Annotated in this window: 58 protein-coding genes; 5 read left to right on the top strand and 53 right to left on the bottom strand. The window is 57.3% G+C overall.

Translation table 11 applies throughout. From position 1 onward, the window contains the following. Positions 1 to 188 (bottom strand): hypothetical protein (locus tag C0039_RS13140; RefSeq protein ID WP_243391613.1); only part of this gene is annotated, 188 nt, incomplete at its 3' end. Positions 189 to 372: 184 nt separating this feature from the next. On the opposite strand from C0039_RS13140, the gene C0039_RS13135 reads away from it, so the two are divergent. Further along, on the top strand, positions 373 to 1,884 hold the full coding sequence (locus C0039_RS13135) for an amidohydrolase family protein (RefSeq protein ID WP_165787129.1): 1,512 nt from the start codon (positions 373 to 375) through the stop codon (positions 1,882 to 1,884). A gap of 104 nt (positions 1,885 to 1,988) precedes the next feature. Here the strand turns inward: C0039_RS13135 and C0039_RS13130 are convergent, their stop codons facing one another. From C0039_RS13130 to fliK, 17 genes are all read right to left on the bottom strand, one after another. Further along, on the bottom strand, positions 1,989 to 3,053 hold the full coding sequence (locus tag C0039_RS13130) for a nucleotidyltransferase domain-containing protein (RefSeq protein ID WP_279304936.1): 1,065 nt from the start codon (positions 3,051 to 3,053) through the stop codon (positions 1,989 to 1,991). An 85-nt stretch (positions 3,054 to 3,138) separates the two neighbouring features. Beyond that, a complete protein-coding gene (locus C0039_RS13125) occupies positions 3,139 to 4,170 on the bottom strand; it encodes a hypothetical protein (protein ID WP_133125997.1) in 1,032 nt (343 codons plus the stop codon). A gap of 146 nt (positions 4,171 to 4,316) precedes the next feature. Further along, positions 4,317 to 5,474 (bottom strand): hypothetical protein, encoded by a 1,158-nt coding sequence (locus C0039_RS13120; protein ID WP_133125996.1) that lies wholly within the window; start codon positions 5,472 to 5,474, stop codon positions 4,317 to 4,319. Positions 5,475 to 5,597: 123 nt separating this feature from the next. Further along, positions 5,598 to 6,599 carry a glycosyltransferase family 4 protein gene (locus C0039_RS13115; RefSeq protein WP_101518299.1) on the bottom strand — a complete coding sequence of 334 codons (1,002 nt, stop codon included), beginning with the start codon at positions 6,597 to 6,599 and terminating at the stop codon, positions 5,598 to 5,600. Further along, positions 6,596 to 7,336, bottom strand: a complete 741-nt coding sequence (locus C0039_RS13110) for a glycosyltransferase family protein (protein ID WP_133125995.1) — start codon at positions 7,334 to 7,336, stop codon at positions 6,596 to 6,598. The genes C0039_RS13115 and C0039_RS13110 overlap by 4 nt, the downstream gene beginning before the upstream one ends. Positions 7,337 to 7,634: 298 nt before the next feature. Beyond that, the gene (locus C0039_RS13105; protein WP_101518297.1) at positions 7,635 to 8,780 is read right to left on the bottom strand and encodes a glycosyltransferase; all 1,146 of its coding nucleotides are present in this window, start codon (positions 8,778 to 8,780) and stop codon (positions 7,635 to 7,637) included. After that, positions 8,777 to 9,733: a glycosyltransferase gene (locus C0039_RS13100; protein ID WP_101518296.1), complete on the bottom strand. Its 957-nt coding sequence runs from the start codon at positions 9,731 to 9,733 to the stop codon at positions 8,777 to 8,779. Before C0039_RS13100 ends, C0039_RS13105 begins: the two co-directional genes overlap by 4 nt. Next, a complete protein-coding gene (locus C0039_RS13095; protein WP_101518295.1) occupies positions 9,703 to 10,434 on the bottom strand; it encodes a hypothetical protein in 732 nt (243 codons plus the stop codon). Before C0039_RS13095 ends, C0039_RS13100 begins: the two co-directional genes overlap by 31 nt. A gap of 396 nt (positions 10,435 to 10,830) precedes the next feature. Further along, on the bottom strand, positions 10,831 to 12,003 hold the full coding sequence (locus tag C0039_RS13090) for a nucleotide sugar dehydrogenase (RefSeq protein ID WP_101518294.1): 1,173 nt from the start codon (positions 12,001 to 12,003) through the stop codon (positions 10,831 to 10,833). Between the two features lie 3 nt (positions 12,004 to 12,006). Beyond that, positions 12,007 to 14,223, bottom strand: a complete 2,217-nt coding sequence (locus C0039_RS13085) for a GumC family protein (protein ID WP_101518293.1) — start codon at positions 14,221 to 14,223, stop codon at positions 12,007 to 12,009. After that, a complete protein-coding gene (locus C0039_RS13080; RefSeq protein ID WP_101518292.1) occupies positions 14,224 to 14,751 on the bottom strand; it encodes a polysaccharide biosynthesis/export family protein in 528 nt (175 codons plus the stop codon). Between the two features lie 3 nt (positions 14,752 to 14,754). Continuing rightward, positions 14,755 to 15,165 (bottom strand): hypothetical protein, encoded by a 411-nt coding sequence (locus tag C0039_RS13075; protein WP_101518291.1) that lies wholly within the window; start codon positions 15,163 to 15,165, stop codon positions 14,755 to 14,757. 23 nt (positions 15,166 to 15,188) lie between these two features. Then, positions 15,189 to 16,343, bottom strand: coding sequence for an outer membrane beta-barrel protein (locus C0039_RS13070; RefSeq protein ID WP_165787127.1), 1,155 nt, complete (start codon positions 16,341 to 16,343; stop codon positions 15,189 to 15,191). A gap of 235 nt (positions 16,344 to 16,578) precedes the next feature. Beyond that, positions 16,579 to 18,006 (bottom strand): O-antigen ligase family protein, encoded by a 1,428-nt coding sequence (locus C0039_RS13065; RefSeq protein ID WP_101518289.1) that lies wholly within the window; start codon positions 18,004 to 18,006, stop codon positions 16,579 to 16,581. Between the two features lie 77 nt (positions 18,007 to 18,083). After that, positions 18,084 to 18,542: a hypothetical protein gene (locus C0039_RS13060; protein ID WP_101518288.1), complete on the bottom strand. Its 459-nt coding sequence runs from the start codon at positions 18,540 to 18,542 to the stop codon at positions 18,084 to 18,086. A gap of 77 nt (positions 18,543 to 18,619) precedes the next feature. Continuing rightward, the gene (locus C0039_RS21090; RefSeq protein ID WP_165787126.1) at positions 18,620 to 18,781 is read right to left on the bottom strand and encodes a hypothetical protein; all 162 of its coding nucleotides are present in this window, start codon (positions 18,779 to 18,781) and stop codon (positions 18,620 to 18,622) included. A gap of 36 nt (positions 18,782 to 18,817) precedes the next feature. After that, positions 18,818 to 19,939 carry a flagellar hook-length control protein FliK gene (gene fliK / locus C0039_RS13055; RefSeq protein ID WP_165787125.1) on the bottom strand — a complete coding sequence of 374 codons (1,122 nt, stop codon included), beginning with the start codon at positions 19,937 to 19,939 and terminating at the stop codon, positions 18,818 to 18,820. 78 nt (positions 19,940 to 20,017) lie between these two features. Here fliK and C0039_RS13050 point away from each other — a divergent pair, with 78 nt between their 5' ends. The 4 genes from C0039_RS13050 to C0039_RS13035 all read left to right on the top strand — a co-directional run bounded on the left by C0039_RS13050 (position 20,018) and on the right by C0039_RS13035 (position 23,157). Further along, positions 20,018 to 20,725: an SPOR domain-containing protein gene (locus tag C0039_RS13050; RefSeq protein ID WP_101518286.1), complete on the top strand. Its 708-nt coding sequence runs from the start codon at positions 20,018 to 20,020 to the stop codon at positions 20,723 to 20,725. 104 nt (positions 20,726 to 20,829) lie between these two features. Further along, positions 20,830 to 21,615 (top strand): flagellar motor protein PomA, encoded by a 786-nt coding sequence (gene pomA / locus C0039_RS13045; RefSeq protein ID WP_075999229.1) that lies wholly within the window; start codon positions 20,830 to 20,832, stop codon positions 21,613 to 21,615. Continuing rightward, positions 21,615 to 22,559: a flagellar motor protein MotB gene (locus tag C0039_RS13040; protein WP_075999230.1), complete on the top strand. Its 945-nt coding sequence runs from the start codon at positions 21,615 to 21,617 to the stop codon at positions 22,557 to 22,559. Before pomA ends, C0039_RS13040 begins: the two co-directional genes overlap by 1 nt. A gap of 25 nt (positions 22,560 to 22,584) precedes the next feature. Continuing rightward, complete coding sequence (locus C0039_RS13035) at positions 22,585 to 23,157, top strand: PilZ domain-containing protein (protein ID WP_075999231.1); 573 nt, start codon at positions 22,585 to 22,587, stop codon at positions 23,155 to 23,157. Positions 23,158 to 23,182: 25 nt separating this feature from the next. On the opposite strand, the gene C0039_RS13030 is transcribed toward C0039_RS13035, so the two are convergent. From C0039_RS13030 to C0039_RS12860, 35 genes are all read right to left on the bottom strand, one after another. Continuing rightward, the gene (locus C0039_RS13030; RefSeq protein ID WP_075999232.1) at positions 23,183 to 23,368 is read right to left on the bottom strand and encodes a hypothetical protein; all 186 of its coding nucleotides are present in this window, start codon (positions 23,366 to 23,368) and stop codon (positions 23,183 to 23,185) included. Positions 23,369 to 23,516: 148 nt separating this feature from the next. After that, positions 23,517 to 24,431 carry a flagellar motor protein MotD gene (motD, locus tag C0039_RS13025; RefSeq protein ID WP_075999233.1) on the bottom strand — a complete coding sequence of 305 codons (915 nt, stop codon included), beginning with the start codon at positions 24,429 to 24,431 and terminating at the stop codon, positions 23,517 to 23,519. A gap of 15 nt (positions 24,432 to 24,446) precedes the next feature. Further along, positions 24,447 to 25,202, bottom strand: coding sequence for a flagellar motor protein (locus C0039_RS13020; protein ID WP_101518305.1), 756 nt, complete (start codon positions 25,200 to 25,202; stop codon positions 24,447 to 24,449). A 78-nt stretch (positions 25,203 to 25,280) separates the two neighbouring features. Then, positions 25,281 to 25,985, bottom strand: coding sequence for an RNA polymerase sigma factor FliA (locus C0039_RS13015; protein ID WP_084179290.1), 705 nt, complete (start codon positions 25,983 to 25,985; stop codon positions 25,281 to 25,283). Then, positions 25,982 to 26,848, bottom strand: coding sequence for a MinD/ParA family protein (locus C0039_RS13010; RefSeq protein ID WP_157516076.1), 867 nt, complete (start codon positions 26,846 to 26,848; stop codon positions 25,982 to 25,984). The genes C0039_RS13015 and C0039_RS13010 overlap by 4 nt, the downstream gene beginning before the upstream one ends. A 6-nt stretch (positions 26,849 to 26,854) precedes the next feature. After that, positions 26,855 to 28,057 carry a flagellar biosynthesis GTPase FlhF gene (gene flhF / locus C0039_RS13005; protein ID WP_101518285.1) on the bottom strand — a complete coding sequence of 401 codons (1,203 nt, stop codon included), beginning with the start codon at positions 28,055 to 28,057 and terminating at the stop codon, positions 26,855 to 26,857. Positions 28,058 to 28,089: 32 nt separating this feature from the next. Beyond that, positions 28,090 to 30,198, bottom strand: a complete 2,109-nt coding sequence (flhA, locus tag C0039_RS13000) for a flagellar biosynthesis protein FlhA (RefSeq protein ID WP_423810687.1) — start codon at positions 30,196 to 30,198, stop codon at positions 28,090 to 28,092. Next, complete coding sequence (gene flhB, locus C0039_RS12995) at positions 30,185 to 31,342, bottom strand: flagellar biosynthesis protein FlhB (protein ID WP_075999235.1); 1,158 nt, start codon at positions 31,340 to 31,342, stop codon at positions 30,185 to 30,187. Before flhB ends, flhA begins: the two co-directional genes overlap by 14 nt. Positions 31,343 to 31,350: 8 nt before the next feature. Next, positions 31,351 to 32,118 (bottom strand): flagellar biosynthetic protein FliR, encoded by a 768-nt coding sequence (gene fliR / locus C0039_RS12990; RefSeq protein ID WP_101518284.1) that lies wholly within the window; start codon positions 32,116 to 32,118, stop codon positions 31,351 to 31,353. Positions 32,119 to 32,125: 7 nt separating this feature from the next. Then, a complete protein-coding gene (gene fliQ, locus C0039_RS12985; RefSeq protein WP_075999237.1) occupies positions 32,126 to 32,395 on the bottom strand; it encodes a flagellar biosynthesis protein FliQ in 270 nt (89 codons plus the stop codon). Between the two features lie 10 nt (positions 32,396 to 32,405). Beyond that, entirely contained in the window at positions 32,406 to 33,098 is a 693-nt protein-coding gene (gene fliP, locus C0039_RS12980) for a flagellar type III secretion system pore protein FliP (protein WP_279304935.1), read from the bottom strand. Between the two features lie 47 nt (positions 33,099 to 33,145). Beyond that, positions 33,146 to 33,577 carry a flagellar biosynthetic protein FliO gene (gene fliO / locus C0039_RS12975; protein ID WP_207796443.1) on the bottom strand — a complete coding sequence of 144 codons (432 nt, stop codon included), beginning with the start codon at positions 33,575 to 33,577 and terminating at the stop codon, positions 33,146 to 33,148. A gap of 14 nt (positions 33,578 to 33,591) precedes the next feature. Beyond that, the gene (gene fliN, locus C0039_RS12970) at positions 33,592 to 34,023 is read right to left on the bottom strand and encodes a flagellar motor switch protein FliN (protein ID WP_101518281.1); all 432 of its coding nucleotides are present in this window, start codon (positions 34,021 to 34,023) and stop codon (positions 33,592 to 33,594) included. A 19-nt stretch (positions 34,024 to 34,042) separates the two neighbouring features. Next, positions 34,043 to 35,029 carry a flagellar motor switch protein FliM gene (locus tag C0039_RS12965; protein WP_075999241.1) on the bottom strand — a complete coding sequence of 329 codons (987 nt, stop codon included), beginning with the start codon at positions 35,027 to 35,029 and terminating at the stop codon, positions 34,043 to 34,045. A 6-nt stretch (positions 35,030 to 35,035) separates the two neighbouring features. After that, positions 35,036 to 35,497 (bottom strand): flagellar basal body-associated FliL family protein, encoded by a 462-nt coding sequence (locus tag C0039_RS12960; RefSeq protein WP_075999242.1) that lies wholly within the window; start codon positions 35,495 to 35,497, stop codon positions 35,036 to 35,038. A gap of 377 nt (positions 35,498 to 35,874) precedes the next feature. Beyond that, positions 35,875 to 37,260 (bottom strand): flagellar hook-length control protein FliK, encoded by a 1,386-nt coding sequence (locus tag C0039_RS12955; RefSeq protein WP_101518280.1) that lies wholly within the window; start codon positions 37,258 to 37,260, stop codon positions 35,875 to 35,877. A gap of 48 nt (positions 37,261 to 37,308) precedes the next feature. Continuing rightward, positions 37,309 to 37,764, bottom strand: coding sequence for a flagellar export protein FliJ (fliJ, locus tag C0039_RS12950; protein ID WP_101518279.1), 456 nt, complete (start codon positions 37,762 to 37,764; stop codon positions 37,309 to 37,311). After that, the gene (locus C0039_RS12945; protein WP_075999245.1) at positions 37,761 to 39,140 is read right to left on the bottom strand and encodes a FliI/YscN family ATPase; all 1,380 of its coding nucleotides are present in this window, start codon (positions 39,138 to 39,140) and stop codon (positions 37,761 to 37,763) included. Before C0039_RS12945 ends, fliJ begins: the two co-directional genes overlap by 4 nt. A 1-nt stretch (position 39,141) precedes the next feature. Further along, entirely contained in the window at positions 39,142 to 39,732 is a 591-nt protein-coding gene (locus tag C0039_RS12940; protein WP_165787124.1) for a FliH/SctL family protein, read from the bottom strand. After that, positions 39,725 to 40,738 carry a flagellar motor switch protein FliG gene (gene fliG / locus C0039_RS12935; RefSeq protein ID WP_075999247.1) on the bottom strand — a complete coding sequence of 338 codons (1,014 nt, stop codon included), beginning with the start codon at positions 40,736 to 40,738 and terminating at the stop codon, positions 39,725 to 39,727. Before fliG ends, C0039_RS12940 begins: the two co-directional genes overlap by 8 nt. Then, entirely contained in the window at positions 40,731 to 42,374 is a 1,644-nt protein-coding gene (gene fliF, locus C0039_RS12930) for a flagellar basal-body MS-ring/collar protein FliF (protein ID WP_101518278.1), read from the bottom strand. Before fliF ends, fliG begins: the two co-directional genes overlap by 8 nt. Before the next feature lie 41 nt (positions 42,375 to 42,415). Next, positions 42,416 to 42,736, bottom strand: coding sequence for a flagellar hook-basal body complex protein FliE (gene fliE, locus C0039_RS12925; RefSeq protein ID WP_075999249.1), 321 nt, complete (start codon positions 42,734 to 42,736; stop codon positions 42,416 to 42,418). 28 nt (positions 42,737 to 42,764) lie between these two features. Next, complete coding sequence (locus C0039_RS12920; RefSeq protein WP_075999250.1) at positions 42,765 to 44,126, bottom strand: sigma-54-dependent transcriptional regulator; 1,362 nt, start codon at positions 44,124 to 44,126, stop codon at positions 42,765 to 42,767. Continuing rightward, a complete protein-coding gene (locus C0039_RS12915; protein WP_075999251.1) occupies positions 44,123 to 45,322 on the bottom strand; it encodes a sensor histidine kinase in 1,200 nt (399 codons plus the stop codon). Before C0039_RS12915 ends, C0039_RS12920 begins: the two co-directional genes overlap by 4 nt. A gap of 119 nt (positions 45,323 to 45,441) precedes the next feature. Next, positions 45,442 to 46,878: a sigma-54 interaction domain-containing protein gene (locus C0039_RS12910; RefSeq protein WP_207796442.1), complete on the bottom strand. Its 1,437-nt coding sequence runs from the start codon at positions 46,876 to 46,878 to the stop codon at positions 45,442 to 45,444. A 407-nt stretch (positions 46,879 to 47,285) separates the two neighbouring features. After that, positions 47,286 to 47,894, bottom strand: coding sequence for a response regulator transcription factor (locus C0039_RS12905; protein ID WP_101518277.1), 609 nt, complete (start codon positions 47,892 to 47,894; stop codon positions 47,286 to 47,288). A gap of 235 nt (positions 47,895 to 48,129) precedes the next feature. Next, a complete protein-coding gene (locus C0039_RS12900) occupies positions 48,130 to 48,699 on the bottom strand; it encodes a PilZ domain-containing protein (protein WP_075999253.1) in 570 nt (189 codons plus the stop codon). Between the two features lie 149 nt (positions 48,700 to 48,848). Further along, the gene (gene fliT / locus C0039_RS12895) at positions 48,849 to 49,211 is read right to left on the bottom strand and encodes a flagellar protein FliT (RefSeq protein ID WP_075999254.1); all 363 of its coding nucleotides are present in this window, start codon (positions 49,209 to 49,211) and stop codon (positions 48,849 to 48,851) included. Continuing rightward, complete coding sequence (fliS, locus tag C0039_RS12890) at positions 49,208 to 49,606, bottom strand: flagellar export chaperone FliS (protein WP_075999255.1); 399 nt, start codon at positions 49,604 to 49,606, stop codon at positions 49,208 to 49,210. Before fliS ends, fliT begins: the two co-directional genes overlap by 4 nt. A 21-nt stretch (positions 49,607 to 49,627) precedes the next feature. Next, positions 49,628 to 51,664, bottom strand: a complete 2,037-nt coding sequence (gene fliD, locus C0039_RS12885) for a flagellar filament capping protein FliD (protein ID WP_075999256.1) — start codon at positions 51,662 to 51,664, stop codon at positions 49,628 to 49,630. 119 nt (positions 51,665 to 51,783) lie between these two features. Further along, positions 51,784 to 52,173, bottom strand: coding sequence for a flagellar protein FlaG (locus tag C0039_RS12880; protein ID WP_075999257.1), 390 nt, complete (start codon positions 52,171 to 52,173; stop codon positions 51,784 to 51,786). Positions 52,174 to 52,278: 105 nt separating this feature from the next. Then, the gene (locus tag C0039_RS12875; protein ID WP_075999258.1) at positions 52,279 to 53,424 is read right to left on the bottom strand and encodes a flagellin; all 1,146 of its coding nucleotides are present in this window, start codon (positions 53,422 to 53,424) and stop codon (positions 52,279 to 52,281) included. Positions 53,425 to 53,863: 439 nt separating this feature from the next. Continuing rightward, entirely contained in the window at positions 53,864 to 55,063 is a 1,200-nt protein-coding gene (gene flgL / locus C0039_RS12870) for a flagellar hook-associated protein FlgL (RefSeq protein ID WP_101518276.1), read from the bottom strand. A 9-nt stretch (positions 55,064 to 55,072) separates the two neighbouring features. Next, entirely contained in the window at positions 55,073 to 56,992 is a 1,920-nt protein-coding gene (gene flgK / locus C0039_RS12865) for a flagellar hook-associated protein FlgK (protein ID WP_075999260.1), read from the bottom strand. Positions 56,993 to 57,082: 90 nt separating this feature from the next. Then, a partial coding sequence (locus C0039_RS12860; RefSeq protein ID WP_207796441.1) for a glucosaminidase domain-containing protein occupies positions 57,083 to 57,306 on the bottom strand: 224 nt, incomplete at its 5' end.

The following is a 57,306-nucleotide window of genomic DNA, read 5'->3' as shown; positions in this document are numbered from 1 at the left end:
GGGTAAAACCACCGCGTTGCAAATTCCGAGAAGCGCGTGTCCAGGTAGTCCCTGGTGACCAGGGCATCCATATTGTGAACAAAAACTTGTGTCATGGCTTTGGCGTGTACCTCCGCCTGCTCACGTGGGACCCCTGAGGATTCCAACGCGCGGGCGTACTCCAGCGGATCGAATGCTATGGCTGCCATGCTACGCCCCTGATCACTTATTGACCAGCCTACACAACCAGCATCTCAGCTGGAACATCAAAATCCGCCAGGCCGCCGAACCCTGGCCGTCCCCAACACGCCCACGTCGTCGAACAAACATTTCGCTACCCACCTCGCAGACACAGCGCTATATACTGTAACGACTCCAACGCGAGAAATAGCGATGATGCGACAACTGACCCTGGCACTGCTGCTCTTATTCACCACCACAGCCCTGGCAACCCCCTACGACGTGGTGATTCTGAATGGCCGGGTGATGGACCCGGAAACCGGCCTGGACGACATACGCCATGTGGGCATTAACGGTAATACCATCGAGGCAGTCTCCGAGACACCGCTACATGGCACGCGCGAAATTGATGCCAGCGGCATGGTGGTTGCACCGGGCTTTATCGACCTGCACACGCACTCGCCCACGGAACTGGGCCAGTACTACCAGCTGTTTGACGGGGTGACCACGGCACTGGAACTTGAGGCGGGCGCCTACCCGGTAACAGACTACGCCGGGCAGATTAGCGACACCCCTCTGATCAACTTCGGCGCCTCGGTGGGCTACCTCAATATTCGCATGTCGCGCAAAAGCGGCATCTCGCTGGCAGACGCCACAGCAACCCCCTGGCCCTCCACCGCGCGGGGCTGGCTCAATGCGCTGCGCGTGCTGATCTACGGGCCCGAGGTGGCACTGGCAGACACCTTCAAGACAGCCGCCACAGAAGAAGACCTGGCCGCCATGCGGAGCATGCTCAACGCAGGAATTGACGCCGGCGCGCTGGGCATAGGCCTGCCACTAGACTACGCCAGTGAGGCCGTTGACACGCGCGAGTTGCGCGCCATTTTTGAGCTGGCGGCAATGCGGGAGGTGACGATATTTGTACACGTACGGCGCGGCATCAATGGCGACCCAGCCGGGCTGCGTGAAGCGTTGGCCCTTGCGGAAGACACCGGCGCCAGCGTGCACATTTGCCACATCAGCCATAATGCGATGCGTAACACAGCGCTGTTTCTGGACGAGATTCGCGCGGCCAGGCAAAGAGGCGTGGACGTGACCACAGAAGTGCTGCCCTACAACGCCGGCTCAGCGCCCATTTCCTCTGCGGTGTTCGGACGGGACTGGCAAACCGTGTTTGCGATCAGCTACGAAGACGTGGAGTGGGCTTCCACCGGCGAGCGCCTGACACGAGAAAGCTTCAACAACTATCGAGAAGAAAGCCCGCGAGGCGTTGTCATCCACCACTACCTGAAGGAAGAATGGACCCGCCGCGCTATAGAAGAGCCGGGTGTGGCCATCGTTAGTGACCTGGTCGCCATGCAGGATCGCGAAAAGAACGTGGCTCCCCACAATGGCGCCTTCACCCGCATTCTCGGGCGCTACGTGCGCGAGCAAGGCGTGATCGACCTGATGACCGCACTGGAAAAAATGACGCTACTGCCAGCGCGCCGGCTTGAAAACATGGCCCCCACCTTCAAGCGCAAGGGCCGCCTACAACCGGGCATGGATGCCGACATTACCGTGTTCGACCCCGATACCGTTATCGACCGCGCCACCTACAGAAACCCCTACCAGGAGGCAGCGGGACTGCACGCCGTGCTGGTGAACGGCACCCCGGTGATGCTGAACGGAACGCTGGTCCCCGACACCTGGCCGGGTAAGCGCTTGCTGACCACGGGTACCTGAGCGGTGTAGCGGCATTCGCCGCGGCACGGAATGATCATTAGCGGACTGCCGAAAAAGAGGGGAAAAAATCTCCGCGGAGATGTGAACGAAGTCAGCAAATGGACTCACGCCATGCAGAACATCAACCAAGCACACAGTCTCCGGCGAACTACTTCTGAAAAAAAACCCGGTACCACAGCAAACATATCTAAGAAATTATTAGACATAATCATTGAATCTCTAAGCATCTTCAAATGACTGTACTCTCTTGGTTTAAGACTATCCGAACATTCTGAAGATCGTTTTGATTCAAATGCCCAAGCATGTATCGAAGGCGGTAAAGACTCAAAATCTTTTCGAAACTGTTCCTTAGGCACATCGGGTAGACCACCAAACCATAGGTCGGTGAAATAAAACCCCAAGGCCAAAGGTCTGGTTAACTTGAATCCTCTTGCAGTGCGCATCAAGTTTGACCAGTCTATTCTGATCCCCCAACGCTCAATAAAAAGATGTATATCCAGAGCCATCGCACTCAATGATGATCCACCAGCACGGACATGCCGCCCCATAACAATATGCTTACTAAGATGAAGGGTTAGAAATACCAATTCGTCCGTTATAGCGAGCATACGATGACCGTCTTCAATGCTTGACCTTCTCCACATTTCCTCACTCAAGCCACGGGAGCCCATTAGGCCAAAAGCCCAATGATCTCCCCAGATCGCGTTACCCATAAGGCGCTCGTGAAGCTCCAAGTGAAACTTAGTCCTACCGGTTTTGCTCTCTAAGAAATACTCCCTGTGATAGTGTGAGGGATTAGATCCAATGTACTTATATCCTAACCCTTCCACGAGCGAGCAAGCGTCCCCTATCATGCCGGGCTCGACAAAGAGGTCGACATCACCGAAAGGTCTGACATCAAGTCCATCGTATAAACGCTTCGCCAAACTGGCACCTTTCAAGGGGATTACTCCTATTGGGCTCGACTCAAATGCCTGGAGTAACCTAGAAGTTTCAGCAGCCAAAGCCATTGAGTGAATACTGCATTCAACACGAAGAAACCGAAGTTCCTTTCCAACCCGTTCGCTCAATTTCAAATCTGAATCCATCACCCTAGAGGCAAGATAGGGGCAAAGTCTCCGGTGAAAAGGATGGTTCGATGCCCACCTATAAAGCCATAGCTCCCCCATCATATCTCTCGGAATCGGGACCTTCGGCATGAACTCATCTGACCCATCGAAAGCACCTAAAGACATGACTTCATCATCTCAAGCCTCATTTTTTCCCGATGGGAGGGGAGTTCTTAAGCAACAGAAACCCAAGATAAACCGCCAAAATAACCACTGCCGAACGTAAAGACGTGTAAAGAGTCACCTCCACCAACCCCAATATGGACTTAGGATAAATAAAAATTGCAAGCTTCATCGTAAGCAAACTTAGTAAGGGTACGCCCGTGACACGCCTCAGAAACAAACTTAAACGTATCATGACGTACAGACTAATCGAGGGAAGAAGTCCACAGATAATTCCCCACCAGCCAAACCGTCGAAACGCATCGTTGTGCAAAAGGATTGGGAACCTAGTAGAAGAGTACCCCGTACCCATTCCAAAGCGCTCCCTTAGGTAGACTGACCCATCGTTTATGATTGGTTTATTAGGAAAGAACACAGCCGGAAGATAGAGGTACTTGAGATTCTCAAACCCATCAAACCCATCAAACCTCCTTGCAGAGTACATTTTGTCAACTACTTCAAGTGTTGCGAACTCGCCAACCCGATCGACCAGTGCATCAGATACACCGGCAGTCAAACCATGATCATGCCGCTTTGCTTCAATAATAAATAAGCCAGAAAAAGCAAATAAGACAACCAAAATTGTAACGAACGTAGATCTGGTACCGCCTCGCGGTAAGCCGCGTGATACTCCAATGGATTGCGTGTCTCTGGCGAAAAAGGAAAACCAGACCAAAACTGCAGTGGCAACCATTCCAAACCGATTAAACACCAAGTATACGAAGTAAACCATGCCTATAGAAAGAAGCAAGCCAACGACGGATCTCGTGACAATTGTATAAACAAGGCAAGCTGCAACAGAAAGAAACAGAAAATCTTCAAATAGGAAGAACAATTTAAAAAGGAAGTCTCTGTTATCAATCTGAGACGCTCTAGCACCCAAAACAGTTGGGATATTCACAACTACTATCAAGGCAGCAACAACGACGAAATACAAAACAACATTTTTCCGACCAAAGTCAGAGCCAAGGCTAGAAAGCAAAGTCTTAGCCCCCTCCCTGTTGATTATGATCATACTAACAGCACTAACGAACCAAAATAATGAAGAGAACGCGACGTACTCGACAGGCAATGGCTTTCTATAGATGGGAAAAGCAAGTATACCTATAACCACAGGCAAGACATTAGCTGCAATTATGATATGAAGTACACGATCCGACCTCACTCAACGGCCTCGTTCACATCACTTGTACCAACGCTCGTCTTCAAGGAAAAAAAGAAAAAAGCGACATTCAAAACTATGCATATAGAAAAGCCGTTGTTTCCAAAAAAATAGAAAGCTGAAAATAACATCAACGTTCGAATCCAAGAATACTCACTTCCGTAGGAAAATACGTTGAGACCAAAAGAAAAACCAAGCACAACCGGAAGAACAACCAACGAGAAAGGCCGCTCCTTTAAATTGGCAAGGCTGTCAGCCTCTACAAGACCAGCTGGCATAAATGTAAAAAACATCGTAAATAGAACTGCAAAAATAAACATAAGAAAAACAGGTTGAATCAGGTTTTCGACAACATTCTCAGCTCCCAAGTTCTCGTGCTTGGCCCACATATACGCTGCAATGTTTGCAGAAAATGTCATGATCAAAATGGATAGCGAATATTCTGTAGCCGTTAAGCCGAATACAGGCTGAGAACTGGTAATAGCCAAGACAATGGCTATTGTCGGATTCCTGTCAAAGTATGCACCAACTTTCTGCACGAACATGGGCTGCCCAAAATCGGAGGCATACAACGCACCATCCGCTTTCACTAAGAACGATTTTTTTTGAATTCTTTTTGCGTACATGTAAAACAAAGTAGCTCTTGAAAAGTTGGAAATTGCCGCAGAAGCAATAAAGGCGTCTAGTGGATTAAATAGACAAAACAAGAAAAAGAAGGTGACAAGACGAACGAGGCTTGCAGCGATATTAATGAAAATCAACCGAATTCGTGGTGCAGATGAGTTTACAATGACCGCCCTCCAAACTGCTGAAAAGTCCCCTACCACAACTGAAGCCCCGAAAAGTAATGAGCTTATTAGGATAGAATCAAGGCTTTCTTCGCTGATTATCGCTAGAATCCAAATACCGATACAGATGAGAGCTATCCCGAGTCTTTTGGAAGAGAGTCCGTTTCGTGCCCGTGACGCTTCTATAGAAGCTGTAGAGACTTCGAGCGCGAGAAGCATAAAACTTGCTAATGTCAGGGATATTAACGTTTGGCTTGTAACAATGTCGCTATCGCTCAGAAAAAACATAGCGACCAGAGACACCAACCCGCCGCAGACCACATTAAGCACCTGAAAAATCGTATAACTGTCGAATAGACGTTTAAACAAAACGGCTGAAACCGTACACGCGCGCACTCAAAAATCGTGGAACATCTTTACTTAGCTGGACTGCCAGCTTAAACAGTAGGAACCACCACCCCCCAGATGGGCTGCAAAAATCGCTCATATTCTTCATTCGCATAATCGATTCAACTCGCGCCTAATCGTGCTTCGATCAATCGCAAGAATCAGTCTTTTGACGTTCTCAAAATATTCACCGACCTCAAGCTCTTCAAGCAGCTCAGGCATTCCATCACATGCTGTCACGAGCGGAATAGCACCAAATTTGAGTCCCTCATAAATCACCATTCCAAGACCCTCGAGATGAAGCGTGGGAACCACATTAAAATGGGAATCGCTATAAACATCATCTCTCTCAGCCTCAGTCAATTCGCCCAAAAATACCACTCGTTCGTCTAACGTCGACGCTGATCTCACCCTATCCTCTAAAGGGCCAGAGCCTACGATAGTAACTCGCACCTTTTCATCCAAATCTATTGCTCGTAAGGCCTCGAGGAACTCAATAACACCAACACGATTTACCAGTCGCCTACAGATAACGCAGCTGATAATTCCATTCTTGTCCAGCGAATTGAACTTCTTCTTCACTAGAGCGCCGTAACGGTAACGATCAAAGTCGGCCTGTGGGCGAACGACCTCGATTCTTCTAATTGGTACGCCATGATTTTCGTGAAGCCGTCTTCTGAATGCACGTGAAGCAGTGTAGTATTTTCTCAAATTTCTCAGCATCAATGCCTCGACTATGTACAGCCTTAAGACAGAAAGCTCGCCACTGCCCTCTACAGCAGCCTCTTGAAACCCTGGTCCATGATAGAAAAAACTACATTTTCTTCTAAAAAAAATTAGAGCGAACAGCCCGGTTCGAATTGAGTGCACTTCGATCTCTTCATATCTATGCGCGACTGATAGAACCTTAAATTGAGAAGCGATGGTGCGGAAAAACTTGTTCCTGCTATAATCGCCAAGACTTAATTGTGAACCAGATTCACGATCACACCATTCAAGAAAATGACAATCCGAATACGTATCGGATTTTTTTAGATAACCTATAAAGGTGGGTATACCGCCAGGAGCGACAGCAGGGACCGAAGTTCCAATGACAAGCTTTTTCATAAAGTCGTTTCGGACTGACTCAGCATAGAGAAAACACTCTCTGCTGAGGTCGCCTTACTGTTTAGCCAAGCAATTTGCTCGGCAAGTGCTTGACTGTAGCTAGCTCCACTCATGCTTAGCACTTCAGCTATAATGTCTGCGGCCTCTACAAAATTTTCAAACGAGTATGCTAAAAGCTTTTCGTTTAGAAGGTCTCGATTATAAGGATTCATAGAGTAAACACCCAAGGTCCCATAAAGCGGATACTGGAAATATCTAACTGTTATAGGGTCGATTGTGCCTCCAAAGGAGTCAGGAACCGCAATGCCAACCTTTACTTTTTTTAAAAATTCCGCAAGAGCTGGACCGTATATCGGGCCCACAGCTTCTATATCGTTACGATCGCTCCAACCAGAGCCGATGACATAGACTTTCCTGCGGATAAGACGGGCGATTTCAGATATTTGAAGTTCCTTGTTGTAGCTATGATTCCCTAAAAAAACAACATCTATACTTTTTTCGTGAAGATCTCGATAGAATTTCCTTTTTTGAAGTTCAATCTTCTCTGACTCGAACGAAAACATTGTAGGACAAATGTTCACTATCTTATCTACTGTAATAGAGCTTCTAAACCGGACTTCGTTGTAGGAAGAAGGTTTTGTGAAAATAATTTTCGTCGCTACTTCTTCTAAGTATTTATGTTCTTTGTGGGCCAGATAGTCCGGCAAGTACCAGTAAACCTCATCTAAATTTGACAAGATTCTACCTACGGATTTATTTACCCCTCTCCCATTAAATACGAACGCCCGAGATTCATCGCACCTAGAAATAGAATTCTGAATATCAAGAGCCATCGTGTTTGACATATTCCTCTTTAGTATGTGCCTTGCAAATTTGCTCAAAAAGCCCGATGCGTAAAAGTTCGCGTAAGTAGTATCGTCAAAATTTTGAAACACAAAATTACTAGCAAGCAAATACTTAAAGAAAACAGTTTCATCCGACCCTATTTTCGATCTCATGTAGGTAATAATGGGTCAACCCCCTTAAAGATATTCCTCATAGTAAGCCACAAATAGAAGCTATTACTTCTTCCTTTTTCTTTGAACGTTGAACCGACCAGACTGAACAACGTTCACGGTTGTATACTGAAAACCGAATACCCGTCAGCCAGTCTTCTAGCGAGTTATAGTCTTTCACAACCTGAATACCACCATTGTCTGGCCTCATAGAAAAACCGGGCAAATTTCCTGTCACAACACATCCTCCTTTAGAGAGAACCTCCTCCGCAAGAACGCTATTTATCTCTAGAGTACTGGTGCACAGGTAAATAGTAGAAGCATTAATGAGCTTGAGAAAGGACGAGCGCGGCAGTGCATCGAAATAATCCACACCGTGAGACTTGAGATGCGGTTTTCTCGCACCGAAAAAGAGCACCCTCAGGCCCTTTAGTTCACTATCTTTTTTCATAGCCAGAGTTATTCTTCTCGCAAGATCTTCATTCTTTCGATAATAGTCTCCAAGTCCCGACCAAATCACTACCGGCTCTGGGGAATTTGCTTCAGTGCACTCATGGTTTGAAAACGAGATGAATGCAGTTTCTCTGCAATAGACTTCTCCCCTGTTAGTGATTTTGCGAGCGAAGGGAGTAAAATGAATCTCGGCAAACCTGCGAATACACCACCTATGATACGAGAAACCGACCCACTCCAAGCATTCTTTAGACCATATCCCTACCTGACGCAGCAGAACTCGAAAGTCACTAAGGTACATTGCGGAAATCGACGCCCTCGCCTGAATTCTCATAGGGCCAACTACCTTCTTGCCCTTGCTCCGCAGAAGAAATACTGGGTTCAAGTAGAGTATTGACGCAGGTGAAATCTGATGAATAATATCGAACTTCCCTCTTTGCAGTACCTTTGCTAACCTTACTTGCCAAAAAAACCTAAGCAGTCGGCCAAAGTATTTATGCTTCTGCGGCAATACCTGCGGGATAAAGTTAATCTTTGCTTGAACATTTCTATTTCTACAGTAATTGAGGATTGATTCTCGATTTTTTTCGTTTTCGCTAATGAAAACGTGTATGGAGAAATTTGATTGGATCCGCTCGTCAAAAATGACCTCCTTCAAAAAATACCATCCCGCAGCAAATTCAGAGCCTCTATCTGGATCCACCGTCTGAGCAATTACTGCGTATCTCTTCACTGCAAATGCTTCCGTATCTCCTGAATCCAGGATGTCGTTTCCATCTCACGAACTACAACCACATTAGGCAGCGCTTGGATCTCAGGCGCTACCGCTGGTGATACCAGAACGATGCTACCTAGCAGCGAAGCCTCTCTTGCTATCAAGCAGTAGCCTTCATGATTACTGGGGACAACTAAGATAGACGTCCGCAGTAATAATCCTTCTACGTCTAGACTTTCCCCGTTCAAACGGACATTGTCTAGCTTGGATAGTGAGGCCATTACGCTATCTTGATTACCGCCCCCGAAGATATCGATGGTCAGATTCATCGCAGAAAGAGCTTGTGATAACTCTGGCAGAAATTTTGAGTTTTTCGCGTCGCCTAAGATGGCGCTACTAGATAGCCGCCCTATGAAGGCTATCGAGTTAGCAATCTCTCCTGATTTAACCGAAACAGTTCCACGATATTTCTTAGTTATCATGCTACAAGGGGGGTCGACGTAGTGCCTCTTAAGCTTGGAAAGCAGAGAAAACGTTTTCAATTGTCGAACAGAAACGAACCTAACCCGAGATGCGAATATTAGCCCAAAAATCTGGTATATGAATGTGGCTAACCTGATTTTGAAAGTACTACTAATTGGTGAGGATAAAGGATCGCAGTGCACGCCAATCTCCAAATCGGGAAGTTTTCTCTTGTGAACCGCGAGGGCCAAAAGCATTGGGGAAAGCGTAAGATCTCTGAAAAAGCCGCTGCTTTTAATTACAACATTCTTAAAGTGAGTATCGTGGAACAGATCCTTGGCCTCCAGCACCTGTACGCACATCCTGTCACATAATTTTCTTACATTTACGGAGATGGCTTGAAGGGGCAATACAAACCCTCCATGCATAGACGCCCTTAGGATTGAGTCCATTTCGCCGCCACCAAGGCTGGAGCCGTTTATAATATAGACGGCAATTTTCTGTTCCATTTTCCGGTCTCATAGCCAAAAAAATTCAAAAGTTCGCCAATGCATGGATAGTCAGCCGCCTCAAAACAACCTAACTCTCTCAGCTTTTCGTTCGAGTACAAAGTCGATGAGAATAAAGAATCTGACGGTACAAAGCTTCTAATCTCTTTCTTCGGAAGATCGCGGCACTCACCAAATATCTCAACTAGAACTTCCTTACATGCAGCAAAATCAGTAACTAGTGTTTCATACTGTATTAACACCCCTCCGACAGCACCAAGTAGTCGCCGATAGCTTTCAAATTTGTACAATATCAATTCTTCCATAGACATAACGCATCGAGGCATATTCTCGATTCGCCGAGGAATATAGCTTTCTGTCGAATCGTAGCTATGAAAAGGTCTAGCTGCGAAGGATCTCTTCCAAAACACAGGGTGCTTAACCACTATAACTGGAATCACCGATGTGTTTTCGAATAACTTGATGTCAGGAGCAGCGTGCTTCCAGCCCAGTATCAATTCATGTCGACTTCCAGTCACCAAGTCATAAACGCTGTCATAGGTCTTAGGTAACCCTCGACCAATTCTCATTGCAAAAGCATTTATGACTAGACTGGTCGTAAGCCCCGCATCATCAGGAAAGAAGTGGTTCTCCCCAATTAGAAATCTAGCCAAGTTAGTTCCGGAGTTTCTTTCACCGAAAATCTTGTACATAGCTTTCATGATGAAGGCCAGTGCTGTATGTATTCATACGAGAAGCATTTTTTCATTTTTTCATTTTTTCACATTCTGTAGGCCGTTCCACTTTTGATGCTGAGCGCCTCGTGGTTTAAAGTGAGACCCGCCATTAGGAACCACGAATGAGCTTTCAGCCTGCACCGACGGCATTCAAAAACCCCAACAATCACCAAGTAACCGGGGCGCCTCGTCTCTCGCAAGGGATTGCGTCAGTTTTATCGGGCTTTGCTTTGATAGAATGCCGCATCTCGAGGTATTTGCCATTTGTTAAAAGAAGTATTCCAACCACCACATAGACCCTACGAGCATCTTCAATACATCTCAATTGGGAGGAATTATCATTGGAGCCGCGCTTTCATTTTTTGCAGTTTAGAGCTCCTACTATCCATCCCCCCCAAACAAATCCCGCGTATAAACCTTATCCACCACATCCTCAAGATCCTTACTAATGCGATTAGCAATAATCACATCACTCAATTTCTTGAAAATATTCAACCCGGCTATCACTTTGGAGTTATAAAACTCCTGCTGCTGCATCGCAGGCTCATACACCACCACCTCAACACCCTTGGCCTTAATCCGCTTCATCACCCCCTGCATTGAAGACGCTCGAATATTATCCGAGCCCTCCTTCATCACCAGGCGGTAAATGCCCACCACTTTCGGCTTGAGCTTAAGCACTTCATTGGCAATAAAATCCTTCCGCGTGGAATTAGCATCCACAATCGCCTGGATAATATTACTGGGCACATCCGCGTAATTCGCCAGCAGTTGTTTGGTGTCTTTCGGCAGGCAATAACCGCCATAGCCAAAAGAGGGGTTGTTGTAGTGGGTACCAATGCGCGGGTCCAGGCCCACACCTTCTATTATGTTGCGTGTATCCAGGCCATGGGTGGCGGCGTAGCTGTCCAGCTCATTGAAGTAGGCCACGCGCATCGCCAGGTAGGTGTTGGCAAACAGCTTTATGGCCTCGGCCTCGGTGCTGCCGGTGTGCAGCACGGGTGTGTCCTTGTCTTCTGCGCCCTGCAACAACAGCGCGGCAAACTGCTTGCCGCGCTCGCTGCTGTCACCCACCACAATCCGCGAGGGGTGCAGGTTGTCGTAAAGCGCCCTGCCCTCGCGCAGAAACTCCGGGCTGAACATAATGCTGCTCACGCCTGTCCGCTCACGCAGCTGACGGGTAAAGCCAACCGGAATGGTGGACTTGATCACCACTGCGGCACCCGGGTTGATTGCGGTGGCGTCTGCTACCACGGCTTCCACCGTGGAGGTGTCGAAGTAGTTGGTGTCCGGGTCGTAGTTGGTGGGGGTCGCGACGATCACAAAGTCCACACCGGCGTAGGCTTCATGTTTGTCTGTGGTGGCGCGCAGGTTGAGCTTGCGCTCTCTGAGGAACAGCTCCAGCTCGGGGTCTTCCACCGTGGGTTCGCCGCGATTGATCAGGGCCACGCGCTCGGCATCTATGTCCAGCGCCACCACTTCATTGTGTTGGGCCAGCAGCACAGCATTGGCCAGCCCCACGTAGCCGGTGCCCACCACGGCAATCTTCGTCATCGGCTAGGACTGTCCGGCGCGGTAGTCATAGGCGTAGTTGTAGTAGTCCTTACCCGCGCCCTTCATATCCAACTGGTTCAGCACCACGCCCGCCAGCGGCGCATTATTAGCCTGCAGGGCGGCCACGCCTTTCTGTACCTCGTGGGTAGAAGTGCTGTCTGCCTTCACCACATATATCACCGCGTCTGCCAGTGAGGCCAGCACCAGGGCATCGCTCACCGGTTGCGTGGGGGCGGAGTCGATAATGATGCGGTCATAGTTGCGGCGCAAGGCATCCAGGGCGTCGGCGAAGCGTTTGGAGCCCAGCATTTCCAGCGGATTGGGGGGAATCAGGCCGGCGGGCATCACGTCCATACCCATACCCGCCACCGGCTCTATGCATTCTTCCAGGCTCGCAGCGCCAGACACATAATGGCTCAGCCCTTTGTGGTTGGCGGCAAGCTTGCACTTCAGCGCCAGGCTGGGGCGGCGCAGGTCGGCACCAATGACCAGGGTCTTTTCCATTTGCGCAAAGGCGGCGCCCAGGTTGAGTACAGTAGAAGACTTGCCCTCTTCCGGCAGGGTAGAAGTCACTACGATCACCTGTGCCGGCGTATCCAGGCTGCCCAGTACCACACTGGTGCGCACGGTACGCACGGCCTCGGCGAATACGCCCTGGGGCTGCTGCCACAGGTTGGCGGGCTTGGCGCCTCTGCCGGTATCCATTTTGGGCAGCGCGCCCAGCAGCGGCACGTTCAATTTTTCGGCCACGTCTTCCGGGGTTTTTACCGTGTTGTCCAGCAACTCCAGCAGGTAGGCCACGGCGCAGCCAAACATCGTACTCAGGAACAGCGCCAGCATCAGGCTCAGGCGCTTGTTGGGTTTAACCGGCGAGTCCGGCACGGTGGCGCGGTCCACTATCCGCGCGTGGGGCCGCTCAAAACCGCCGGTTTCGCTCAGGCTTTTCACTCGCGCCAGGAAGATGTCATATAGCTGGCGACTGGTGTCCACCTCGCGCTGCAGCTCCTGCAGGCGAAACTCAATACGGTTGAACTCCTGCAGGTCACTCTTGCTGGACTCCCAGGTGGCCTGCAGCTGCTGTTCATTGCGCAGGGCCAGGTCGTATTCACGTTCAATGCCAGAGACCACCTTGCGCACCTCGCGAGCCAGGTCGCGGTCGGCCTCGGCCAGGTCCGAGCGCGCGGCTATCATCTGCGGGTGCTTCTCGCCGTAGCGCTTGCGCAGCTCGGCGACTTTGCGTTCAGCGCCGGACTGGGTCTTTTTCAGGTCGCGAATCAGCTGGTGCTGCAGCACGGCGGGTATGGTCATCAGCTGCTCGGTGCTGGCATCGACCATACCCTGCACGTCTTCCATAATATTCTGGGCTTCAATGCGGGCGCGCCGGGCATCCTCAAGGCGCTGCGAAAGCAGTTGCAGCTCACTCCCGCCCAGCGTGGTTTCACCGTCCACGCTCACCAGGCCCTCGGCATCACGAAACTCCTGCAGCGCCAGCTCAGACAAGCGCAGCTGCTCGCGCAGGTGACCAAGGCGCTCGTCCAGCCAGCCGGTGGCCTGCACAGTGCCGGAAAGGCGCTGCTCCAGGTCAGAGGCAATAAACGCTTCCATCAGCGCATTAACCACCCTTGCGGCCAGTTGCGGGTCGCTCATCTCCAGGCTCACGTAGGCCAGGTGACTGAACTCCACCGGCGCCACGCTCAGGCTGCCGGCCACGGCATTGGTTACGTTCTTTATGGCCTGCTCTTCCAGCTCCGCCTCGCTCAGCTGCTCCGGCACTTCTTTTTGCGCGGCGGGTAGCAGGGTCTGCAGGCTGAAATCAAAATCGAACCAGCCGGGCTCCTCTTCAACCTTCGGGTCCGGCAGGAAGTACGGGTGTTTGTGCAGCTCCAGCTTACGCACCACGTTTTCCGCCAGGCTGCGCGCCTTTAAAATTTCAAACTGCGTCTGGAAGTAGTCATACCCATATTGGCCGGTGCCGTAGTAGTCCTCCACTGACATCACGTCCCGCTCCGCCGACATCAGCTGCAGGGAGCCGCCGGCGCGGTATATCGGCTCCAGTGAGTACACATAGAAACCCACCGCCACGGTAACGGTCAGCGCCAGCCCGGCAATGCCCCACTTGTAACGCAGAATGGCGCGCAGTATCTGGCCCAGGTCGATGAACTCGTCGTCATCCCGGGCAGGAGCCGAGGGAGCAGCGGTGAACTGTGAGTTGGCGTTCATTTAGAAGAAGGTATCCCGTACGGTGATGATATCCCCGGGCTGCACCCGGTAGTCCAGGCGTGCCTCGCGTTCTCTTGACTCGGGGTCGTCGTCAGAAATCACCAGAAATTCTTTTTTGTTGGCGCGCTCGGTAAAGCCGCCCGCCAGGGAAATGGCCTTGCGCAGGGTGAGCCCGGGCTGAAAGTCCACGCCGCCGGGGCGCTTCACTTCGCCGTTCACAAAGAAGGGTCGGTATTTGACAATGGAGACCGACACCCTGGGACTGATCAGGTAATCCGGCTGCAGGCCGTCTACCAGCTTGTCCTGCAGGTCTGCGGCAGTACCGCCGGCCACGCGCAGCTCGCCCAGGAAGGGGTAGGAAATACGACCGTTCTGGCCTATCAGCATCTTGTCGAAGGTGAGGTCCGGCTCACCATAGACATGAATACGCACCGCGTCACCGGCATTCAGGGTGTATTCCTGCTGCGGTTCCTGTGCCTGTGCGGCTACAGCGAAGATAAACAGTGCGATGCAAACAATGCGCGACATGTGCTACTTAACCTGTGCGACCAGTTGTTGGTATTCCAGCAGCAGGCGCCTGTCCTGCGGCCGCGCAGGACGGTAAGCCACCGCCATTTCCTGACTGTCTACTGCGCGGCGCAGCAGGTCCGCAACCTCGGCACGGTCATCCGACCAGTAGGCCTGCCAGGCCAGGTCGTTGGCCTGCGCTGCCAGGTAGTCCGGGTGATGCGGTCGAGCTGCCAGTAACTTGTTTATAGTGCGCGTTGTTGCCGCCCGTGTCACCACCGTGGGCTGGTACTGCTCCCTGCCGCGAAAACCCAGCTCGGTTTCCACCGTGCTGAAGCGCAGGTCATCAACAAACTGCCAGCTGCCTTCCAGCAACATCAGGCCGGCGAGCAGAATGGCCAGCCCCAGAACCCAGAATGACTTGACCCGGACCACGCCCCCAGTACCTCCCCACAGCCCTAAAGGCTGAGCTCAAGCTCAAGGAAGTAGGCGTTGCGCGTGTAATCGAAGCGCTGCAGGTTGGAGTCGCGGTCTTCCAGGCGATACCCCATTCCCAGATCCAGCCAGCGACGGGCGGCAAAGGTGTAACCCAGCTCCAGGTTGATGAAGTCGTCATCACGATTGGCACCGGAATAGTCTTCCCGGAAGTGCGCGGCCGTCACGTAGGTACTGGAGCGGCCGCCCCAGTCGTGTTTCCAGTCCAGGGTGAATTCGCGGGTATTGATAAAGTCACCCAGGCCGTTGGTTTCCTCAGAGAAGCGCCGGGCGCCCAGGTCTATCCGGGAATAAGTGCGCGGCCAGTAGGTAACGCCCACCTCCCAGCTGAAGCCGTCATCGTCGTCGCGGCCGCTGGAGTCGTAGCTGCGGTCATAGCCACCCAGGCGCACATTGCCGCTGGTGCTGGCCGTCGCCTGCCATTCCACACCCACAAAGTAGTTGTATTCCTCGCTGTCCAGGCTGCCACCCGGGTTCTGCGGGTTCACCCTGTCGTATTCGTTGTCGATGTAGCGTACTTCCGCCAGCACATCGGTGCGCGGTGCCACCTTGACAAAAAACGTGGAGGCAAAGTCTTTCTGGGCGCGGTCAAAGTACTGGGTCTGTTCGCGGAAGTTACCGTATTCCAGGTCCAGCGCCCTGGCCGCAAGCACCAGCCGGCCGGCGGAGTCCTGGTTGCCGTAGGTGTATTCAACACCAGCACGAGCGCGGTCGAACTCCACCGGCTCGCCAATGATTTCACCCACACCCTCGCTGAGGCCAGTACCCGTTTCCTCATGGCCGGCAAGGTACTCACCCACCACGTCGATCTTGTGGCGACTGGTGAACTGGTGGGCAATATCCAGGTTCACCTTGTGGTCGGTGAAGTCTTCCTGGTGCTGGCTGAAGTAGCGGTAGTCCTTGAGTTCGTAAGACAGTGAATAGAGGCTGGGGCCGGACTGCACCCAGGCCTGGATCTCCGGGGCAACTTCAGATGCCCAGGTGCTTTGCTCACTGCTGCGTGAGCGGTAGAGGTTGTCGATATAGCGGGTTTCCGCCTCAACGGTGGGCGTGATATTGACCGGACCTATGGTGACATTACCGGGCTCGACGGCGAAAGCACCTCGACTGAGAGCCACCGCGAAGCAGACCAACGAAATGGTTGCCGGCAGGTGTTTGGAGCACCCATGCCTGCTTGTCCTGCCCCGCGAGACCTCTGTCACCATGCCAGCATGCCCGGTTTTTCCCTACAATAATATTCTAATTATCAAATACTTATAGAGGAATTAAAACAGAACTATTACACAAATCAAAGCCCTGTTTATACACAGTTACCACGAGTATCCAAATACGACATGCCAAAGCGTGCCGGCGTCAGCTCGCCCGTCCTGCAACCGCCCGCGGCGCTGCGGTTTTCGCAGGCAGCACCCGTGCCACCCAGGCCAGCGCCAGCAGCACCACAAAGGTCAGCGCATTCGCCGGAATCTGCAGGTTAAAGTCCACACTGGAATGCAGCAGCGCCCAGGCTATGGTCATCAACACCGCGAAGGCCACGCCGTGAAAAAGCCGCGACTGCCGGCCGCGCAGCACCGCCAGCGCCATACGCAGCGCCAGCACCACAAACGCCGCCAGCAGCAACGCGCCGGGCAGCCCCAGCTCGCCGATAAACTGCAGGTAGTCGTTGTGCGCGTGAAGGTACGCCGCCTTTAGCTCGGTGCCCTGGTAGCGCGGAAACACACTGTAAAAAGAGCCGCCGCCGGAGCCGGTAAACCAGAAATCCCTGACGTATTCCAGCAGTTGCGGCAGGTTGGCGGTGCGTGCTTCTGTCTGCGCCTGTGTTGAGGCCAGCCGATCCATCAACCGGTCAAAGCCGAACCAGCGGCTGAGTATCGCCATATCCACCACCACCAGGCTGAGCAGCAGCAGGGCCAGGCGGCGGGAAAAATACTGCCCCGCGTACTGCGCCACGGCTCCGGCGCAAAACAGGGAGATAAAGAACGCGGCGTTGCCCATGCGCGAGCGGGTCAGCACCAGCGCGATAACCATCAGCGCGAGCAGAACCCGCAAACGCAGGCGGGAGCTGAGCAGCAGGCGCAACCAGCGCCGCATGCGCTCGCGCCCCCTGGTGCTGCTTTCCGCCCGGGAACTGAGCTGCGCGAACAGCAGCCCGGTGCCGGCCGCCAGGCACATCACCAGGTAGCCCGCCAGGTGGTTGCGGTTAACAAAGGTGCCGGTGGCCACACCCCGGCCCACGTACTTCTCTACAAAAAAGCCCCACTCCAGCCCGCTGAGCAGCATCAGCGTGCCGTACACCGCCTGGAAGCTGCCACTCAATACCAGCAGCCACAGCAGCTGCGTCAGCCGGTCGCGTGAGTTCACCAGCACCAGGGTAAGGAAAAAGCCCGCGGTATAGGTTGCACCCAGCAACAGGTACTGGCGCGTGTAGGCCGGGTCCAGTGACAGCGTCAGCCAGCCCGGGCGCGCATGCCATTGAAACGCCGTTGGCGAGAACCACTCCACCAGCACCGGGGGCAGGGGCAGGCACTGCACCGCCACCCAGCACTGCAGCAGCACCAGTAACAACAGGGGGAGATACATGCGTCGCCACAGTGCGGGGCGCACCTTCGCGGCACCCGCGGAATACAGCAGCAGCCAGCACAGCAACAGCGCGGCCACCATCGCCGCCAGCAGGCCTGCGCTCCAGATACGCGCGGAAGCAAAAGGCAGTGGCGCCCAGAACAACAGGGCTAGAAACAGGTAAAAGAGGCTCTTCTCAAGAACGGGGACTTTAGGGTCTGCCAAGTCAGCAGACCCCGGGGCTGCGCACAACGGTAAGGATTTCCACCATCACCAGCGGGCGACGACAACCCACCGGAGGTTCAGCTAGCGGGGCTTACGCCTCCGCCTCCTCCGGGAAGCTGGGAGGAGTCATAGGTGCCGGGAGGCTCGGTGAGAATAGGTGACGCACAGCCACCGGTGGCCCAGGTATCGGCCGTGCGCATTATTCGTTCCAGGTCATCCTCGTCAATTCCCGGCAGTGCGCCCAGTGCCGCGGCCACTTGCAGGGCCTCGGTGTCGTTGGCGGCGGCGCAGACACCGGCCACCCCCAATTCACGGTGAAAATCTGCCGCAGAAGCGGACAGTGCCAGTACCGCAGAGGACTGTGCATCCCGGCCATCGGCGAGCAGCGCGGCAACAACCTGCTGTGCCGAACTACCCTCGGCCAGCATGTCTTCCACCGCCTGCGCGGCCTGTTCTTCAGTCATCATTGCCTGCGCCGCCAGCGGCAAACAGGCCAACACAGCCATCAAGCCCAAACGCTTCGTCAAACCTGCCATAACATTTCTACCCGACCACGTGGTTGCGTGATTGCTCTATAACGATTGCGCCACACTAGTCAGTTTTGAAAAATCTGTCAATTTGCCTCGTCGTCGCCGTCTTCGGCCCTGGCAAGCACAGCCGCGAGGAACGCCAGCACGTCGGCAATCACCGGTACCGCCTGCTCCGGCAACAACTCAGCGGGCGGCGCCACCTGGGGCGGCAGGATATTGCCGGTGGGGTCGTTTTCGTCGCTCATCCCGTCGCTCATATCCCGTCGCTCATAGCCAGGCACTCATATACTGACGCTCACGTTACCATCCCACTGCCCCGCCCCTGCCGGCGGGCTGTAGTCGCCCATGTAGCAGCGCAGCACCGCAATCTCCAGGCCGCGCTGGGCCAGCGCCTGCTGCAGGGCAGGCAGATGATCACTGAACAGCTGGCGGGTAGCCGCTCGCTGCGCCCGCAGCACCACGGACAAACGCCCGGACTGCTCAAATATCTGCACCTCCACCGCTCCCATACCCGGCAGCTCCAGCCGCAGAGTCACCTGCCAACCGGTCTCTTCCTCTTCATCACCGGCTTGCTCGCGCTGGCGTCGGCGCTCCCGCTGCACCAGCAGCGAGAGGCTGCCGGGGCGACCCCGCCACTGGTAAGGCAGGTCGAACAGCCACATATACGGTGCCCGCTCACCCGCCTGGGCCTGCACCTGGGCCATGGCCAGCTGACTGAGCGCAAGCGTGGCCAGGGCCCCCTGCAACTCTCCACCCAGGCTACTCAGCAAGCCCCGGGCAGCCTGCTCCCCGCCACTGCCTACGCCCTGCGCACCGGGGTTACCCGCACGCAGCCCAGCTATACGCTGCAACAGGCGCAGCAGCGCCAGCCGCAGGTCATTCCCCGCGCCGCCCGCGACAGAGGCAAAGGCCCCTGAGTTCAGCAACAGCGCCTGCAACTGTGCAGGGTCCGTCATCTGCTGCAGTGTTGGCAGCAGGGCGCGCAGGCTGCCTGCAGCGTCATTCCCCAGACCCAGCAACGACAATAATTTGGCACTTTCGGGGCCCAGCAGCAGCCTCGCCAGCGGCGCTGCGACGCTGTCCTGAATCGGTAACAACAAGCGCAGCTGACGCTCCATGGTACTGGCTGCCTCAGCTGCAGCAGGGTTGTTGGGCGCTATTTTCAGCTGCGGCTGCGGCAGCAGGGCTGTCACCTCAAAGCGCACGGCAGCCCCGGTAGGCAGGGCAAAGGGCGCGCGGGCCGTGATCTGCTGCGCGCCTATGCGGATAACGGCCTCCCCGGTACCGGACTGACTCAATACCTGACCACTGAAGCGCTGGCCCAGCCGCCAGCTCTGCAGCCAGGCGTCCACCGCCTTCTGTGCAGGGGCCGACGCCGACGAGACGAGCTTCACATCAATCATGGTTTCCGGGGCGCATGGCCGTTTATAACTTAGGCATGTTTTATGCATATTGTTTGCCAACATTCGTCGGAATAAACGATGGCAAGAAAAGACCTCAATTTCTCGCTGGACGGTGACTTCGCCAGCGAGACAAGCTCGCGGCTCAAAGCAGCGGGCAGGGGTATGCGCGCGGCAAGGGCCGACAGGCCCGCCCGCGCGGCCTACAGGGGCGGACAGAACTGGACGGCGGCGGCACTGGTCATGGTGGTCAATCTGACGTTTATCGCAACGCTGATGTACTGGTTCAGCGGCGGCGACCTGCGCAGCCTGGGTGCGGGCCCCGGCAACTCCTCGGCAGCCATGGCGCGCCTGGAGGTGCAGCTGGCCTCGCTGGGCGTGCGTGTGGGTGAACTGGCAGGCGCCCTGCAGCCGCAACTGGTCAGCAACCAGCAGGACATAAAAGCCGTGGCGGCCACGCTGCAGCAGCTGCAGGGAGAACTGGCTCAATTGCGCGCGCAAATAGCGGTAACGGCAGCGCCAGCCGTGGCGGCGGCCAGCCCTGTGAAGGCCGACGAGTGGTTGCTGAACCTGGGCAGCTTCAACGAAGCAGCGGCGGCCAGGGTATTGGTCGCGGAGTGCGAGGCACTGGGTTACAAGCCGGAAATTATCGAGCAGACCGCGTCTGGCAAACCGCTGTACGTGGTCGCGCTCGCCGGGTTCAAGGATCGCAATGCAGCAGAATCCAGCGCCCATGAAATTATGACGCAAACCGACCTGAATGGGCTGTGGGCGTGGAAAAAGCAGTGACCAGGGGACGTGGTCGCAGGACGACGCGGCAATAACAGGCATCAATAGCAGCTGCCGCTTGAATGAAAACTAACTAGCAAATGACGTGAAATCGGGGAACACATATGGATCTGGCAACATTACTCGGACTTCTGGGCGCTATAGGCATCGTGCTGGCCGCCATGCTCTTTGGTGGCTCGGCCCTTGTCTTTGTCAACGTGCCATCCCTGCTCATTGTGCTTGGCGGTACTTTCGCCGTGGTGATGATCAAGTTTTCCATGTCCCAGTTTTTCGGCGCCTTCAAAGTGGCGGCTCGCGCCTTTGTCTTCAAGCTGGACTCCCCCGAAGCCCTGATCGAGCAGATCGTGCACCTGTCCGGCATCGCCCGCAAAGAAGGCATGCTCGCGCTGGAGAATGAAGAAATAGAAAACGAGTTCCTCGACCAGGGCATCAAACTGCTGATCGACGGCAACAGCCACGAAGTGATCAGCGCGGTAATGAAGAAAGACCTGCAGCAAACCCTGGACCATCACACCTGGGGCGCAAAAGTATTCAGCGCCACTGGTGAGGTGGCGCCCGCCATGGGCATGATCGGTACGCTGATCGGCCTGGTGCAGATGCTTTCCGCCATGGACGATCCCAAATCGATTGGGCCGGCGATGGCCGTTGCCCTGCTCACCACGCTGTACGGTGCGATGTTGGCAAACATGGTCGCGCTGCCCCTGGCCGACAAACTCACCCTGCGCAAAGCAGACGAGAACAGAATCAAATCCATGTGTATAGACGGCGTGCTCGCTATACAGGGTGGACAGAATCCGCGCATCGTAGAATCCATGCTCAAGACCTACCTGGAACCCAAGAAGCGCGCACTCGCCAATGAAGCAGCAGCGAGCGCGGCCGAGGCTGCCTGATGAGCGATACTATGGAAGACGACGAACAGTCACCGGGCGCGCCCGCATGGATGGCAACCTTTGCCGACCTGATGTCGCTGCTGATGTGTTTCTTCGTACTACTGCTCTCATTCTCCGAAATGGACCTGCAAAAATACAAGCAGGTGGCCGGTTCCATGGCGTATGCCTTCGGTGTGCAGAACAAGGTGAAGGTGATGGATATCCCCAAGGGCACCAGCATCATCGCCAAGGAGTTCAGCCCGGGTAAACCCGAGCCCACGCAGATTAAAACCGTAAACCAGTTCACCACGGAAACCACCAAACCCTCGCTGAGCGTGGGCAACCCTTCCGCGCCCAAATCAGCTGCCCGTGAACTGAACGAGGAAGAAACCGAACGCCTGCTGCGCGAAAAACTGGAGGCCTTGATTGCCGAGACGGAAGAAGATGCTGACAAACTGCGCGACCTGCTGGAGGAAGATGTTAATGACGGCAAGATCGACATCGAATCCAACGGGCGTTCCATCACCATCCGCATTCGTGAACGAGGCTCTTTTCCCTCCGCATCGGCAAACCTCAGTCCGGAGTTTGTGCCGGTAATGAATTCGCTGCGCAACGCGCTCACTTCGATAGATGGCCTGATCTCAATTGAGGGGCACACTGACAACATCCCCATTCGCACTGCCGCATTTGAGTCGAACTGGGACCTGTCAGCCAGCCGGGCGCTGTCGGTGACCCACGAGCTGATCAAAAGCAACACGCTGGACCCGAACCGTTTTATGGTCGTGGGCCGGGCCGATACCCAGCCATTCAAGCCCAATGACAGCGCGCAGGAGCGGGCACAGAATCGACGCGTGGAAATCATCATCCGCCAGGGACTGGACGAGCAACTGACCACCGACATCAAGAAACTACAGAGAGGGTTTGACGACTTGCTGCAAGGCATAGACCTGAACTCTGCAGGTTAAGCGGCGAACATTTCCAGGGAACGTTATGACGCATACTAAGGAACGCAGGGATTTTTTTCGCATTAACGACATCATCGGCCTGTCCTATACCGAGCTGACCGGCGACGATGAGCCAAAATACCCGGACGTTTCGGGCGAAATGGGCCTGCCACTGGCCAACCTGCTCGGCGAAGTGGATGCCACCTTCAACAATATCGCCAACACCATCTGGAAAGAAGAGCCGACGGTGGCCCAGGCCCTGGGCCTGTTGAACAGGAAGATTTCCTTGCTGGCTGCGCATATCATGCAGGCAGACGGCTCAGACGCGGACTCCTACCAGGACATTATCGTCAGCCTCAGTGGCTGCGGCATGGGCTTTCACAGCAACGAAGCATTAACGGAGTCTGCCCGCCTGCGTGTCGCAGTGATCCTCAAACCGTCTCACGTGGAAGTAAAATTCACCGCCACCGTGGTCAGTTGCGAGCCGCTGCCGCCGGAAAAAAAGCACGCTTACTGGATTCGCATAAGTATCGACAAAGGCAACGATGCAGCACAGGAACAACTGATCCAGCACGTGGTGCAAAAACAGTACTCATCTATTGCTATCAGCAAAACCTGAAAGCTGTCAGGCCGCGGCCACGCCGTTACGCGTGGTCGTCGATAAACCCGCCTTTATGCGGCACCTCGTCAGTCTCCACCTCGTCCTGCTCCGGCGCCTTCTGTTCCGGTTCTTTCTGTTCCTTCGGCGGCTTGCGTGGTGCGTCCTCGTCGGAGACAGGCCGTGGACGCGGTATCGGGACAATATGTGCGGGACCCAGTTTATCTACCATTGCCAACCCCCTGCTGTGCTACACAGCGCGTATCGGATGGATATTGCTGCTTTCAGGTAAAACAGCTGTCATTCCTGCGAAAGAAAAAACCTGTAATGCCCGCAGGGAACACGACCAGGCCCGACGTACGGTTTTTCCACAGGGATTTTCAATTTCCTTCCAGCGCAGACATGGCGCCCTCCTTGAGCATTTCGAACTCATACACCCGCTGATTGCCATCGCGCTCCAGCGAGGCCATCACCACCACCACGACACGGCGATTCTTGGCACGCCCCTCCTCGCTGTCGTTGTCTGACACGGGCTGGTGCTCACCATAACCAATTGAGGCCAGGCGTGAAGGCGCAATGCCATTGCGCTCAAACAGGCGCACAACCGCTGCCGCGCGCGCAGAAGAAAGCTCCCAGTTGGAGGGGAAGGTATCGGTCTGTATGGGCTCGTCGTCAGTAAAGCCCTCCACGTGAATACGGTTGGGCAGATCGGCAAAAACGCCGGCCAGGTTGACCAGGGTGGGCACAGATGCGGGGATCAACTCACTGCTGCCACTGAGGAACAGCAGACTGGACTTGATCTCCACTTCCAGCCAGAACTTGTTGCGCTTGACGTCGATAAGGTCGTCGTCCAGCCACTCCTCCATTTCCCCCTCCACGCTGTTGGAAATGTCGTTCACTTCCGCCTCGGCAGCGTTGAGCAGGCGCTGGGAGAAGTCATCCTCAGGCTCAGGCTCAGTTTCTGCAACCGCAGGCTCCGCTGGCATTTCGCCCCCGGGTCGCAGCGGAGGCAACACCGCGTCGGCGTCGGCGGGAACAGCAGCGACGGGGAGCGAAGCAGCCAGCAAGCGAGCGCGCACAACATCGTCGGCGGGCACGCCCTGCGCGGTGACACCCTGCTCACCGAAGGCGTTGACCATGGCACCGGAGAGCACACGATACTTGTCCTCGTTGACCGAGCTGATGGAGTACATCACCACGAAGAACGCAAACAGCAGGGTGATGAAATCCGCATAGGAAACCATCCATCGCTCGTGATTGATCGGCTGGCTTACCTGCCGCGCCCGTCTGGCCATCGCCTGGTTGCTTCCCTATCTCAGGTATCCTTCGAGCTTGCTGGCTATGGTGCGGGGGTTTTCCCCTTCAGCAATACCCACCATGCCGTCCAGCAACATTTCCCGGTACTGGGTCATCTCGTCGGCTATTGCCCGTATCTTGTTGGACATCGGTAGAAACAGGAAATTGGCAAAGCCCACGCCGTAAATGGTTGCCACAAACGCCACGGCAATACCCGGCCCCAGGGCCGCCGGGTCAGCCAGGTTATTCATCACGTGAATCAGCCCAAGCACGGCGCCAATGATACCGATGGTGGGCGAATAGCCACCCATTGCCTCGTAGACTTTGGCCGCATTGGCCTCATTGATTGCCAGGCTGTCTATTTCTATTTCCAGTGCCTTGCGCAGCTCGCCCGGTTCACTGCCGTCCACCAACAGCATCAGGCCTTTGCGGGTAAAAGGGTCAGGCTCTTTATTGGCGATATTCTGCAGGCTTAACAAACCGCCCTTTCTTACCGTCTTGCTCCAGGCATTAATGCGGCGCAGGGATGCCTCGGCATCGATTTTGGGTGGAAAGAACACCCATGAACCGCGCTTGATACCCTGCACGAAAGTCTTTAGCGGTATCTGCACCAGGGTAGCGCCCAGGGTGCCACCAAACACCACAACAAAGGCGGTGAGCTGGATCAGCGACTCGGTGTGGCCGCCCTCCAGCAGGTTGCCGCCGAAGACGGCCAGAAACGATAACACGATTCCCAGGACGGACAGGTAATCGACTCTGTGCCTGGCCACCGAACTCACCCGTACAGACCCCGCACTGTCGCCGGCCTGCGTTGGTAGCAGACCGCGATGACGTTCATGCCAGTCATATCAGGAGGCATCGTTTTGCATCTTTGCGCGCAGTCTTGCCAACGCCTGTCCGTGTATCTGCGACACCCGCGACTCGGACACGCCGAGGATCTCGCCGATCTCTTTCAAGTTCAGTTCTTCACCATAGTAAAGCGACAGCATCAGCGTCTCCTTCTCTGGCAGGGACTGTATCGCCTCCAGCACATGCTCCCGGGTCTGCCCCTGCTCAAAGACATTCAGCGGATTGGCGCCATCGCCATCGCCTGCTTCCTCCACGTCGTCCAGCGAGGCCAGTCGGCTGTAGGCAAGCTCCGCACTCAGCTCGTGATACTCGGCAACGCCAATGCCCATCTGTGCGGCGATCTCCTGATCGCTGGCGCTGCGCCCCAGTCTTGCCTCAACCCGCGAGATGGCCTCGCTGACATCTTTCAGTCCTTTCTGTACTGAACGCGTTGCCCAGTTGTTGCGGCGCACCTCGTCGAGCATGGCCCCTTTAATGCGTATACCGGCGAAGGTACTGAAGTTTGCCCCCCGCGACGGATCATAGGATTGACTCGCCTGCATCAGGCCGATAATGCCCACCTGCATCAGGTCATCCAGCTCGATATGCGGCGGCATGCGACCCACCAGGTGCAGGCCGATCTTTTTCACCAGCGGCAGGTATTCCCTGACCAGCTCGTCAACGCTCCTTTCCTGAATATCGGCATACATACTGGTTTCGCTCATGTAGACAGTTCTGCTCCGACACCGCTATCTACTATGCGCTCAAAGAAGAAACCCAATCCCGACACCGCGCTTTCGCCGATGGGCTCGCCGCCGATTTTCTCCGCCAATCTGGTAATCGCCCTGGCCGACATACAGAACGGATAGGTGTGGGACACCGCGACCTGCTCGCGTATTGCGCGGCGCATCTGGTGGTCGCGGGGCACCGCCCCGAGGTAGGAGAGCTTCACGTCGAGGAAGCGGCCGACCACCTTGTCCATCTTGGCAAACAGGTTTTTGCCGTGGGCCTCGTTTTCCACCATGTTGGAGAGCAGGTTGAACGACTTCACACCGCAGTCCTGGTTGAGCACCTTGATCATGGCGTAGGCGTCGGTAATGGAGGTGGGCTCGTCGCACACCACCACGATGATGTCCTGGCAGGCGCTGCTGAAACGCAGCACGCTGGAATCCAGGCCCGCGGCGGTGTCGACCACAAGCGTATCCACCGGCACCGACATTTCACTGAATGCACTGATCAGGCCCGCCTGTTGCTGCTCGCTGAGGCGCGACAGTGCACCAATGCCCGAAGCGGCGGGAATGATGCGTACCCCGCTGGGGCCTTCCAGCATCACATCTTCCAGGCTCTTTTCACCATCCAGCACATGGCTGATGTCAAACCGCGGGCGCAAGCCCAGCGCCACGTCCACGTTGGCGAGGCTGAGGTCGGCGTCGAACAAGATCACCCGCCTTCCCAACTTGGCCATGGAGATGGCGAGGTTTACCGCGACACTGGTCTTGCCCACTCCGCCCTTGCCGCTGGTCACGGCGATCACCTTCATCGGTACGGAGCCCGAACCGGCGCCCATTTCCTGCATTCGTGTTGTCATGATTCTCTACACTGTTACTGATTGTCGGGTATAGGCGCGCGCACTGCTTTGCTCGCCGCTCTGCCGTGGGTCGGCCTGTTCTGCTTCAAGCGATTTCACCGCCAGGGAGAGCAGGTCCGCTGCACGAGCCGGCTGCATGTCCCGGGGGATTTTCTGGCCATCGCACACATAGCTGACGCGCAGGCCCTGCTCAATGACGGTATCAAGCACGTTACCGATGGCTTCCGTTTCGTCCACCTTGGTGATCATCGCGCCGGCCAGCACCTGCGCCCCGAACACCTGCACCGTTTCCTGCAGGGTCTGCTGCTGGGCAGAGGCCGGCAGCACCACATAACTCTGTATGTTGAAGCCCACGGAATTGATCATCTTGAACTGCTTGAGCATTAGCGCGTCCTTCTGGCTGAGCCCGGCGGTATCGATCAGCACCAGTTTCTTTGACTTCAGCCGCGACAGGGCGCGCTTGAGACTGCGCGCGTCAGGGGCGGCGATTGCCGGCACTTCAAGGCGGTCAGCCAGGGTCTGCAGCTGCTCCTGTGCGCCAATGCGGTAACAATCGGTGGTGATCAGGGCCAGGCCCTCACGGCCGTGGCGCAGTACGAATCGCGCGGCGATTTTCGCCAGCGTGGTTGTTTTACCCACTCCGGTGGCGCCCACCAGGCAGACGATGCCGCCCTCATCGAGAATGTCGTCGGCGCCGGTAACACCGATACGCTGGGCGAGCAGGCCCAGCGCGCGTGTCCAGTTTTCTTCCAGGTCGCCGTGCTCAGGCAGCATATCTGTAATCAGGCCGGACAGAGAACGTGACAGCCCCAGCTTTTGCAGCCTTGCCAGCAGGGCACTCTTAACCGGTGGCGCGTCTACCGCTTCCCGCCAGGACAGGTTTGACAGGCGCCCCTCTATCATTGAGCGAAGACTTTCCAACTCGCGCTGCAATTCCGCCAGCGTGGTGGCCTGGCCACCGCCGGGAAAAACCAGGGTGTCACTCAGTGCGGGCTGTGGCGTAGGGGGAGCCGGGGCAGCGGCGGGCGCGGATTCGCCATAGGCTGCGGCGGCGGACAATTGCGCCTCGTCAAGATCCAGCGCGGCGACCAGCTCCACCTGGCCGCCAACCTTACGGTTGGAAACGATAACGGCATCCGGCCCCAGTTCCTGGCGCACCCGCGCCATGGCGCTGCGCGTATCGTTATCCAGAAATCTTCTTATTTTCATGTCTTGTTATCCAACCTCCCACTGCCCGGCGCTCAATTGCCAGCCCCCGCTAACTGGGCCTGGCCGCCAATCACCTCGACCACCTTGATGGTCTTGCTGGCCGGCACTTCTTCATAGGCCAGGACATACAACTCCGGCAGGCGACTGCGCACCAACCGGGAAAGCAGCAGACGTATACCGCCGCTTACCAGCAATACCGCTGAACTGCCCTCGGCCTCCAGGCGCATCGCGGCCTCTGCTATCTGGTTGATCACGCCCTCGATCAACGAGGGCTCCAGACCGCCGGCACCTCCCTGCACAGTACGTTGCAATATTTGTTCCAACTGTGCGTCCAGGGTGATCGCCGTCATCTCACGCCCCACACCGGTAACTGCCTGACAGATCGCGCGCCCCAGGGCCACACGGACCCGTGCGGTCAGAGCGTCAGTATCCTGACTATTTGCCCCCTGCTCCGCCAATGCCTCGGCGATTGTGCGTACATCGCGTATGGGAATACCCTCGGACAGCAGGTTCTGCATCACCTTGGTCACCATCCCCAGGTCGAGGAGCTTGGGCACCAGGTTTTCAACCAGCTTGGGTGATGACTGGGCCAGCTTGTCCAGTAACTGCTGCACCCCGTCCTGGCCGATCAACTCCGCGGCGTTGGTCTTGATGAGGTGACTGAGGTGCGTTGCAATCACCGTGCTGCCATCCACTACCGTGTACCCCATGGCCTGGGCATCGCTGCGCAGCCCCGGGTCTATCCACACCGCATCCAGGCCAAACGTCGGGTCCTTGGTCACAGCGCCCTCGAGCTGGCCGTAGACCTGCCCGGGGTTGATGGCCAGTTCCTTGCCGGGATACACCTCACCTTCACCGACCATGACGTCATGAAAACTGATCTGGTAGTTATTGGGGGGCAGGTCCAGGTTGTCGCGTATGTGTACCGAGTGGACGAGGAAGCCCAGCTCCTGTGAAAGTTTCTTGCGCACACCCTTGATGCGACTGAGCAGTTCGCCGCTCTGGTTCCTGTCCACCAGTGAGATCAGCCTGTAACCCACTTCCAGTCCGATCTCATCCACCGGGGTGACATCTTCCCAGCTCAGGTCGCGCACTTCCGCCGGCTGGTCCTCAACGACTTCCTCCGCGGACAGCACTTCCACCTCCTGGCGCTGCGTCCGATTGTAGGCAATTACCAGCAGGATAGCGGCGAAGGACAGAAACACCAGGTGAGGCATTCCCGGCACCAGGCCCATAATGCCAATCAATGCCGCGGTAACCTGCAGGGCGCGCGGATTGCCGAACAACTGGCCGATCACCTGCTGCCCCATGTCCTGAGCATCGGACACCCGGGTGACGATGATTGCCGCGGCGGTAGACAACAACAGTGATGGAATCTGGGCGACCAGGCCGTCGCCTATCGTCAGCAGGATATAGTTGTTGGCCGCCTCGGCACCGGTCAGCCCGTGCTGGAATACGCCCACGGCGAAGCCGCCGATGATATTGATGAACAGTATGAGAATGCCGGCGATGGCGTCGCCGCGCACAAACTTGCTGGCACCGTCCATGGCACCGTAGAAATCCGCTTCTTTGGAGACCTCCTCACGGCGGGTCCTGGCCTCGTCCTGGCTGATCATGCCCGCGTTGAGGTCAGCGTCGATGGCCATCTGCTTACCGGGCATGGCGTCGAGAGTGAAGCGCGCGGTGACCTCGGAGATGCGTCCCGCACCCTTGGTGACCACCACGAAGTTGATAATCACCAGGATCGCAAACACCACAATCCCCACGGTGTAACTGCCGCCCACCACGAACTCACCGAAGGCCTGAATCACCTTGCCCGCCGCGCCCGTGCCGTTGTGACCCTCCAACAACACCACCCGGGTGGAGGCCACGTTCAGCGACAACCGCAACAGCGTGGCCACCAGCAGCACACTGGGGAACGCGGCAAAGTCCAGCGGCCGCGAGGCATAGACCGCAGCCAGCAGCACGATCATCGCCAGTGCGATATTGAACGTGAACACCAGGTCAAGAAAGAACGCCGGCAGCGGCAGAATCATCATCACCAGTATCATGAACAGCAGCAGCGGCGTACCCAGCCCGCTGAGCGCTGCCATGGTCACGCCGCCGAACCCTGCGCTACCCACTGATTCACTCGTCGCCATTTAAATCCTCCCGATACAGATCGCGGTATTCCTCAGGCACCGCATCATTGCCCGGTTTTTCCAGATGCGTATCGCTGCCACTGGCCTTCAGCTGATAGATGTAGGCCAGCACTTTCGCTACCGCCAGGTAGAGGTTGCGGGGAATTTCGTCGCCGATGTCGGTGGTGGCATACAGCGCGCGGGCCAACGGCGGGAACTCATAGCTGGCCACGTTGTGCTCGGTGGCAATGGCGCGGATTTTCAGGGCGATGAGGTCGCGACCCTTGGCGACCACCCGCGGGGCGGAGCCCGCCGCTTCGTCGTAGCGAATGGCGACAGCAAAATGCGTAGGGTTGGTGATCACCACGTCTGCCGCAGGTATGTCCTGCATCATCCTGCCCTGGGCAATCTCCCGCTGCAGGGCCTTTATGCGGCTCTTCACTTCCGGACGACCGTCAGTCTCCTTCATCTCGTCCTGCACTTCCTTGCGCGTCATTTTCAGCTGCTTGTTGTGATTCCAAAGCGAAAACGGTACATCGAAGGACGCGATCACCCCCATGGTCAGGCTGAGAATTACCAGACCCCAGGTGAGCATGGAGGATGACGCCATCGCCGCAGCGTCGGGCGCGTGTTTGCTGAGCACCAGGATATCGTCGACCATGGCCATGAACAGCAATGCGGCGGCGGTGCTGAGGAATACAAACTTGAGCAGCGTCTTGACCAGTTCCATCAGCCCCGTCGGGGAAAAGATCTTTTTCAGGCCCTTCAGCGGGCTGAGCTTCTCCAGCTTGAAGGCGGCATTGGACAGGGTGAACACCCAGCCACCCATCAGCATGGGACCCAGCAGCGACCCGGCAATGGCGATCAGGAAGAACGGCGTGAGAATCAGAATAGCGGCAACGATCACTTCCATCAGGCGCGCGACAATCTGCTCCTGCGCGTAAACCATGTTCTGGTCGATGGTCAGCGACGCGGCAAACAGCTGCGCGAAGTCGTCCGCCATGGAGCCGCCCAGCAGGGCCAGGGCCAGTGCTCCGGAAAGCAGCGAGAGCATGGTATTGAGCTCGCGCGAGCGTGCCACCTGGCCTTTTTTACGCGAATCCTGTTTGCGTTTCGGCGTTGGCTGCTCTGTTTTTTCCTGTGCGCTGCTATTCTCGTCTGCCATTCAATACCCTACCTGAACAGCTGCAACGTCTGCGCCAGGCTTTCGTCGAACAGTTCTATGAACAGCGAGAAAGCCACGGGCAGCGACAGAAAGATGAAAATGAAACCGGCAAGAATTGTCACCGGGAAACCGACAGCAAAGATATTCAGCTGGGGCGAGGCGCGGGTGATCACGCCGAAGGCGAGGTTGATCAGCAGGATCGCGGTAAGCGCCGGCAGCGCCAGCAGCAGCGCGCTGGCAAACAACTGGCTGCCCCAGTACACCACGTTCATTGCGGTCTGCCCCATCAGCAGGGGATCGCCCACGGGGAACAGGGTGAAGCTCTGCACCAGTGCCTGTATCAGCACCAGGTGGCCGTCCACGGCAAGGAAGATCAGTGTGGACATAATCACGTAGAACTGACTGAGCACCGGCACCTGCACACCGTTCTGCGGGTCGACCGACATGGCAAAACCCAGGCCCATGGTCATGGCCAGCGATTGCCCTGCGACCACCGCTGCCGCAAACACCATCTGCATGAGAAAGCCCATGGCAAGCCCCACGAATACCTGCTGTGCGGCGACCACCGCGCCGGCGGACGACAACGGGTCGATGGTTGGCGGCGCCGGCAGTGCGGGCGCAACCAGAACTGCCAACAGCGCTGCCAGCACTATGCGCACGCGTACGGGAAGGCCACCGGCACTGAAGATCGGCGCGGCGAGAAACAAGGCGGAGAGGCGCAGAAACGGCCAGAAGAAGCGCTCGATCCACGACAGCAGCTCTACGTCTGTAAACATGGGCGCGTCATCCGATCAGCCCCGGAATGGCGGCAAACAGGTTGCGGGTGTAATCCACAACCACGTGCAGCATCCACGGACCCGCAAGCAGCAAGGCAAAAACCAGGGCGATAAGCTTGGGAATGAAACTGAGAGTCATTTCCTGGATTTGCGTGGCGGCCTGGAAAACGCCGATCAGCAGACCCACAGCGAGCGCCGAGAGTAATAACGGGCCTGCCAGCAACATGGTGATGTAGAGCGCTTCCCTACCAATATCCAGAACAGCTTCAGGATTCACCGGCGCGCCCCTACGTCACGAAGCTGCTGGCCAGGGTGCCTACGATCAGCGACCAGCCATCAATAAGCACGAACAGCATCAGCTTGAAGGGCAGCGAAATCAGCATGGGCGAAAGCATCATCATGCCCATGGACATCAACACACTGGCCACCACCAGGTCGATCACCAGGAAGGGAATAAATATCAGGAACCCTATCTGGAACGCCGTTTTCAATTCACTGGTCACAAAGGACGGCAGCAACACCTTCATGGGTACGTCGTCCTCGTCCTGGAAGGCGTCGTAGCCACCCAGGTCGGCAAACATCATCAGATCTGCTTCGCGCGTCTGGTTGAGCATGAAATCGCGAAAAGGCAACTTGGCCTTTTCCAGCGCCGCTTCGAAGCCGATCTCGCCCTCCATATACGGAAGCAGCGACTCGCTGTAGGCTTTTTCCAGTACCGGCGCCATGATGAACAGGCTGAGGAACAGTGCCAGGCCCAACAATATCTGGTTAGAGGGCGTCTGGGCCGTGCCCAGTGCCTGGCGCAATATGGCCAGCACAACAATCACCCGGGTGAAGGACGTCATGGCCAGCAATGCAGCCGGCAACAGCGTGAGCGCCGTCATCAGCAGCAACACCTGCAAACTGACCGAGTAGCTGGCGCCGCCGTCGCTGGTGGGCTCCACGCTCAACAGCGGTATAGCGGTTTGCGCCGACACCATGCCCGGCAGCAGCACCAGCGCCAGGCCGAGCAGGGCGGAAGCGTACCTCATGACTTACTCCCGCCGCTGTTGGCCGCCTTGAGCAACGCCGCGAAGCCTTCATCTGCTGACTTACCGCCGTGATCATCAATGTCGCCGGAAAACGTATGCAGCGTGCGCAGGTTACCCGGCGCAACACCCAACACCAGCAACTGATCCACCACCCGCACCAGCATCAGCTTCTCGCGTCCGCCCAGCCGGGTGGATGCCAGCACCTGTATCTGTTTTTCGCCACTGCCGGGTACGGCGTTAAAACGCTTTAAAACCAGTGCCAGCACAAACACTGCCGCCAGCACCAATAACAATGAGCCCATCACCTGCAACAGGTATTGCGTACTGAGAATGTCATGGGATTTCTGGCCCACACCCGCAGCCAGCGCAGACTGCGCGCACCACGGCAAGGCAATCACGCATGAGCAGGCGGCTGCGAGGGACTTCACGTTGATGACCGGCTTCACTTCAATCCATTGAGGCGTTCAGAGGGACTGACAATATCCACCAGCCGCAAACCAAACTGACCGTCCACAACCACCACCTCGCCACGGGCCATCAGGGTTCCGTTAACCAACAGGTCCAGGGGCTGGTTTACCTCACGGTCCAACTCGACTACCGCTCCCTGGTTGAGCCGCAGCAGTTCCTTGATGGGCAGCCGGTTGCGCCCTATCTCTACCGACAGCGTCACCGGCACATCAAGCAGCGCGTCGAGGTTGATCTCCGCACCTCCTTCTGTTGCCGCGGCACCGGCCACCGGACTGCCGGCCACCGGATTGCCGGCCACCGGATTGCCGGCCACAGCGGCGGCGGGCGCATCGACGGCCTGCGCTGCATCACCCTCAACGGCCTGCTCCAGCATCTGGCTCAGCGGTGCGTTCTCTTCTTCAGCCATATATCACCCCCAAAAGGCACTAGGCAGCATTGCCACCCTGTTGAATAAGGTCTTTTATCTTTATCGACTTCTTGCCATTGATAACGCCGTGCTCGCCCATTGAGAACGGCACGCCTTCGATCAATACGGTTACTTCGTCCGGCATCTGGATCGGGACGATTGCCCCTTCTCTGTAGGTCAGCACGTCGGCAATGCTGACCGTGCGGGTAAAAAACGCGCCGGTAATTTCCAGGCTCACGGACCCCAGCGCAGTGCGGAAGTGACGCTCCCAGTCTGCGCTGGCTTGCGGGCGCACCTCCGGAGGCAGCACACCAAGGCGCGCCCGCAGGGGTTCCAGGGTGGCATACGGCATACACCAGTCGATGGAAAACTCGCATTCCAGGGCGGTTACCGCGAAGGAGAAGCGCAGAATCAGATCGTCCTCCGAGCCGATACGCATGTGCTCGGGGCTCTGCTCAACGCTGTGCACCAACGGCGTCAGCGCCACCTTGTCTTTCCATACAGTCTGCAGGCAGTCCAGAAAGCGGCCGCAGAATACGTCGTTGATGCGCCGCTCTGTCGGCGTAAGCTCCTTGCCTGCAGTACGACCACCGGATGCACCGGGAACGCCGCCGAAATAACTCTCCACCAGGAAAGAGAGGAAGTCACCGGGCAGCACCACACAGGACACACCGTTCAGCGGCCCGAGGCTGAACAGGTTTATCCCTGCGGGCTCGGTCACCCCCTGCATGGCCTGACTGGCGGGCAGCATGGCCACTTTGGCGGGCACGACCTTGACCGGCATCTTGTAGGCGTCCATCAGCATCTGCTCCAGCGCCGCCGCGTGTCGCTCAGTCAGGGTCTCCAGCGCCGGCATCTGCGCCAGCAACATATGCTGGCGGCTGGCAAAATCGAACAGCTCGCAATCCCGCAGGGCCGCACCCGATGCACCGTCGACACCCTCATCCGAGATGGTGTCCATGAGGGCATCGAGCTCTTGCTCTGTGAGTACGTCGCTGCTTTCCATTTACGGCTACTGCATGACAAATGCGGTGAAATAGACTTCCTTGACGCCATCGGGCCCAGGGAACTTCACCGTCTCATTGACGGCACCCAGCACCTCTGCACGCAAAGCCTCCTTGCCTTCAGGCGTGGCCAGCACGTCAAAGTCCTTCGCCGACAAGAGCATGATCAGCGTGTTGCGCACCGCCGGCATGTTGGCCTCCACCTTGTCGATGATGCTCTGCTCATGCGCCATGATCTGCATGCTCAGCTGCAGGTAGCGGGTGCTGCCCTTGTGCTCGTAGTTGACGACGAACTCAGGCCTTAGCGCGAAGTAGATCGGGTCTTTTTCCTCGACCACAGGGGGTGCGCTGCCTTCACCGCCTTCGACACTGGCCGCCGCGGGTTCTTCCTTGAGCAGAAACACGTACGCCGCTGCGCCGCCGCCTACCAACAGCAGCAGTACAACCGAGATTATGATCACTTTTTTCATGGCCTGGATTCCTTAGCTTCATTCCGGTAGCCCCCTGCGGGGTGTTGGGCAGTACCGACGGGGGTTGTAGCGGAGCACATCAACAGCGCCCCGCGAGCACCTGCCTTACCATGGGGTAGCAAAAGGCGTGCCATATTATTTTTCCCACAAAATCAACAGGTTAGGGAATCACCACGAAAGAAGGTCAGAGAATTGACGTAGCCCGGGGCCAGCAGGGACGGGTGACTGGCGGCCATCCACTGATGATGGGGGGGGGTAATAGAGAGGCCCGCACAGTGCGCAGTTCGGGCTCGCGGTCGCTTTCGGCAGGGCGCTACAGCGCCGGGGCACTGTCAGTGAGCGTGGCATGCCCGGATCAGACGTGCAGCGCCCCTGACTCAAACATAGTGATCGATCATGCCGCGCGGTTGCGCTGACCGCAATGGGCCGACCACATCCTCTGTGGACAATGAGTCCTCCAGCCTGGAGACGTCACGCCCATCGTCGCCGGCAAAGGTCCGCTCACGACCCTGCGACTGTGACTGGTCGGCCACATCGCTCTGGGCCAGTTGTAATCCGCTTTGCTCCAGCATTTCACGCAACCTCGGCATGGCCTGTTCTATGGCTTCACGCGCCATCGCATTCTGTACCAGGAAGTGCACGCGGGTCTGGTCACCGTCGGTGGCTATCTGAATCTCCAGGCGCCCCAGGTCGGCCGGGTGGAGCTGCAGGCTGGCCTCCTGCACACCATTCTTCACCATCACCGTGAGACGACCGGCAAACTCACTGTTCCAGGCCCGATCACCGGGGCGCAGCAACGCCGAGCCCTCCGCGCGCTGGGCCAGCTGTAATTCACCGGCGCCCTCCGCCATCACTCCGGACAGGGGCTGCCCCAACAGCGACGCTGTCGCGCTGGCAGTGGGCTGCGGGGCATCCGCGATGCGCGGTACCAGAGCGTCCGGGAACATGCGATCGGCAAACGATCTCCCGTTGCCGTCCTTAGCGGGGGCAACAACGTCGGCCAGATTAGGCATACCGACAGCGGGAAGGGAGCGCAGATCCTGCGTGGCCAGTGGCCGACCCTCGACCGCCGGCTGCGACACCGCCTGCGGCAGTACTTGAGGCGGCGAAGGCAACCCGGGCTCGGTAAGGCGCAACCCCGGTGTGGTGTCGCTGGCCTTGCCAGCCTGCAACATCCGTCGCGGTACCGCTGCGGCCGGTGGCGCCACAACCGGAGAGGCGACAGCACCCGGCAGACGTCCCTCGGTGTCGTCGACAGCGTGCGCCTCAGCAAGCTGCTCTGCCAGGTTTGCGCCCAGCGCAGGGTGAACAGGCTGTAGCTCCGAGGCCGTATCAGGCGCCGATTCTGCGGGTCGCTTGTCCTGCACTGCGGGCTGATAGGGTGTGGGGGTGGGCACAGGACTGGCGGTAGTGGATACCAGCAACTCTTCCGCAGAGGCGGTATCACCCTGTGCGGTCTGATCGCGCCCGGAGGCCGCACCCGCGGCAGTGTCCGTTTGCGCAGGTGTGTCTGCTTCTGCCTCGGCTGTGGCCTGGCCTGCGGGCGGCAGATTCTCGCCATCGGACTGCAAATTCTTGCCGCCGCCCCGCTCGCCGTCCGGTCCGGACGAAGACTCGGGCGCAGGGGCCGCGCGCGGCGCCTCGTCTTTGTAGACGTCACCGAACGCCTTCCCGGCGTCCTGTGTACCAGGCTCAGCGGCGCCCGGCGTCTGGCTGCCTCCACCGACCAGGGGGAGTAACTGTTTTCCGGCTACTGGAAGCACGGCACGTATCCTTCATGAAAGACTCTCTATTCATGAATAAATAGCAATTTACGTGCCAGCGTCATCCCGCTGGTCACTGCGGTACCTGGCCATGGACCTGTCGTCAGACTCTTTCTGTTCCGCCTTCTCCCTCGCTCGCGACTCTCCCTTGAGCCGCTGATCCACCAGGTGGTCCAGCGCCTGCTTGCGCTGGGAGCGCGAACGGTAACTCGCTTCACTGTCGGCCAGGTCGGCAACCGAACTGTCCACATGCTGCCGCTGCTCCTCGATAGCCTGGTTGAGGTTACCGATAAACATGCGGTAATCCTGCATCTGTGCAGCCGATATTCCGCTCTGGCCTTTTTCGCGCAACGCGGCCTCATACTCGTCGCGAAAACGCTGCAGCTGCTCTAGTTGCTCCAGCTTGTCCTGGTGGCTCTTGTGCGATGCAGAGAGTTCACGCGCCGATATCTGCTCCGACATTTTGGCGAACACTGCCAGTTTCTTCAGCTTGTCTGCACTCATGATTCGTTATCCGCCACCGGTGCTGAACAGATCTCAAACAGCCCGCGCAGGGCCTGCAGGCTGCCGGACATATCAATTTTTTCGGCCGCGTCCTGGGCGATAAAGGAGCGAATATGTGGCGCGGCGATGATCGCCCGGTCCACGCTGGCGTCAGCGCCCTGCTGGTAAGCGCCAATATTGATGAGATCCTGGTTTTGCTGATACAGCGCGTACAGGCGCTTTACCTCACGCGCCATCTCCTGCTGCGGTCCGTCTGCGATTGCGGTCATCAGGCGGCTGACCGAGGGCTCGATGTCAATCGCGGGGAACAGGCCGGAGTCGGCCACCTCGCGGGAGAGGACAATGTGACCGTCAAGAATCGCCCTGGATGCGTCGGACACCGGATCGTCAAAGTCACCGCCCTCCACCAGCACTGTATAAACCGCCGTGACCGAGCCACTGGCACTGTTGCCCGCCCGTTCGACAATGGCCGGGAGCAGTGAAAACACCGACGGCGGATAGCCCTTGGAGACCGGCGGCTCTCCCACGGCCAGGCCAATTTCACGCTGCGCCTGGGCGACCCGGGTCAGCGAGTCCATCAGCAGCAGCACGCTCTTGCCGCGGGTACTGAAATACTCGGCAATGGCGGTAGCGCGCCAGGCCCCGTGCACACGCATCAGCGGTGAGTCGTCCGCTGGCGTGGCGACCACAATAGCTTTCGCCAGCGCTTCCTCCCCGAGAATTTCGTCCACAAATTCACGCACTTCCCGGCCACGCTCTCCGACCAGGCTGACCACAATCACATCGGCCTCGGTATGTCGTGTCATCATGCCCAGCAGCGTACTCTTGCCCACGCCGCTACCGGCAAACAAACCCATACGCTGCCCTTTACCCATACTCAGCAGGGCATTGATGGCTCGCACCCCCACATCCAGGGGCTCATTGATGGGCGTGCGGTCCAGCGGGTTGATGGGCGTGCCGCGCAGGGGTATGTGATGCAGGCAGCTGATGGCGGGCCCGCCGTCGATTGGTTTTCCGGCCCCGTCAATGACCCGGCCCAACAGGCCGTCACCCACTTCAACCACCCCACCGCTGTCGAGTGGAACCACCCGCGCGCCGAGCCGCACACCGCGCAGGTTACCCTCGGGCATCAGGAACAGGCTGCCATCGGAAAACCCGACTACCTCGGCCTCCATGGAGGCGCCTTCGTCGGTGATAATTTTGCAGCGACTGCCAATAGGCGCCTGGCAACCCACCGCTTCAAGCTTGATACCGATCATCCTGATCAGCGAGCCCTCCTCCCGAAACAGCGTGGGCTGCAGCGCTGCCGAGATATGCTCAAGACGCCCGGTGACACGCTGCTCGCGCTCCACCTGTAGTTGCTCGGAGAGGCTCACGTCAGGTATCCAACAGGCTTTCGCTGACGTCCAGCAGATTCGCAAACACCAGCTCCATCTGCTTCTCCACCGAGGCATCCACAAACGAGGTGGGCGTTTTCACCTGGCAGCCGCCGGGGGACATAGCGTCGTCCTCGACAATTACCCAGGTCTTGCCCTCCAGGGGCTCCGGCACCAATTCGCGAACCAGTGTTGCGTCTCGCGGATTGAGAAACACCACCACTTCCCCCTCCAGCTTGTAGAGGGTGGCGACGGCCTCGGCGACCACGTCGGTAATAAGTTCCGAGCTGATGCTCAGCTCCCGGCGAATTATCTGCTCGCTCAGCAGGATCGCCATCCTGGTGAGTTCATGCGCTATGACGCCATCCATGGCGCGGAAGGGGTTGACCAGTTGCTCCAGCATCACCGCCATGTCCCCGGCCATCGCCTCTACCTCAGCCTTCCCGGATGCCAGCCCCTCCTCCCTGCCCTGCTCAAAGCCCTTTGCCCTGGCCAGAGCCTCAATTTCATCTGGAGACATGCGCGCCTCGCTGGATGCAGGCTGCTCGAAAAACGGGGCCTGCCAGCGCTCCACTGTGCCTCGATCAGACAAAATCGCCGCCCCCTTTGCCAATGAATATTTCGCCATCGTCAGCCAGCTTTTTGGCGATGGTGAGTATCTGCTTCTGCTCGGCTTCGACATCCGACAGCTTCACCGGGCCCTTGGCTTCCATGTCATCCTGCAGCATTTCTGCAGCGCGTGAAGACATATTCTTGAAGAACCGGGCCTTCATCTCTTCATCAACGCCTTTGAGCGCTACCAGCAGGCTGTCGCCGGAGATTTCCCGGATCAGGCGCTGCATGCCGCGATCGTCCAACTGCATCAGGTTGTCAAAGACAAACATCAGGTTCTCGATCTTTTCACCCAGATCGAAGTCCGTGGACTTGACCTTCTCCAACACCTCGCTTTCCAGGTCGGTCTCAAGATTATTCAGAATGCCCGCCGCCAGGCTCAGCCCGTTCACCGAGGCCGGAGGCGAGTCGTCGTTGGTGGCGAGCTGTATTTCCAGCACACGATCCAGTTCCTCCAGCGCCGCCGGGTCCACCATATCCAGTCGGGCGATGCGCATCACCAGATCCGAGCGCCCCTCTACCGGCAACAGCTCAAGTACCTTGGCAGCCTGGTCTTCCTGCAGGTAAGCAAGGACCAGCGCGACAATCTGCGGGTGCTCATTCTTTATCATGCGGGCGACAGAGCGGGGGTCCATCCACTTGAGCGCATCGATCCCCCTGGATGCGCCGCCCTGCATCACCTTGCCAAGCACGCTGCGCGCGCGATTTTCACCCAGCGCCTCAACCATCACCCGGCGCGTGAAGTCACTGGCGCCAATGCTGATGGGGCTGGTCGCACTGACCTTGTCGGAAAATTCCTGTAACACCGAGGCGATCTGCTGGTTGGACACATCTGAAAGACTGGCCATGGCCTCGCCTACCTGCTGCACTTCCTTGGGAACCATATGCCGCATGATCGCGGCCGCGCCCTCTTCACCCACCCCGAGCAGGAAGATTGCCGCGCGCTGCGGCCCCGTTAGCTGCGCCGGCGCGGCTGCCTCAGTCATCAGCAGCTACCCAGCCCTTCAATACATGGGCGGCGCGCTCCGGCTCGCCCTGCACCATATTGCGCGCCATATCCAATTGTTGTTTGTATGCCGGCTCACCCGCGGGCAAGCCCTGGAGGCCGAGCGTGACCCGATCATCCCCCATCATCATCGCCTCGGCAGAGGCCGGCAGTGGGCCGCCATCGCCTGCAGCCGCACCAGCGGGCAGCGCGACAGCGGGGGCTGCGCCGGGCGTAGACGCCTGCATCAGCGGTCGCACGACCACAAACAGCGTGGCGAACACAGCCACCGCAGCCAGCAGTAATTTGCCGCTGCGCCAAAGCCACTCGGCTTCCAGTATCGATGCTGCGGGCAGGGGCTCGAATTCAGGTGGCGGCACAAACGATGCATTGACCACGTTGACCCGGTCCCCCCGGTCTTCGTCGAAGCCAATGGCTTCTTTGACCAGGGTGGTAATCTCAGCCAGCCGCTCCGGCGACAGCGGCGTGCGCTCTACATCACCCTGTTCATTCACCGTGCGAGTGTAGTCGACCACTACCGCCACAGTAAGCCGCTTGACGCCACCAGGCGTTTCGCGAATATGACTGATGGTGCGGTCCACTTCGTAGTTACGAATTTCCTGCTTGTTGGAACGCGAGGGCGCTGCGGCGACCTGCTCACCTTCGGCGTTCTCAGCGGGGGGAACCTCCACGGGGGGCTGGTTGGACAAGGTACCAGGCACCCCTAGCGCGCCGGGGTCGGAGGTTATTTCCTCGCTCAGCTGCTCGCTGCGCACGCTGGTTTCAGGCTCGTATTTTTCACTGGTGGTTTCGACAACCGTAAAGTCCAGCTCCGCCGCAACCTGCGTTTGTACCGCACCCACTCCGAGAATCGGGGTCAGGATTTCGATAATGCGGTCTGCGTAGCGCTCTTCCAGCAGCTCGGTATAGCGGAAGTTCTCCGTGGTCAGGCCAAAACCACTGTCCTTGGCCTGGGACGACAGCAGGCGGCCATCATTGCCGACCACTGATACCTGCTCCGCTTCCAGACCCGGCACGCTGAATGCGACCAGGTGCACAATCCCTGCAAGCTGCCGGTCGGTGAGCTGGCGACCGGCGGCCAGGTTAACCAGCACGGACGCCGCAGGCTTGTCTTTCCTGCGCACAAAAGCGGACTGTTTGGGCAAAGCCAGGTGAACCCGGGCACCGTTGACGTTTTCCAGCGAGGCGATAGAACGTGACAGCTCCTGCTCCAGCGCCCGGTCGAAGCGTGCTTTCTCCATGAAACTGCTCAGACCCAGGCTCTGCTCGTGATTCAGCGAGTCATAGCCCAGCGCGCTCTGTTTGGGCAGGCCCTCGCTGGCCAACTTGATCCGCAGCTCACGCACACGGTCGTGGGGAACCGTCACCAGCCCTCCCCTGCCCTCAACCTGATAGGGCACACCCTGCTCATCCAGTTGGCGAATAATCTCTGCCGATGACTCGGCGGGAAGATCGCCGAACAAGGGCGTGTAATCCGGCGCCATCGCCCACTGCACCAGCCCGATGCCCAGGGCAATACTGGCGGCCAACCCCAGCAGCAGCTGTGTCTGGCGCACGGCAGGCAACGTGCTGACGCGGTTGAAGCGGTCGATCAACTGTTGCGATTCAAAAGCCATGTTTTCCCGATTACCAACCTATACCAAGAGACAGATCTGCTTCAGACCTGCATGTTCATTACTTCCTGGTACGCACTTAACAACTTGTTGCGCACCTGGCTCATCGCCTGGAAGGAAATACTGGCTTTTTGCAACGCGACCATTACCTCGGGCAGTTCTACCGAAGGGTCACCTGACTCAAACGCCGTGGCCAGTCGCCTGCCCTCAGCCTGGGCTTCATTCACCTGCTGTATTGACTGCTTCATCACCTCGCCGAAGTCCGGCCCTGCTGCGTCGTCTGCCGGCCCGGAAGTTTCACTGGCAGCCACAGCCGACATCGCGCGCATCTGGGCCAGTACCTGATTGATCTCTACGTTACTCATGTTCTCTCCTTGATCTCGATGCCGCGCCTTAACTGACCGCGGGTATCGCCACACCCTGCTCCTTGAGTCGTGCCAGCTTGTAACGCAGGGTCCGCGGACTGATGCCAAGCAACCGGGCGGCGTCCTTGCGGCTGCCGTCCACGGTTTCCAGCGCGGTGACGATCATTTGCTTCTCCTTGTCCTTGAGCCCGCCATTGAGTAGCGGCGCGGCCTCACCGCAGTCGGCTGAGTCAGCCGCGTCGGCAGCCGGTTGCCCGGCCTCTGCGCTGAAATCGTCTTCAAAATAAATATCCGCCAGCCGCACTTCATTGCCGACGCAGAGTATGGCGGCTCTCTGGATACAGTTGTCCAGCTCACGCACATTGCCCTGCCAACCGTGCTGCAACAGCCGCTGTTCAGCAGCAGCATCCAATGACAGCGGCCTGTCCTGGGCATACCTGGCGAGCATGACCCTGGCCAGCGGAAGAATGTCACCGGGACGATTGCGCAGGGGCGGCAGGCTCACCGGAAAGACGTTGAGACGGTAGTAAAGGTCTTCGCGGAACTTGCCGGCCGCGACTTCCTGTTTCAGATTGCGGTTAGTGGTGGCAATCACCCGTACATCAAGCGGAATCAGTGTATTCCCGCCCAGCCGTTCCACCTCTCTCTCCTGAAGCACACGCAGTAACTTTGCCTGCAGACCCAACTCCATCTCGGAAATCTCATCCAACAGCAGGGTACCGCCGTTAGCCTGTTCAAACTTTCCCGCCCTGGACTGATAGGCACCGGTATAGGCGCCTTTTTCATAACCGAACAACATCGATTCCAGCATAGGCTCAGGAATTGCCGCGCAGTTGATGGCGATAAAAGGCCCTTCTGCACAGTCCGAGCGGTTGTGCACGTAGCGGGCCATGACCTCCTTGCCGGTACCTGATTCGCCGCTGATCAGCACCGTGGCGTTGGAGCGCGCGACCCGGGAGACCAGCTCGCAGATACCCGTCATTGCCGGGTCTTCGGCAACCATGCCCACAGCAGTGTCCTGCTCCACCCGCTCAAAACGACTGACCACCTCCAGCAGCACTTCCGCCTCGAAGGGTTTGATCAGGTAATCTGTGGCGCCCTCGCGCATGGCGCTTACCGCCCTCTCCACGCTGCCATGCGCCGTAACCAGCACAAACGGCAGCTCGGGACGACGCTCTCTCACCTTACGCAACAGGGTATGGCCGTCCATAACATCCATTTCCACGTCGCTGATAACCAGGTCCACGCGACGCTCATCGAGCACCGTTAAGGCTTCCGCACCATTCACTGCAGACACTGCCGTGTAACCGCCATACTTCACCGTGTCACACATTGCCTCGCGCAGAATTTCATCATCCTCGACAATCAGTACCGTGGTTTTTTCACTCATGCGCGCAACGCCTCCTGCTCAATTCCCTTGATTTGCTCTTCCGCCCCGGCAATGGGCAGCGTGATGGAAAACTCCGCGCCACCCTGGGGGTGGTTGCTGACCGTAATCTCACCGTCGTGATTGGCGATAGTCCTGGCGACAACGGCCAGGCCCAGGCCGGTACCTTTGCTGCGAGTGGTAAAGAACGGGTCGAACACCCGGTCCATGATGTCCGGGTCAATACCCGGACCATCGTCGCGGAACTTGAGCTGCATGCGGTTATGGTCCAGCGCACCCACCCACACGGTGATATTCACCGCGCCGCCCGCGGCTTCCTGGGCATTCATTGCCAGGTTGCACAGGGAGCCGACGAGTTCGTCGCGCGCGCCGCACAGGACCAGCGAGTCATCGACAGGCTGAACACGAACGCTGGAGCCCTGAACGGCAAGCTGGGGAAGGACGGTCGACTCGAATTCCGTGAGCACGCTGTTGAGCAGAATGCGCTCACTCGTGGGGGTGCTCCCACGCACGAAGCTGAGCATGCTCTCGACCAGCGCTTCCATATGGCTCAATCGGTCGACGACTTTATCGGCAATGGCCCGGCGCTCATCGGCAGCGATGTCGGCACGCCCCAACTGCGACAGATACAGCGCGGTGGAACTCAGCGGCGTGCGGATCTGGTGGGCGAGGCGCGTGGCCATTTCTCCCAGGGCCGTCAACCGCTTCTTGCGGCCGAGCTGTTCCTGCAGGTTATGTAGTTCGGTGACATCAGTAATCAGCACCACCTTGTCGCCACGATCATCCAGCTTGCGACTCACAATGGAGAAGAAGCGACCGTCGCTGGAAAGTATTTCACTGGAGAGCGCGGCATTGCCGTCGGTGACCCGCGATATAACCCCTTCCCAGGACTCACCTATCAGGGGTGCGCCCAGCAGTTCAAATGCCTCAGGGTTGGCGTCAGCGACACAGAGGTTGCGGTCGAGAATCAACACCCCGCCAGGGAGCGCTGCCACCAGGGCTGAAAGGCGATTGGCAAGACGTTCCTTCTCGGCGAGATCCTTGACACGGGCCGAACGCGTGCGAGCCAGCTCATCGGTTAGACTGGAAACCCTGGACTCCAACTCGCGGTAGGTGGAATCAAGCTCGGACGAAACGCGGTTAAACACCGCGAAAGCTTTCTCCAACTCTTCTACCGAGAGCGTATCTGCCTGCCCCATAACACACCCCTACGTTCCGAAGCCACAATGGCGACCCCTACGTCAGAACTATGCAATTAGCGTGCCCGTTTATTTTTTCTATATATATCAGCTAGTTAGAAAAGCACGGATTAAATCAGTCAAATTTCCGTCACGCCTTCCGGACGCTGTATCTTGAATTTGCGCATCTTTTCGACAAGCGTGGTGCGCTGCAAGTTAAGCAATTTCGCCGCCCTGGCCACCACCCACTCGGACTGGGACAGCGCCTGGGTCATCAGGTTACGCTCAATAGCCGCAAGATGCGGGCGCAAGTCGATTCCCTCGCTGGGCAGCACCAACTGCTCCGGCGACAACAGATCTCGCACCTGGGCACGCACTTCACTTTCCATCTGCTCCGGAAACAATTCCTGGTTGGGGCGGAACTTGTCCGGAAGATCATTCCACTTGACCGTTTTACCCGGGTGCAGGATAGACAGCCTCTCCAGCAGGTTGAACAGTTCACGGACGTTGCCGGGCCAGAAGTAACGGGACAAGCTCGCCATTGCGCAGTCGCTGAGCTTTAGCGCGCGACCCTGTTCTCGTTCGAGCTTGTGCGCGTACATGTCTATCAGCATGGGGATATCGCCAACCCGATGACGCAGGGGAGGAATTTCCACCGGGAACACGTTCAACCGGTAGAGCAGGTCCATACGAAACTTGCCCTCGGCTACCAGTTGCTCAAGGTTCTGGTGAGTGGCCGCCACAATGCGCACGTTTGCCTGTATCGTCTTGTGACTGCCGACACGCTCAAACGAACGCTCCTGCAACACACGCAGCAACTTGACCTGCATATCCATCGGCATGTCGCCGATCTCATCCAGGAACAGAGTGCCACCTTCGGCTACTTCAAAACGACCCCGGCGCGTCGAGATCGCCCCGGTGAATGCGCCTTTCTCGTGGCCGAACAGTTCCGACTCGAGCAACTCAGCAGGGATTGCGCCACAGTTCACCGGCACAAAGGGGCCGTCGTAGCGCTGGGAAAGACGATGAATACTGTGTGCAACCACCTCTTTGCCAGTTCCCGATTCACCGGTAATCAACACAGAGGCCTCAGCGCAGGCGACCTGTGCAATAAGCGAGCGCACAGTTTCGATGCCATCACTGACACCCACCAGGTGACGCCCCAGGTTGCGGATATTGTGTTCAGTGGCAACGGCTGGTTTGACGCACGTTCTCCACGCTTTTTCCAGCGCATCACGCAAACGGCCATAGCCCTCTTCCATGCTGATCACGCCGCCAAACAGCGTATGCAGGCGCGGGGGCACAGCACCGGTAAATTCACCTTCGGCAAACAGGCAGGTAGGGTGCTTGCTGCCCTGCTTTGCCGCCATCCTGATACAGGTTGCCAACAGCTCAAACTCATCATCCGCCGCAACCAGCGCTATGAACGGGGATACAGCTCCACCCAACAGCGCATCAAGCCCGGCAACACTGGAAGCAACTTCCACATCGTAGCCGAGAAACTTGACCAGCATGGCGACCCGGTTGGCAGCCTCGGCATCCGGGTCAACGATCAGCGCATACGGTTTTCCCTGCATCAAATCCACTCCCCTGGCGATACCTGTGGTTTGGCAAGATTATTCACCAGCACATTAGGTAGCACCGTGCTGGTTGCAGAAAGTCGAAGGAATTGAGCCTGTGATTTACAGAGGATTAGCGGCGCGCTCGAATTGTGTCGCGCGCGGTGAAACAGTCCTTGTATTCGCTTGTCGGTTAACGGAATACCGACTTGCTCAGTCCCTTGCACTATTTTTGTTTTCCTTTTTGCGAGTCACAAGCAAGCAGACTCGCGATACCCCTACCTAAAGCGAAGTGCACATTTTAGCGCCGCTGAAACCACAGCTGCATGTGTCTGTATCACTGACTACCACGGTATAGAAAAAAAGGGGCAAGGAAAATTCGGGGAAATACGCAGATTTATTTAAGTAGAATTGCGTAACCAAACCTACTCTTCTATCTGCATCGCCATCTGCACAAGTTCAGCGAGGGACTCCGCCTCCATCTTCTTGATGACATTGCGCCGGTGAACCTCGACCGTACGCGAACTGATATTCAGTATATTCGCTATCACTTTATTATTTTTGCCGGAGACGACCCATCTCATCACTTCCTGTTCGCGGACTGTGAGAGAGTCGTAGCGCTGCTTGATCTGCGAGACCTTCATTCTTTCGTAGCGCGCCTTGAAATCATAGCTGATCGCTGCGCGTACCGAGTCGATAACCCGGGAAGGGTCGATAGGCTTTTCGATAAAGTCCATGGCACCGGCTTTCAACGCGTTTACCGCTGTGGTCACGTCGTCGGCACCAGACAGGAAGACGACCGGAGTCGTATCACCGCGGGCGGACAACACGCGCTGCAGTTCCAACCCATCCATACCAGGCATAATGATATCGAGCAGCAGGCAGCCGCCCTGGTTCTCATCATATTGCGCCAGGAACTCTTCTGCGGACGCATAAGTCTCTACGCTGAGGTTCGCTGCTCTGAACGTCTCCTCAAGTAGGATGCGGGCAACGATATCGTCGTCCACTGCGTATACGGTAGGTTCAGGTGCCATTGCTACAGATCCGGAATACACCTCTTTACTCACGATTTTGTGTGGTGCGGTGCGTTTTTGTTCGCAGCCTCACCAAAACCCTACTAATAACTATCACTAACAAAAACTTCAGCGACGCTATAATGACTATTTTCAGTAAGAAATAGCAATAGAAATAAAAAATTTAACGTAAAACCCTGATCTATATGGCGTCAAAAGACTGCAATACAAATACTGGTTTTCTTTTCCGCTCCCACTAAGTGTCCGCCGTGACTGACTTCTTGAATGCCACCTGTCGACGATGGTGCCGAAATATCAATTTTTCCAACCAACCCCGGGTTTGCTCACTCAACCCAAGGTAGCGTACCCGGGCTTTGCCGGTCGCGTGTTCGGCCTGCTCGCTAACCACCTCACCATAAAAACAAAGCGGCTTGGGCGTTCCATGCTGAATATAAACCTGCATAAACACCGTCTGGCCCGGCTCGGGAAGCTCATTCGAATGCCATTCTATTCCATCTGAGGAAATGGTTGCGCGGGTTCTGGCGGGTATTTCCAGCTGGGCATAAACCAGTTGACCAACCAACTCCAATAATAGGTTTATCTTCAGGTCCAGGCGACCGATTTCCTGCACAATCGCCGCGTTTTCCTCGGCAAGCTCGCCCGGTGGCGCACTTACCGCCGCAACGGCGCGCAAAAAAGCCTGGTTGGACTCGTTAACCAGCGAAAGTAATTCGGCGTCGGGTGACTTGACCGCTGCCTGCCACTTTACCGAAATATTATCCGAAAAAACCAGGCCATCCTCAGGCTTGCTACTGCTCTTGTCCATTGGCCTTCACTCACTTCTTCCTGACCACAGTTTGCATGAATGGCACGCCCGATTTCAATCCTATCTGCATTCCGACAAGCGAGTTAACCGAGTTTTAATCTTAACAGTGAACACAAGCGGCCTGGCCGACCAGCGCTCATCGACAGCGGTCAGGAGCGCGAGGCAAGCTCCACGCCCTGGTAACTGGACAGCGCGCTGCGCTTGCGAGAAAACTCACGGCCCTGCCGCATAACCGTTTCGCGAGCAACTTTCAGCCTGGCCATCAACTCTTCATTGAGATGTAACAACACCGCCAGGGCCTCGGCCACGACGTCGCTTTCAGCTAGGGGAATGCTTTGCGAAAAGCACAACTTGAGATCGTCGCGCCGCTCGCGCTCGATCTCTGCAACACTTTCCCAGTCGCCGGCATCGGCGCAAGCCACCATCCTGCGCGTCATTTCCAACACGGTTGCCAGGCGCCGGCAGCTGGCTACCTGGTCGTGCATTTGCAATTCAGTGAGCGCTGCATTCATGACTGCAAGCTCCGGTATTCCGCGGGAATAGACTCCCAGCCCGCACGTATCTGTAGCAGCAGCGCACTGACTTCGTCGAGAATTTCAACGTCGGCCGATAGATTAGCCTCGACGAGGCGCTGCTCCATGTAGTCGTAAAGGTCGGACAGGTTGGCGGCGATCTCACCACCCTTCTCGCGATCGAGACTGGCGCGCAGATTATCAATAATGGCGATAGAGCGGGACAGCAGTTCGCCTTTACGCTGCACATCCCCGCGTGTCGCCGCGCCGCGGGCTGACGCAATGCGGTCCAGTGCACCGGTGAGCAGCATGCCGATCAACTGGTGGGGGCTGGCATCAGTGACACCGCCCTGAACACCTACTGCCTGGTACTGCTTCAATGCTGCCTGATTCATGGGTATTCCTTTTTCACTCGATTAGTTGGAATTATTAAGCGACCCGGCTTTGGGCAATGCAGCCAGTTGCTGGGTTAAAAAGTCGCTGGTGACCTGGAACTGGGATAACAGGGTATCCAGAGCGGTGAACTGCGAACGATATCTTGCTTCCAGTGCTTCCATGCGCCGGTCCAGCACTTCCCGCTGGTCTTCGATATCTTCTACGCGCCCCTGCAATCCATCGGTGCGGGAGTCCAGCGCTCCATCGGCGTCGAGCATGGTATCGATGAGTGCAAATAACTGGTAACCGATGCCCTGGGAGAACGCCACTGTTCCCCGCGGACCCAGGTCACCACTTTCTACCTGCAACTGCAGGCCCTCAACGGGACTGCCCACACCACCGCGCAGTATCTGGCCGGAGCCCAGGGCGGCAACACCGCCAATGGTGCCGCCGATGTCAACGCCGGGAATGCCCGCGCCAATAGACAGGCCCAGCGTCGCGGCACTGTTGGTGTCCAGCGCGGTGATGTCCACCCGCGATGCGGATCCGTAGCGGTCGGAGGTAATCTGCAGCTGGTTACCGACAACGCTGACACTCACGCTCAGGCTTTCGGCAGCCAACGCGCTATCGCCGTTGATGCGCGACTGTATTTCTGCAGCCAATGCTTCGCCGCTGTCGTAGCTACCCTGGGTAAGGGCCAGGTCACCGCTGGTGATGCCGTCGATGAGCACGGAGAAACTGTCGTTGTTGGCATCAATAGTGAGCGGAAAGCCGATAGCCGTGCCGGTAAACTGCCCACGGCTGGCCAGGCGAGCAATATCAACGGCGTAGGACCCCACTGCCGTGGCGTCGGAGGACGCCACATATTCCACGCCTGCATCAGACGGGAATCCCACTGCGGCAAACAGACCGACAAGGTCGTCGAAATTGCTGGCCAGCACTTCGTCCATGCGCTCGCCATCCAGCGCGAGACTGCCGTCGCTTTGAGTAGTGATGCCAATTTCACTCAGCGACGTAAACGGGCCGTCAAAACCAGCTACCGCATTGGTCAAAACCTGCCGTATCTGGCCGACAGCCGAGCGGGCCGAAAAGTCACCCTGCAGGGGGCCGCCCACCCCGGTGGCCGCGTTATAGCCGGTAAGGCTGTTAACGGTGCTGACAAAGCTGTTAAAGCCGGTGATAAAACCGTCAATCAACTCCTTGACGCTTTCTGTATCTCGCTCAATACCGATCTGTACCGGGCTGTTCTCATCGGTGAGGCCATTGAAGGTGAACTCAAGGCCCTCGATCACTTCGCTGGCCGTGTTAGTGGCGCTGCTGATGGCCAGACCGTTAACCGTGAACAGCGCATCCTGTGCCGCTACCGTTTGCTCAAGATTGGTGGCGCCGGCACTGAAGGCGAAGGCCGAGAGACCGGCGCCGTCCAGGTCGTTGCCATCGCCCAGGTCACTGACGCTGATTTCAATACTGTTTTCCACGCCGGTGGACTCAGCGTTGATCAGCAGGCGGTAGCCGCTGCCGTCGTTGACGATGGAGGCACTGACCCCGGCTTCATTAAGTGCATCGCGTACACCCTCCAGCGTGTTATTGGTGTTGTCGATAGTAATGCTGACCGCGCCGCGCTCGGGATTGGGGGTAAAGCTGTTGTAACTTTCCGGCCCCGGCTCCGGCGGCTGATAGTCAGTGCTGCCAAAACGCAGGGTCAGCGTGCCTGTACCCACCTCCTCGGCGGGTGAACCATAGGCCCCACTGGCCAGAGAGTGCGCTCGCGCAAGCTGGCTTACTTCCAGGTCATAGTTTGAGGCGATGGCGCTGGCGTCGGCGCTGACATCGATTGCGTCCGGGTTACTGCTGAAGGCAGTGCGACTGCCAAAAGAGGCGAGTTCACTGAGGTCTTTCACCGAGCCCTGGAAAGCCGACAGCGCGCCTTTGAACTGGCCGAAAGCAGACAACTCCTGGGTGAGACTCACTTCCTGTCGCGCAAGCCTGTTTTCCACCGGGGCCCGCTCTGCCGCCACCAACTGGGTTACCAGGCCCTCGATATCAAGGCCAGACCCTACACCCGCTGCTCTAATCATCAGCCTATATGCTCCTGCTCGCCACGCGCGCGCCGCACTGCACCCATTGCAGCGCGGACCGCATGGGCCGCATTGGCAAACTATGCAAACTAAATGCCAGATAAGCACACATCACGTTCTTACTCGTCGTTGCTGTTCAGGAGAGGTTGCGGACGCTGCTGGTCAATCTGGTCCTGCAGATACCGGGCGACTGCCAGTACTTCCTCCGAAGGGACCTGGCGCACCACAGAGTCGGTTTCCGAGTTGTAAACGGTGACCACGCTGTTGCCGGTGGCATCATCCACACGGAACTGTAATTCGTTGGAAAGGTCGGTGAGATACCTGGCCAGCACGTCGGCCGCCTGTCGGGCCTGCTGCCAGGTGTCACTGACGTGTGCATCAACCGGAGGGGTTTTTCCGCCCACCGGCATTTCTTGCCGCACTCGCTCTGCGACGGCTGTGCCGCCGGCGCGATTAGGGGCTGCTGTAGTCGTGACCACGGCGGCTACTGGAATCAGGCTATTGATCATTGCTCATTCCCCCCGGGCCCTTGCGTTGGCCCTTGTTCGTTGGTGTCAGGTAGCAATCACTGCGGCAAGGCAGAACCCGGCCGCAGTGATTCAAGCCGTAGCCCCTTACTGCAGCAGGGCCAGGACGTTCTGCGGAGCAGAGTTAGCCTGCGAGAGCATCGCTGTACCAGCCTGCTGCAGGATCTGCGCGCGGGTCAGGTTAGCGGTTTCCGCAGCGAAGTCGGTGTCGCGAATTCGCGAACGGGCAGCTGACAGGTTCTCGGAAGTGGTCTGTACGCTGGTCACCACTGACTCAAAGCGGTTCTGGATGGCACCCAGGTCGGCGCGGGCTGAGTTGACGGTAGTGAGGGAGCTGTCTACCAGATCCATCGCCAGCTGCGCCGCGGCAAAAGAGCTCACATTCAGGGTATCAATGCCCGCTGCAGTAGTGGTTGTTGCGTTTTCAGCGGCCGTAAAGCCGGTCACTGTCGCATCCAGCGCGGCGCCGGTGAAGGCAATGTCTGAGCCGCTACTTAAGACGATTTCAGCCGTGGCGCTGTTATACGTTGCACCCACACCGCTGGCGGCGGACACATTGTTTATCGCATTCACCAATTGACCTGCGCGCTCAACAGCACTGCCCGCGCTAGCAACTGCGCCAACGTCAACGCCGTTTACTATCAGGTCCCCAGCAGAAATCGCGGTAGCAAAACCGGTGAGGCCTGTCGCGACATCTGACGTTGAAGCAGAAGTAACTGAACCCAATGCTGCGGTGTTTGCATCTGTGGTAGAGGCAACAGTGATAGTCTCTCCCGAATTCGCGCCAATCTGGAATACAGCTCCAGAAAAACTACCATCCAACAATTTCACACCATTGAACGAAGTCTGGTTGGCCACACGGTCGATCTCATTCAGCAGCTGCGATACTTCCGTTTGCAGTGCATCCCGGTCACTCTGCGAGTTGGTGGCGTTGGAGGACTGCACCGCCAGCTCACGAATACGCTGCAGGTTGTTGGTGACTTCCGCCAGCGCACCTTCAGCAGTCTGCGCCAGGGAGATGCCGTCGTTGGCATTACGCGCCGCCTGGTTGAGGCCGCGAATCTGGCTGGTCATGCGCTCGGAGATCGCAAGACCGGCCGCGTCGTCCTTGGCGCTGTTGATACGCAGGCCGGAAGACAGACGCTGCAGTGAGGTGTTCAGCGAGTTCTGTGAACTGCCGAGGTTACGCTGTGCGTTCAATGACGCAATATTTGTGTTGATTACTGAAGCCATGGGTTAATCCCTCTTTTCGTTTGACCTTTTCGCGGCGGCCGCAGGGCCACACTGGTCTGTCATATTCCTTGTGGAATTACGTATCGACCGTGATTCGCACTGCCGACACCCTATAAATCGGCGTGGCGAGGAAAAACTTTAGGGATATCCATAAACAAATTAAAAAATGTGAAATGTTTGCGAAAAGTTGTGGCGAGTTCACTGACTGCGCGCGCATTGAGCATTGGTTTTCGTGAAGAAGCTGGCGAGCACATGGATGCGCAAAGCACTGCAATTAAAGCGTCATTTCCAGACGGGGGATTCGCCCGACGCCCACACTGTGTTGAATTTTAGCCTTCGCGAAATTGATCCGGCGCTGAATGATTGCGCCCGTCATCTTTAAGTTATAACCAAAAAGAATGATTAATTGAAAAAGATATCTACAGACAACTCTGTAGATTTACAGGTAGTTAAACAACGACAACCCCTGCATCTTTACATAGGCCTGCTGCGCCGCCTGCAGTGCCGTAAGCTCCAGGTTGAACCGGCTGATCGCTTCTGCGTAATCAAGATCCTCAATACCTGAAAGCGTTTCCTGCAGGCTGAGATTGAAGTTGTCGTTAAGCTGCACCTGCGTATCGACATAGTTGAGCCGCACGCCCACGTCGGTTCTCACCCGCGACACGTTGCCCAGCGCCTGGTCTATATTGTCCAGTCCGCGCGCCATCGCATTGTTCACCGCCGCGACCTCATTGGGCTGCGTACCCGAGTTCTCCAGCACGCTGACAATGTCCTGCAGGGTGCCGAACATATCCCGGCGCACGGAAGAAGCAACCGTAAACGTGTCGCCATCTCCGGGTACTCCGCTGAAATCGATGCTGGCACCGGCGAAGGTGAGCGTATCGCCGTCTTCATAATTTCCCGAGGAAACCAGTGCCGCGGAGGCGTCACGCACCTCATACGTTGTCGGCCCGCCGGGGGGGCTGGCGAAACTGATACTGTAACTACCGGCGACAAAACCCGGACCCGCCGTGGTGCTGCCGGCAACCGCGTTGCCAGTGTTGCCCGCGCCGGCTTCCACCCCGAAACGGCCATTGCCTGTGGGCACTGCCACAAACACATCATAGCCGGAGTCGCGCACCGCAACCCGGGCGCTGTTGCCAATCTGCATGAAACGCTGGCCGTCGTCGCCCTGGTACAGCACGTCGGCCCCGGAGCGCGTAAACGGCTGGTTCTGCGCCTGGTATCCGCCGAAAATATACTCGCCACTTGCATCGCGCGTGTTGGCAATAGATTCGAGTTCGTCCAGGCGAGCAGAGATCTCCGCGGCAATGCTGCGCCGCGTATCCGGGCTCTGGGTCGCGTTGTTCGCCTGCACGACTAACTCGCGCACCCGCTGCAGTGTGGTTTCGGCCTCGGTCAATACGCTTTCTTCCAGGGCCAGTTGTCCCTGGGCCAGGTTGGCGTTGCGCTGGTACTGGTCCAGCAGTTCGAGGTCTTCGGAGATATCCAGAACCTGCGCGGCAGCGACCGGATCATCAGCCGGTGTCAGCAGGCGCTTGCCGGTCGCCAACTGGTTTTCTGTATTACTCAACTTCGCCTGTTGGGCGAGAATGGAGGAAATACCCTGCTGGAACATTTGTAAACTGGAGACGCGCATAATCTCTACCTATCGTCGCGTTGCGTTGAGCAAGGTCTGGAACAACTGGTCAGCCACGGAAATCACCTGGGCAGCCGCCTGGTAAGCCTGCTGGTAACGGATCAGGTTGGCAGCCTCCTCATCAAGATTGACGCCGGCCACGGAATCCCGGTCCGCTATCGCCTGTTCCAGCAACACCGACTCCGAGGCCATGCCGGTTTCCGCCTGGCTGGTGCGCACTGCCACATCCGTTACCATCCTGCTGTAGGTATCCTGGAAGCTCGCTGTGCCACCCAATAGCGAGCGTGCCGTCTGCAGGTCAGCGAGCGCCAGGGCATTGCTGTTATCACCGCTGCCGTTGGCGTTGTTCTCAATAAACAACTGGTCGCCAGCCTGCGGCGTACCACTCACGCTGAAGCTGAAACCACCGAGCGTAAAGTCGGCACCTGCGGCGTCTGTGGTCGGGTCGTATGCCAATGGACCGCCGGCTATGCCAGCGACATTGAAGCCGGGTACGCCGGGGCCCAGTGCGTCGGGATCGAAGGCCAGCGTCACCCGACCCGCCAGCGGCAGGGTACCCGGGTCGTCGGCGCTCAGTGAGCCCAGCGCCGCGCTGCCGATGTTGGCCAGCTCTTCACCGCTGCGCAGCGGCGAGCCCGCCGCGATATCTTCCGGCCGTGCCAGCGCCAGCGCAAACAGGCCCGCGGCCTGGCGCGTCGGCTGCACCAGGAACACATCACCATCAACGGGCGCGCCGCCGGTCACGGCAATTTCGATGCCGTCTACTGTGAACGGTCCGGGCCCGGTTTGCGATGCACCGCTGTCACGGTTGGTCAGCGTCCAGTTACCCGCCTCGTAGCGCATGCTGTAATTATCACCGGTCAATGCGCTGACATCGCTGAGGCTCACGTCCAGCGTGGCCAGCCCCGCGTTATTCTGTTGCGCGGCATAGGTGGGCTGGGGGGTATTGAAAAAATCCGCACCGGGTAAACCATTGAGATCCAGGCCGGCGCTGTGCTGGGCGTTGAATGAAGATGCGAGCCCAACCGCGGTGAGTCCCAACTGGTCGCGCGCCGGATTCAACTGCTGGTCGCGAAAATCGAACATGGCACCCAGTTCACCTCCACTGAGGAAGCGCCCCAGAGAGGTGCTGGTGCCGGCGGGGCCGACCACGCCAACCTGCACGGCAGTGCCGTCGAAGGGGTCTCTGGATGTCTGCAACTGCTCAGCGGTGAAGCCCACTACCAACGCCTGACCATTGCCGATCATTACGTTAAGTGCGCCGTCGGACTGTTCGATGGTGGTAACGCTGATCTTTTCGGCAAGCTGTGCCAGTAACTGATCACGCGCGTCCAGCAGGTCGTTGGGCGCCTGCCCGGGCGTGGAGGCCGAGGCCTGCACCAATTGCTTGTTGAGGTCGGCAATGCCCTGTGACAGCGTATTGATCTCCGCGACCGTCGCTTCGATTCTGCCATTGAGTTCCTGTTCCAGGTCACGAAAACGATCGTCAAGATATCCGAAGCGATCCGCCAGCACCTGACTCTGGCCCAGTAAAGCCTGGCGCTCGGGCAGTGAGCCGGGGTTGTTGGCCACATCCTGCAGCGCACCGAAGAAGCCATTCAACGCGCCTGATAGGCCTACTGCCGGGTCCGCAAGCACACTGTCCAGTCGACTGGAAAGATCATAGTAAGTAGCGGACTCCCGCTGCGAGGAGGTTCGTGAACGTACCTCAGCAGTCAGGAACTGATCATAAGATCGCTCTATAGAGTCGACCCTGACGCCGTTGCCGAGATAGTTGCCGCCATTGAACTGCGATGGCAGCGTTTCCATGTTGACCCGCTGTCGGCTATAGCCAGGCGTATTAACGTTGGCAATGTTGTTCCCGGTGGTATTGATCGCGCGCTGCAGTGAGAGCAGCGCGGTGGTACCAAGATTCAATAGGTCTGCCACAAGTCGTTACCTGTCTATTTCCTGTATTGCCATAACGGCATTGTCATCAGTTCACCCACCCTTTAGCGACCGATCAAAAAAATTCTTTAATCAGTCGACGGACAATTTGTCCGGCAGCCCGCTAAGCACGGCCAATACCTTTTCTGCATAAGCGGGGTCTGTCGCGTAGCCCGCACTCTGCAGCTCGGCGAGAAACGCCCCGCTATCGCCGCTATTGGCCAGGGCATTTTCGTAGCGCGGATTGCGCTGGAGAAAATCCACGTAGTCATCAAAACTGCCGGCTACTGACTCGTACTTGCGAAAACTGGCCTGTT

Source organism: Pseudohalioglobus lutimaris (genome assembly GCF_002866825.1).
GTDB classification, from domain to species: Bacteria; Pseudomonadota; Gammaproteobacteria; order Pseudomonadales; family Halieaceae; genus Halioglobus; species Halioglobus lutimaris.
Note: the sequence above shows the minus strand (reverse complement) of the source record. Positions and strands in the feature narration are given on the sequence as shown.

What these genes read in the sequence shown, in the direction of transcription:
- fliK (WP_165787125.1), bottom strand. Translation starts at nt 19,939, where the DNA reads ATGATTGATGTGAAGCTCGTCTCGTCGGCGTCGGCCCCTGCACAGAAG.
- C0039_RS12910 (WP_207796442.1), bottom strand. Translation starts at nt 46,878, where the DNA reads ATGCAGGGAAAACCGTATGCGCTGATCGTTGACCCGGATGCCGAGGCT.
- C0039_RS12960 (WP_075999242.1), bottom strand. Translation starts at nt 35,497, where the DNA reads ATGAAAAAAGTGATCATAATCTCGGTTGTACTGCTGCTGTTGGTAGGC.
- fliE (WP_075999249.1), bottom strand. Translation starts at nt 42,736, where the DNA reads ATGAGTAACGTAGAGATCAATCAGGTACTGGCCCAGATGCGCGCGATG.
- fliD (WP_075999256.1), bottom strand. Translation starts at nt 51,664, where the DNA reads ATGATTAGAGCAGCGGGTGTAGGGTCTGGCCTTGATATCGAGGGCCTG.
- fliN (WP_101518281.1), bottom strand. Translation starts at nt 34,023, where the DNA reads ATGGCTGAAGAAGAGAACGCACCGCTGAGCCAGATGCTGGAGCAGGCC.
- C0039_RS13060 (WP_101518288.1), bottom strand. Translation starts at nt 18,542, where the DNA reads ATGGCAGGTTTGACGAAGCGTTTGGGCTTGATGGCTGTGTTGGCCTGT.
- flhB (WP_075999235.1), bottom strand. Translation starts at nt 31,342, where the DNA reads ATGGCAGACGAGAATAGCAGCGCACAGGAAAAAACAGAGCAGCCAACG.
- C0039_RS13040 (WP_075999230.1), top strand. Translation starts at nt 21,615, where the DNA reads ATGAGCGATACTATGGAAGACGACGAACAGTCACCGGGCGCGCCCGCA.
- C0039_RS21090 (WP_165787126.1), bottom strand. Translation starts at nt 18,781, where the DNA reads ATGAGCGACGAAAACGACCCCACCGGCAATATCCTGCCGCCCCAGGTG.
- C0039_RS13090 (WP_101518294.1), bottom strand. Translation starts at nt 12,003, where the DNA reads ATGACGAAGATTGCCGTGGTGGGCACCGGCTACGTGGGGCTGGCCAAT.
- C0039_RS13010 (WP_157516076.1), bottom strand. Translation starts at nt 26,848, where the DNA reads ATGACAACACGAATGCAGGAAATGGGCGCCGGTTCGGGCTCCGTACCG.
- C0039_RS13080 (WP_101518292.1), bottom strand. Translation starts at nt 14,751, where the DNA reads ATGTCGCGCATTGTTTGCATCGCACTGTTTATCTTCGCTGTAGCCGCA.
- C0039_RS13125 (WP_133125997.1), bottom strand. Translation starts at nt 4,170, where the DNA reads ATGATCATAATCAACAGGGAGGGGGCTAAGACTTTGCTTTCTAGCCTT.
- fliT (WP_075999254.1), bottom strand. Translation starts at nt 49,211, where the DNA reads ATGAATGCAGCGCTCACTGAATTGCAAATGCACGACCAGGTAGCCAGC.
- C0039_RS13130 (WP_279304936.1), bottom strand. Translation starts at nt 3,053, where the DNA reads ATGGGGGAGCTATGGCTTTATAGGTGGGCATCGAACCATCCTTTTCAC.
- flgL (WP_101518276.1), bottom strand. Translation starts at nt 55,063, where the DNA reads ATGCGCGTCTCCAGTTTACAAATGTTCCAGCAGGGTATTTCCTCCATT.
- C0039_RS13035 (WP_075999231.1), top strand. Translation starts at nt 22,585, where the DNA reads ATGACGCATACTAAGGAACGCAGGGATTTTTTTCGCATTAACGACATC.
- C0039_RS13115 (WP_101518299.1), bottom strand. Translation starts at nt 6,599, where the DNA reads ATGAAAAAGCTTGTCATTGGAACTTCGGTCCCTGCTGTCGCTCCTGGC.
- C0039_RS13085 (WP_101518293.1), bottom strand. Translation starts at nt 14,223, where the DNA reads ATGAACGCCAACTCACAGTTCACCGCTGCTCCCTCGGCTCCTGCCCGG.
- fliF (WP_101518278.1), bottom strand. Translation starts at nt 42,374, where the DNA reads ATGGCTTTTGAATCGCAACAGTTGATCGACCGCTTCAACCGCGTCAGC.
- C0039_RS12875 (WP_075999258.1), bottom strand. Translation starts at nt 53,424, where the DNA reads ATGGCTTCAGTAATCAACACAAATATTGCGTCATTGAACGCACAGCGT.
- fliR (WP_101518284.1), bottom strand. Translation starts at nt 32,118, where the DNA reads ATGTTTACAGACGTAGAGCTGCTGTCGTGGATCGAGCGCTTCTTCTGG.
- C0039_RS12905 (WP_101518277.1), bottom strand. Translation starts at nt 47,894, where the DNA reads ATGGCACCTGAACCTACCGTATACGCAGTGGACGACGATATCGTTGCC.
- C0039_RS12900 (WP_075999253.1), bottom strand. Translation starts at nt 48,699, where the DNA reads ATGGACAAGAGCAGTAGCAAGCCTGAGGATGGCCTGGTTTTTTCGGAT.
- pomA (WP_075999229.1), top strand. Translation starts at nt 20,830, where the DNA reads ATGGATCTGGCAACATTACTCGGACTTCTGGGCGCTATAGGCATCGTG.
- C0039_RS13095 (WP_101518295.1), bottom strand. Translation starts at nt 10,434, where the DNA reads ATGAAAGCTATGTACAAGATTTTCGGTGAAAGAAACTCCGGAACTAAC.
- C0039_RS13015 (WP_084179290.1), bottom strand. Translation starts at nt 25,985, where the DNA reads ATGAGCGAAACCAGTATGTATGCCGATATTCAGGAAAGGAGCGTTGAC.
- C0039_RS12965 (WP_075999241.1), bottom strand. Translation starts at nt 35,029, where the DNA reads ATGGAAAGCAGCGACGTACTCACAGAGCAAGAGCTCGATGCCCTCATG.
- flhF (WP_101518285.1), bottom strand. Translation starts at nt 28,057, where the DNA reads ATGAAAATAAGAAGATTTCTGGATAACGATACGCGCAGCGCCATGGCG.
- fliG (WP_075999247.1), bottom strand. Translation starts at nt 40,738, where the DNA reads ATGACTGAGGCAGCCGCGCCGGCGCAGCTAACGGGGCCGCAGCGCGCG.
- fliP (WP_279304935.1), bottom strand. Translation starts at nt 33,098, where the DNA reads ATGGTGTCGGCGCAAACCGCTATACCGCTGTTGAGCGTGGAGCCCACC.
- flhA (WP_423810687.1), bottom strand. Translation starts at nt 30,198, where the DNA reads ATGGCGACGAGTGAATCAGTGGGTAGCGCAGGGTTCGGCGGCGTGACC.
- motD (WP_075999233.1), bottom strand. Translation starts at nt 24,431, where the DNA reads ATGGCCAGACGGGCGCGGCAGGTAAGCCAGCCGATCAATCACGAGCGA.
- C0039_RS12915 (WP_075999251.1), bottom strand. Translation starts at nt 45,322, where the DNA reads ATGGGGCAGGCAGATACGCTCTCGGTAGAAGAGTTGGAGAAAGCTTTC.
- C0039_RS13135 (WP_165787129.1), top strand. Translation starts at nt 373, where the DNA reads ATGATGCGACAACTGACCCTGGCACTGCTGCTCTTATTCACCACCACA.
- fliS (WP_075999255.1), bottom strand. Translation starts at nt 49,606, where the DNA reads ATGAATCAGGCAGCATTGAAGCAGTACCAGGCAGTAGGTGTTCAGGGC.
- fliJ (WP_101518279.1), bottom strand. Translation starts at nt 37,764, where the DNA reads ATGAGTGCAGACAAGCTGAAGAAACTGGCAGTGTTCGCCAAAATGTCG.
- C0039_RS13100 (WP_101518296.1), bottom strand. Translation starts at nt 9,733, where the DNA reads ATGGAACAGAAAATTGCCGTCTATATTATAAACGGCTCCAGCCTTGGT.
- C0039_RS12880 (WP_075999257.1), bottom strand. Translation starts at nt 52,173, where the DNA reads ATGATCAATAGCCTGATTCCAGTAGCCGCCGTGGTCACGACTACAGCA.
- C0039_RS12920 (WP_075999250.1), bottom strand. Translation starts at nt 44,126, where the DNA reads ATGAGTGAAAAAACCACGGTACTGATTGTCGAGGATGATGAAATTCTG.
- C0039_RS13050 (WP_101518286.1), top strand. Translation starts at nt 20,018, where the DNA reads ATGGCAAGAAAAGACCTCAATTTCTCGCTGGACGGTGACTTCGCCAGC.
- C0039_RS13030 (WP_075999232.1), bottom strand. Translation starts at nt 23,368, where the DNA reads ATGGTAGATAAACTGGGTCCCGCACATATTGTCCCGATACCGCGTCCA.